Below are 57,671 nucleotides of genomic sequence, written 5' to 3'. Positions count from 1 at the left end.
CGTGTCGACCTGCTCGGGTCGGCGGACGACCGCCCGCACCGACGTCCCCGCTGCCCGCAGCAGCTCCGCCGTCTTCCCACCGACGTCCCCGGTCACGCCGGTGACCGCCACGATCTCACCCATGTCTGCTCCTGTCTCGGTCCGTCCGTCAGTATCAGTTACCTGATACCAGACGGTACGCCGGTACGATCGCCCCGTGCCCCAGGAACTCCCAGCCCCGCACCACGACGTCGACGGGGTGCTCGCGTGGACCGTCATCCGCGCGGCCCGGGCGCTCTCCCGGCGCCTGGCGGTCGAGCTGGCACCGCTCGGGCTGACACCCGTCGAGTTCGGCGTGCTCGTCCAGCTCGGGGCAGCCGGTGAGCTCAGTCAGGCCGACCTGGCGCGGGCCGTCGGCGTGCGGCCGCAGAGCATGACGACGCTCGCACGCGGGCTGACGACGCGGGGACTCGTCGAGCGGGGCGCGGCGCCGGGGCGGGGACGGGCCTCCCGGATGCGGCTCACCGACCAGGGCGAGGCGCTGCTGGCACGCGCCCACCCGGTCGTCCGCGCGAGCAACGCGTGGTTCGGCGACGGCGCCGAGCCCGTCGCGGCGACCCTGCTCCCGCTGCTCGGGTCGGACGACCCGTCGGACGACACCGCCGCGGTCCCCTGACCGGCAACGTGGGCGGGAGCACCGGCCGCCGCCGCTGACGGCCCCGCCGGCGCCCGCACGGCCGGTACCCTGAACCGGTGACCGACCCGATCCCCACGCACTGGACCCTGACGCTCGTCTGCGACGACCAGCCCGGGATCGTGCACGCCGTCTCCGGAGCGGTCGTCGCGGCCCAGGGCAACATCACCGAGTCGCAGCAGTTCTCGAGCGCCGACACGAACACGTTCTTCATGCGCCTGCAGGTCATGGCGCCGGTCGACCGCGAGACCTTCGAGGCCGCGCTCGCCCCCGTGGTCGCCCGCTACGACGCCCGCGTCCAGCTCGACGTCGTCGGCCGCCCGCTGCGCACCCTGGTGCTCGTGTCGAAGGCCGGGCACTGCCTGAACGACCTGCTCTACCGGCAGCGCGGCGGGCAGCTGCCGATCGAGGTCCCCCTCGTGCTGTCCAACCACCCGGACCTGTCCGAGCTGGCCGCGTTCTACTCCGTGCCGTTCGAGCACCGGCCCGTCACCGACGCCGCCTCGAAAGAGCAGATGGAGCGCCGCGTGCTGCAGGCCGTCGAGGAGCACGACATCGAGCTCGTCGTCCTCGCCCGCTACATGCAGATCCTGTCGCCCGAACTCTGCGCCGCACTCGAGGGTCGCGCGGTCAACATCCACCACTCGTTCCTGCCCGGCTTCAAGGGCGCGAACCCCTACCGGCAGGCGCACGCCCGCGGCGTGAAGCTCATCGGTGCGACCGCGCACTACGTGACGAGCGACCTCGACGAGGGCCCGATCATCGAGCAGAACGTCGTCCGCGTCGACCACACCAAGGAACCGTCCGAGCTGGTATCGATCGGTCAGGACGAGGAGTCCCGCACGCTCACCCAGGCGGTGCGCTGGATCGCGGAGGACCGCGTCCTGCTCGACGGCGCCCGCACCATCATCTTCAAGTAGGCAGCACCATGACCAACGCCCCGCAGTCCCCCGTCGACTGGGAACCGGTCCCCGATCCGGCAGCCGCCCGGCAGCCGCGACGGCAGGTCGACGCCTGGACGGTGCTGCGGATCGCCGTGATGGTGTTCGGGCTCCTGTCCCTGGCCTTCTGGGGCTACTGGTCGTGGCAGCTCCCGCTGCCCGGCTACCTGTTCATGGTCGGCGCCCCGCTGTTCGCCGCGGTGGTCTGGTACCTCTTCCGCTCGCCGCGCTCCCCCATCGAGACGGACATCGTCGGCAAGACCATCGTCGAGGTCGCACTGGTGGTCGCCGCAGGCGCCACCTGGATCTCCATCGGCCACCCGGTCGTGGGCCTCGTCTTCATCGTGGTCGCCGCCCTGAGCGGCGTGGTCGCGTTCCGCAGGGAGACCGCATGAGCACCACGGGCCTCCAGACCGGCCAGGAGGCGCGGCGCACCCTGGTGCGCGCAGCCCGCGTCGTCGACGCGGCCGGCTCCACGGCGGACGGCTGGGTCCTGGTCGACGGCGACACCATCGCCGCGGTCGGCACCGGCCCCGAGGCTCCGGCGGCCGACCGGGTCGTCGACCTGGGCGACGCGACCCTGACGCCCGGGTTCGTCGACCTGCACGGACACGGCGGTGCGACCGAGGCCTACGAGGACGACTCGTTCGCGGCCGCGCTGGCCGTCCACCGGGCGCACGGCACGACCCGTTCCGTCCTGTCGCTCGTCGCCGACCCGATCCCGTCGCTCGCGGCGTCGATGGCACGCATCCGCACGGTGATGCACGCGGACCCGCTCGTGCTCGGCGTGCACCTGGAGGGGCCGTTCCTGTCCCCGCACAACAAGGGCGCCCACAACGAGTCGTTCCTGGTCGACCCGACGCCCACCGCGGTGGACGCCCTGCTCGAAGCGGGCGAGGGCGTCCTGCGCCAGGTCACCATCGCGCCCGAGCTGCCGGGTGCCGTCGACGCCGTCCGGCGCTTCGTCGACGCCGGCGTCACGGTCGCCGTCGGCCACACCGTCGGCACGTACGACCAGGCCCGGGCCGCGTTCGACGCCGGTGCCACGATCCTGACCCACGCCTTCAATGCGATGCCGGGGCTGCACCACCGGGCACCGGGGCCGATCGGTGCCGCCATCGCCGACGAGCGCGTGACGCTCGAACTCATCCTCGACGGCGTGCACGTGCACCCCGTCGTCGCGGACACCCTGTTCCGCGCCGCTCCTGGTCGCGTCGCACTCATCACCGACGCGATGGGGGCAGCCGGCGCTGCCGACGGCGCCTACCGACTGGGGTCGCTCGACGTCACGGTCACCGACGGGGTCGCGCACGTGGCGGGGACCGACACCATCGCGGGCTCGACGCTCACGCAGGACGCGGCGCTGCGCAACGCGGTCTCCCTCGCCGGGCGCACCCTGCCCGAGGCCGTCGCCGCGCTGACGAGCGTGCCGGCCGGAGCGCTCCGACTCGGCGACCGACTGGGGCGGATCGCGCCGGGCTCCGCCGCTGACCTGGTGGCGCTGTCACCGGCGCTCGAGGTGCGGCGGGTGTGGGGCGGCGGGCGCGAGCTGCGCTGAGCCGCCGCGACGGGTTCTCCGCACTGCGACACGGCTCCGGAATGCGGTGGGAACGGCGGCGATCAGCCGTCGAGCAGGACGACCCACGCCACGAGCAGGACACCGACCACGGCGGACAGCCCGATCGAGCTCCAGAACCAGGGGGCAGCGGACCCGCGGTGCACTCGGCCACGTCCGAAGCCGTCCCTCCGGACTGCGATGACGGCGGAGCGCAGGAACAGCCCGACAGCTGCCAGCAGCAGGACCATCAACCCCGACCACGTCCACCACGAGAACTCCATGGGACGAGCATGCCGGAGACACGGCCGCTCCGCGCCTCGACTCATCGATCGGAGCGTCGAGGCTGCCGTGCCGTGCGCAGTCGAGTCAGACGGACGCGGCGAGCACGAGCGTCGGGACGGTCGCATCCGGCTGTGCGCCGGAAGAGCTGACGGAGAGCGCCCACGTCCGCAGGGTCAGCGCGCGCGACGGGCACGCGCCCGCAGGGTCAGGGCGACGCCCACGAACCCGCCGGCGCTCGCGACCAGGATCCCGGCGCCGGTCCACCCGATCGCCGCGGGGGCGTCGCGGATCAGCACGCTGAGGACCAGGCCGAGTCCCACGGAGACCCCGGTCCAGACGAGGGTGAGCGCCGGCTCGCTCCACCGCGGAGCCGTCAGCGCTGCTCGGTCGATCGGGAGCCCGCGATCGGAACGGCTCCGGGCCGACTCGGCGCGGTCGCGGATCGTCAGGCCGATCAGCGGCCCCCAGACGGCGACCGCTCCGGTGCTGCCCTCGGGGACGACGACGAGGATGACGGCGAACGACGCGACCGTCCCGGCGAGGTACCACCACGGGAACAGGTCGCGGAGCGGTGCCGGCCAGTGGTCGGAGCGTCCAGGCTGCCGCACGCGCCCCTCGTCGGTGTCGTTCACCACGGCCCCTCTCCCCACACGAGCTTCCCACATCGTGCTGGACGGCCCGGCGGTGGCCGTCCCACGGCGGGGGCTCACCGGTCGATCGGTCGCCCACGCTCCCCGCTCGCCCAGCCCGTGTCTGCCGTGTCCCCGACGTGGAGCGCCAGCGTCCCGCCACGCGTGACGAACGACGCCGGCACCCACGACCGCTCGTGCGTCCACCCGTTCAACCGGGCTCCCTGCACGTACTGCTCGGTGCCGGAGGACCGGATGACGATCCGCTCCCCGCTCGACCGCCGGATCTCGACCGTGCTGAAGGTCGGGCTGCCGATGAGCATCTCCGCCCGCCCCGGCGTCTGCGGGAACAACCCGATCGAGGCGAAGACGTACCAGGCGCTCATCGTGCCGAGGTCGTCGTTGCCCGGCAGCCCGTCCGGCCCCGTCGAGTACGCGTCGTCGACGACCCGTCGCACGGTCTCCTGCGTCTTCCACGGCTTGCCGAGCGCGTTGTACATCCACGGCGTGTGGATGTCGGGCTCGTTCGTCGGGTCGAACCTGGTGGCGTCGCCACCGGTGACGGCCCAGTTGCCCGAGGCGTCGTGGAAGAAGGCGTCGAGGCGGGTGACGGCGGCGGCGTCACCACCGAGCGCGGACGACAGCCCCCGCACGTCCTGCGGCACGAGCCACGTGTACTGCGCACTGGTGCCCTGCGCGAAGCCGGTCCCGGTGGACGGCGACCAGCCCGGCGTCCACGACCCGTCGGCCTGGCGTGCGGCCTGGTGTCCGACGGCGGCGTTGAAGGTGTTCTCCCAGTACGTGCCACGCTCGGCGAACATCCGGGCGTCGGAGCGCAGGCCCATCGACCCAGCCCAGTACCCGAGGGCACTGTCGGAGATCGAGTTCTCGAGGGTCTCGGCGGCCCCGCCCCAGCACGAGCAGTCGTCGTTCGCGGCGTACTGCCGTTCCAGGTACTCGTCGAGCGCCGGCCGCTGCGCCAGGCACTGGCCCGGGCACCCGATGTCGCTCTCGGCGTCGGCGTTCTCGACGGTGGCCTGCCGCTTCAGCGAGGCGTACGCGGCTCGCACGTCGAAGTTCCGGACACCCATCGCGTACCAGGTGGCCAGCGTCGCGGCAGAGGGATCGCCGGTCATCACGTGCGTCGGCGCGCCGAGGTGCAGCCACCGGTCCCACACGCCGCCGTTCTGCTCGGCGAACCGCAGCATCGACTGCGCCATGTCCCCGGCGACGTCCGGCCGCAGCAGCGCGAGCAGCTGGATCTGCGCCCGGTACTGGTCCCACCCCGAGTACGTGCCGTAGACGGCCCGGTGTCCGCGGTCCTTCCGGTGCACCTGCAGGTCCGGTCCCAGGTACCGCCCGTCGCGGTCGTTCAGCGTGTTCGGCTGCATGAGTGCGTGGTAGACGGACGTGTACAGCTGGGTGGTCCGGTCCGCCGTGCCGCCGCCGACCCGCAGGCGCGACAGCTCTCGGTTCCAGGAGGCCCGGGTGCCGGCCGCCACGCTGGCGACGGTCGACCGCTTGGTCACCTCAGCGTCGCGGTTCGCGACCGCACCGGCTGCACTCACGTACGAGATCCCGATGCGCGCGGTGACGGTCGCGCCGCGACGCGCGTCGAACCCGACCCACGCGCCGGAGCCGCGTCCGGCGCGGTCGGCGCCGGTCAGGTACCCCTCCCCACCGGAGGAGGCCGTGCCTCCCGGCCGGACCTCGCCGTCCTTCCAGGTGCCGGTACTCGCGAAGGCCGTGTCGAAGGTCGCCGTGAAGTAGATGCGGTAGTAGCTGCGCCGGTCGGGGTTCGTGGCGCCGCCGCCGTTGGCGCGGCGGCTGCAGAAGCCGCCGGTCAGGACGCTGCCGCTGACCGTGCGGGTGCGCGGGTCGACCCGGGTGGTCGCGGCCTCGCTGCCGTTGATGGAGTTCGACGTGCGGAAGAGCAGGTTCGCGTCCTTGCCAGCGGGGAACGTGAACGCGCCCACGCCGGCACGGGTCGTCACGGCGAGGTCGGTGCGGACACCGTTGTCGAGCGCGACGCCGTACCGGCCGGGGCTCGCGTGCTCGTCGTCGTGCGAGTAGCCGGCCGCGTAGACGGCGTCCTTCGAGTCGGCGGACGGCGAGGTCGTGACCGGGGTGGTGACCGGCATGATCGGGACGTCCCCGGCCGCGCCCGGCGCGCACCCGGCACCGTTCAGGTGGGTCAGGCTGAAGCCACGCAGCCGGTTCACGTCGTACGAGTAGCCGTTCGCGACCGGGGTCGAGGTCTGGTCGCCCGCGGTGCCGGTCGGGCTCCACTGCATCATGCCGAACGGCGCGGTGGCGCCGGGCCACGTGTTGCCGTCGCCGCTCGTGCCGATGAAGGGGTCGACGTACCGGGCGGGGTCCGTGACCGGTCGGCCGACGTGCGCGGCGGGCGAGGCCTCTGCGGGGGCCGCGACGAACCCGGTGCCGAGGAGGGCGGCGATCGCGGCCACCGCGACGAGCGGCAGGGGGCGGACGAGCGGGCGGCGGTGCACGCGAGATCGGTTCACGTCCGTGACGCTAGACCCCTCGGACGGGGGACGCGCGACCGGACACCGAGCGCTCTCCCGCTGTTCACGTCGGGTTCGGCGACGGGCCCGGCCCCGCCCGGTCAGACGACGGTAAGCGCGGCGACCTCGTCGACGAAGGTGCGGACCCGCTGCCGGAACACCGGGTCGGCGGCGGCCCCACGGACGGGCACGACGTGCAGCCGCCGGTCCCCCCGGCGCAGCGCCGGCCCGACGAACACACCCTCGGCGACGTCCGACGCGGTGGCCGACCAGAGCGTCGAGCGAGCGCCGTCCTCCGCGGTCCGGGCCATGCTGCGGGCGATCACGCCGCCGAGGCGCTGCGTGAGGGTCTCGGCCTGGTCGTTCATCCCCGTCGCCGCGATGCCGGGGTGTGCGATGACCGAGCGGACGTCCGAGCCGGCCGCGCGGAGCCGCTCACCGAGGTCGACCGCGAGCGCCGTCGCCGCCGTCTTCGAGTCGGTGTACACGGCGAGCTGGGAGTAGTCGCTCGGATCGTCCACCCCGCGCGGCGCGGGCACGCGGCGGATGCGCTGCGACAGGTTCGACCCGACGAGGACGACCCGGGGCGACGGTCCGCCGAGCACCGGGAGCATCGCGTCGGCGAGCACCGCCGGGCCGACGACGTTGGTGGCCCAGGTGCGCTCGATGCCCTCGTCGGTCAACCCGAACGCGCCCAACGTCGCGCCGGCGTTGTTGACGAGGGCGTCCACGCCGATGCCGTCCGCCACGAGCTGCCGGGCGAACGCCGTGACCGAGGCGACCGACGCGGTGTCGACGAGCCGCGCCTCCAGGCCGACGGGCAGGACGCGAGCCGCCTTGTCGGGATTGCGGACCGCCGCGATGACGCGCGCTCCGGCGGCTGCGAGCCGGGTCGCGACCACCAGCCCGAGTCCACCGGTCGCGCCGGTGACCACCACGGTCCGGCCGCGCTGGTCGGGCATCGCGGACGGTTCCCACTCGAAGGTGTCCATCGTCGTCTCCTGCTCACTCGTCGTCTGTAATCGGATGATCCATCCGGAATGCTGGCACAAGCGGATAGAGTGTCCGTATGACGATCGCGATGGCTCGACCCGAAGCGCTGCGCTCCGATGCGCAGCGCAACCGGACTGCGCTGCTCGACGTCGCCCGGTCGTACCTCGATCGGGGCGAGCAGCCGCTCCTCAACGCCGTCGCGCACGAGGCCGGCGTGGGTGTCGGGACCGCCTACCGGCACTTCCCGTCGCAGCAGCACCTGCTCGAGGCACTCGCGATCGACGCGCTCGAGGACATGCTCGACCTCGTCCGTGTCGCCGTCGCACTGCCCCACGCGGCGGACGCGCTCCGGGGGGTCGTGACGGCTGCGTTCCGGAGCATGGTCGACGATGCCGCCCTCGGCGACCTGCTGACGAACGGCGGATTCTCGTGCGCCGACACCGCGGCGCTCGCGGGCGACCTGGTCGAGTCCGTCGACGCGCTGCTCGCACGGGCGCGGGCCGAGGGGCTCGTGCGTGCCGACGTCGACGCGGACGACCTGCGACGCCTGCTGTGCGGGATGCGGGCGGCCGCCGTGGCGGGCGGCTCCCGGGTGCACGACCCCGAGCGCTACGTCGAGGTGCTGCTGGCGGGCCTCCGCCCGGCCTGACCACCGCCCTCGCGCCCCGCGTGCCTCGCTGTCAGGATGGGCGCATGAGCGTCATGGTCTCCGTCTTCGATGCACAGCGCGCCCGCACGAGCGAGAAGTACACGGCCTACCCGCCCGACGTCCTGCCGATGTTCGTCGCCGAGATGGACTCGGTGCCGGCCGAGCCGGTGCGCGAGGCCCTCGTCGCGGCCGTCACGAACGGCGACACCGGGTACGTCGGGCACGGCCGTGCGCTGCCGGAGGCCTTCGCCGACTTCGCGGGGAGCCGGTGGTCGTGGCGGGTCGACCCCGACCTGGTCCGCACCACCACGGACGTCTCGGTCGCGGCGGTCGAGGTGCTGCGACGGGTCATCGAGCCCGGCGACCAGGTCGTGATCATGCCGCCCGTCTACCCGCCGTTCTGGGAGTACGTGTCCGAGGCCGGCGGCACGGTGACCGAGGTCCCGCTGCTGGCACCGGACGGCCCCGCGGACCCGTTCGACACGACGGCCGGCTGGCGGATGGACCTGGACGGGATCGCGCAGGCCTTCGCCGACGGCGCCCGCACGGTGCTCCTCTGCAACCCGCACAACCCGCTCGGCCTCGTGCACGACCGGGCGTCACTCACCGCGCTCGCGCAGCTGGCCGCCGAGTGGGACGCGGTCGTGGTGTCGGACGAGATCCACGCACCGCTCGTGCACGCCGACGCCGCGTTCATCCCGTTCCTCAACTCCTGCCCGGAGGCCGCGGCGCTCGGCGTCGCACTGACGAGTGCCAGCAAGGCGTGGAACCTGGCCGGCACCAAGTGCGCCCTGATGGTCGGCGCCTCGGAGCGGGCACGCGGGTGGTTCGACGGACTGCCCGGTGAGGTCGTCGAGCGCACCGGCATCCTCGGCTACACCGCGAGCATCGCCGCGTTCCGCGAGGGCGAGCCGTGGTTGGCGTCGCTGCTGACCGAGCTCGCGGCGAACCGGCGCACCCTGGCCGAGCGCATCGGCGACGCACTGCCCGGCGCCGGGTACCGGCAGCCGCAGGCGTCCTACCTGGCGTGGCTCGACCTCCGTGCGCTGCCGTGGGGCGACGACCCCGCGGGGGCGCTCGTCGAGCAGGCGAAGGTGGCGCTCGCCTCCGGCCCGGCGTTCGGGCGGCAGGGCCGTGGCTTCGCGCGGCTGAACTTCGGGTGCTCGGCGGAGACCCTCGACGAGGGGCTCAGCCTGCTCGCCGCAGCAGCCCGGGCCTGAACTCGGACCCGGGGCCTACTCGAAGCGCTGCCAGGCCGGCTTGTTCGCGTACGTGTACCGGTAGTAGTCGGCGAGCTGCAGGCCGGCTGCCGCTTCCTCGTCGACCACGACGGTCGCGTGCTCGTGCAGCTGCAGCGCGGAACCGGGCACGAACGACGACAGCGGCCCCTCGACCGCGGCGGCGACCGCGTCGGCCTTCGAGGACCCCTGGGCGACGAGCACGAGCTCGCGGGCTTCGAGGATCGTGCCGAGCCCCTGCGTCATGCAGTGCGTCGGGACCTGCTCCGGGGCGTCGAAGAACCGCGCGTTGGCGTCGCGCGTCGACGGTGCGAGGGTCTTGATGCGGGTGCGCGAGGCGAACGACGACGTCGGCTCGTTGAAGCCGATGTGCCCGTTGGCGCCGATACCGAGGATCTGCACGTCGATCCCGCCGGCGGCCCGGATCGCGGCGTCGTACTCCTTCGCGGCGAACTCCAGGTCGGCGGCGCGGCCGTCCGGCACCCGCACGCGCGAGGCGTCGAAGCCGAGGGGCGCCACGACGTCACGCGCGATGACGCTCGCGTAGGACTCCGGGTGCTCGAGCGGGATCCCGACGTACTCGTCGAGCGCGAACCCGCGTGCCTCGGCGAACGAGATCTCGCCGGCGGCGACGCGACGCTGCAGGTCGGCGTAGATGCCCTGCGGGCTGGACCCGGTGGCGAGACCGATGACGGCGGACGGCTTCTTGGCGACGACGGACGCGATCTTGGCCGCAGCGACGCGACCGACCTCGTCCGGCGTGGGCAGGATGATGATCTCCACGCTGTCATGCTACTGGTCATGACCAGTCCGCGACAGGGGTGGATCGGTAGCGTGGGGGCATGCCGACCCCCGACTTCGTCCTGGCCCTCCGCGAGCAGATCGGCACCGCCCCGCTCTGGCTGACCGGCGTGACGGCCGTGGTGACGCGCGGCTCGAGCCCCGACCGGGAACTGCTCGTGGTCCGACGCGCCGACTCCGGCGCCTGCACCCCCGTGACGGGCATCGTCGACCCCGGGGAGGAACCCGCCGTCGCCGCCGAACGCGAGGTCCTGGAGGAAGCCGACGTCGTCGCCGTCGCGGAACGGCTGGCGTGGGTGCAGGTCCTGCCGGAGATGACGTACCCGAACGGCGACCGCGCGCAGTACCTCGACCTGGTGTTCGCCTGCCGCTGGGTCTCGGGGACGCCGTTCCCCGCCGACGGCGAGAACACCGAGGCGTTCTGGGCCCGGCTCGACGACCTGCCCGAGATGCCGGCGACCATGACGGCACGCATCGAGGCCGTCCTGGCCGACGAACCCGCCGCACGCTTCCAGCGCTGAGCAGCCCCGCGCCTCCCGTCGGTCCCTCCGACCTTTCGGGCACAGCGACAGTTCACGCGCCTCGTCACGCGTGGAGTGTCGCTCAGCGCGAAAACACGCCGCTGCGGCGGGGCTGACCCGGGCTGCGTCAGGCGCCGAGCTCCACGAGCACCCGCGGGATCTCGGTCACGAGCTCGCTCGCCAGGTAGCCGAGCGGGCCGACCTGCACCGCGAGCCGGTCGCCCGCGGCAGCGTGCACGTACGACGCCCACGCCACCGCCTGCGCCGGGTCCGCGCCACGGGCCAGGAGGCCGGTCACCGCACCGGAGAGCACGTCACCGCTCCCGCTCGTGCCGAGCCCGCCGGAGCCGGTGCCCTTCAGCCAGCCCCGGCCCTGCGGCGTCGCGATCGCGTCACCGAGGGCGACGACCGCGCCGAACCGCTGGGCGATCGCCGAGGCGTCGGCCATGTCGTCGTCACCGCACTCCCGACCGAGCAGCCGTTCGGCCTCGCCGGAGTTCGGCGTCATCACCAGGCGGCCCCGCAGCGGCTCCAGCCGGTCGCGCACGTCGGCGGCGACACCGAGGGCGAAGGCGTCGAGCACCACCAGGGTCTGCGGGCCGACGACGTCCGCCAGTCCGGCGACCAGGTCGCGGCTGCCGTCCGGTTCGTCGAGCCCGGGTCCGACCAGCACGGCGTCGGCACTCGCCGCGGCGGCCGCGATGCCCTCGATCGCCCCCTGCGCGATGTGCCCGTCCTGGTCCTCGTCGAGCGGCTCGACGCCGGACTCGGGCACCGTGACGGCGACCTCGTTCGCCACGCTCCGACCCACCGCCAGGGTGAGCCGTCCGGCGCCGACCCGCAGCGCGGCGAGCGCCGAGAGCACCGCCGCCCCTGGGGTGCGGGCGGCACCGCCGACGACGAGGACCTGGCCGCGGCCGTACTTGCCGGCACCGGCGTCCGGCAGGGGCCAGTCGCGCAGGAAGTTCGGGGAGATCGTCTCAACGGACATGGGCGTCGTCCTTCCGGCCGGTGTGCTGCGTGATCTCGTCGTCGTCGAGGTGTCCGACGGACGAGAACTCCTCGAGCGTCCAGGGCGAACCGGCCCCGTCGCGTCGGAGTCGGGTGAGCGAGGCGTTCGCGACGGCGTGCGTCCGCGCGAACTCCATGAGGGTCCGCTCGTCGAGGTCGAGGCAGACCGCGACGGTCAGCGTGACGACGGCGTCGTGTGCGGCGATCACCAGTCGTTCCGGACCCTCGAGCCGGTCGACGTCGACCATGGCGGACCGCAGGCGGAGCATCACGTCGGCCCAGGACTCCCCGCCGGCCGGACGGTGGTAGTACTTGCCGAGCCACTGCCGACGACGCTCCTCGTCGGGGTGACGGTTCCGGACCCCCTGCAGGGTGAGCAGGTCGAGGACGCCGAGCTCGCGGTCCCGGAGCCGCTCGTCCACCCGCCGGTCCGGTTCTGTCAGGCCGGCGGCGTCGAGCGCGATCGCGATGGTCTGCTGCGCCCGCAGGTACGGCGACACCCACAGCGCGACGGGCACGTCGTCGAAGCCCCGCTCGGCGAGTTCCGCGCCGAGGGCCCGTGACTGCTCCTGGCCGAGGTCGCTGAGCGGCACGTCCGCGTCGCGGTGGTCGATCGCGATCACGTCGTCCCCCGCGGCCTCCGCCCGGGCTGCTGCGACGTTCGCGACCGATTCACCGTGGCGGACGAGCCAGATCTCCTGCACTGCCATGCCGCCACGCTAGTCAGACGCCGCTGGGCCGGTTCACCGTCGGCGACGGGCTGCACCCGCGACACAGCGCCGGACGGAGCGCCCACGCGACAGAGCGCCGCACGTGCCGCACCCGCGACACGGCGCCGGACGAGACGCACCCGTGTCCCGTCCGGCGCCGCGGTCGTTCCCCCACCGGGGGGCGGCGGGCCCGCTGCCTCAGGCCCGACGCACGCGCACCGTCACGAGCTCGAACGGACGGAGCGTCAACGAGACCGGCTCACCCGCGTCCCAGCTGGCCCCCACGGGCCGCTCGAGCAGGTCGACCACGGTGACCGACGCCACGTCGAACCCGAAGTCCACCGCCACGTCACTCGCCCGGCCGCCGAGTCCCTCGTACAGCCGCACGACGACGTCGCCGGAGCGGTCCTCGGCGAGCTTCACGGCCTCGACGAACACCTGCGGCGACGACACCGTCACGAGCGGTGCGACCGGCGCCGACCCCTCGACGCTCCGCACCGGCAGGTTCAGCCGGTAGCCGGAGTCGGCGGCGTCGAGCACCGAGGCGCCCACCCGCAGCACCGTGCGGAACACGTGGTGCCCCTGGTCGGCGTCCGGGTCCGGGAACGTCGGACCGCGCAGCAGCGACTCGCGCACGAGCGTCGTGGTGCCGCCGTCGGCGCGGGTCTCACGGGTGATGTCGTGCCCGTACGTCGAGTCGTTCGCGACCGCGACCCCGAAGCCCGGCTCGGCCACGTGCACCCACCGGTGCGCCGAGGTCTCGAAGCGGGCGTGGTCCCACGAGGTGTTCTGGTGCGTGGGCCGGTCGATGTGCCCGAACTGGATCTCGCTCGCCGCCGTGGGGGCGAGCACGTCGATGGGGAAGGCGAGCTTGAGCAGCTTCTGGTGCTCGTGCCAGTCGACTTCGGTCTCGACGGTGAGTTCGGGTTCGCCCTCGACGGCGGAGTAGCGCGTGGTGAGCGTCGACGATCCGAAGGACCGCTCGACCACGAGCGTGTCCCCGTCCACCGCGACCGACGAGGCCGTCAGCACCGTACCGTTGCGCTGGTAGGCGCGGTCGATGTCCCACGCCTCCCACTGGTTCGGGGTGTCCCGGAACACGGTGTACTCGGCCGCGGCCGCGCCGGGCGCGACGGCGTCGCGACCGCTCGCACGGTCGACGAGCGACACGACGTGGCCGGCTGCGTCGATGGTCGCCGTGACCACGCCGGTGTCGAACACGAAGCCGTCACCGGAACGGACGGGAGGCACGGGTCGCGGTGCTGCGCCGAGCGAACCTCCCAAAGCGGTCACGTCCCCCGCTGCGACGGGCGCGGCGTTGAAGCGCACGACCGTCCCGGGGGCACCGACGGCGGCGCCGGTTGCGTCGGCCCCCGCGGTCCCGCCCGCGGCGAGCGCCGTCGTCGCGGTGCCGATGAGTCCCTCGAGCACCTCGGCGACCCGGGCGTACTCGGCCTCGGCGTTCTCGTACACCCAGGCGATGGACGACCCCGGCAGGATGTCGTGGAACTGCTGCAGCAGGACGGTGTGCCAGGCCTGCTCGAGCTCGGCGTACGGGTACTCCGCGCCGAGCCGGACGGCGGCGGTCGCTGCCCAGAGCTCGGCCTCGCGCAGCAGGTGCTCGGACCGGCGGTTGCCCTGCTTCGTGCGGATCTGCGACGTGTACGTGCCGCGGTGGAACTCGAGGTACATCTCGCCCGACCAGACCCCCGGGGTCGGCAGGTCCTGCTCGATCTGCTCGAACACCTGCGCCGGAGTGCCGAGCGTCACGCGGGGCGACCCGTCCAGGTCGTGCTGGCGGTGCGCGGCGCCGACCATCTCGCGGGTGGGTCCGCCGCCGCCGTCGCCGAAGCCGTAGAGCAGCATCGAGGTGTTCGCGGTGCCGCGCTCCTTGTTGTTCCGTTCGCCGCGGTGCAGGTCGGCGGGCGAGACGTCGGAGTTGTAGGTGTCGGCCGGGGGCAGGTGCGTCAGGACGCGGGAGCCGTCGATGCCCTCCCAGTGGAACGAGGTGTGCGGGATGACGTTCGTCTCGTTCCACGACGGCTTCTGCGTGACGAACCACTTCGAGCCGGCGGCGCGGACGATCTGCGGCAGGGCGCCCGAGTAGCCGAACGAGTCGGGCAGCCAGGCCTCGGGGGTGTCGACGCCGAACTCCTCCAGGAAGAACCGCTTGCCGGCGACGAACTGCCGTGCCAGGGCCTCGCCACCGGGCAGGTTCGTGTCCGACTCCACCCACATGCCGCCGACCGGGATCCACCGGCCCTCGGCCACCCGCTGCTTGATCCGGCCGAAGATCTCCGGGTACTCGTCGCGGATCCACGCGTACTGCTGCGCGGACGAGCAGGCGAAGGTGAAGTCGGGGTCGCGGTCCATCAGGTCGAGCACGTTCGAGAACGTCCTGGCGCACTTGCGCTTCGTCTCGCGCACCGGCCACAGCCAGGCGGAGTCGATGTGGGCGTGGCCGACCGCGACGGCACGGTGGGCGGCTGCGCTCGCCGGCACGGCCAGCGCCGGGGCGAGGGCGGCGCGGGCGTCCGCCGCGGTGCCCGGGACGTCGTCGGGGTCCAGCGCGTCCGCCGCCCGCTCGAGCGCACGCAGGATGTCGGCGCCGCGGGTGCCGTCGGTCGGCAGCTCGGCCATCAGACCGCGGAGCACCCACAGGTCCTGCTGCAGTTCCCACACGGTGTCGTCACGCTCGACGACCTCGAGCGCCCGCAGCCGGTAGATCGGGCGGTCACCGGCGGTGGAGCGCGACCCGAGCGGCGTCGCGCCCTGGAACGAGTCGCCGCCGATGTCCGGGTTCGCCCCGGCCTCGACGTAGAGCTCGAAGGACTCACCGGGCCCGACGGCGAGCGGCACGGCATTGTTCCGCGGTTCGACGGCCTTGATGGTGGACCCGTCCGGGCGGAACGCGAGCCCCTCGGCCTGGAACCCCGGGTGCCGCTTGGTGAAGCCGAGGTCGACGAACAGCTCGGCCGTGGTCCCCGGCGCGGTGCCGAAGTCGGACGGCACCGTCCCGGTCACCCGGAACCAGGTCGTGCCCCACGGCCGCCCACCCCAGGAGGAGCCGACCGTGAACGGTTCGTACGTCTCGCGCACGGCGGTGTCGAACGGCACCGGTTCGCCCGGCACCTCCCACGCCTCGATCGTCACCGGCGCCGAGCGGCGGTGGACGGCGGGGTCGACGCGGTCGCGGACGAGGCGGGCGATGCGGGCCTCGACGAGCGGTTCGTCCTGGTGCATGTGGTTCCTTTCGAGTGGGCCGGCCGGGGCAGGCGGATCAGCCCTTGATGCCGCCGGCGAGGGCGTTGCCGCCGCCGAGGCCTCGGGACACGATCACGTAGAGGGCGATGACGGGGACGGAGTAGACGATCGAGAACGCGGCGAGCTGGCCGTACGCCACCGCCCCGTTCTGCCCGAAGAAGTTGAAGATGCTCACCGCGGCGGGCACCTGGTCGGGCGAGAGCAGCAGGACGAAGGGGACGAAGAAGTTCCCCCACGCCTGGATGAACACGAAGATGAACACGACGGCGATGCCCGGGCGCATGAGCGGCACGACGATCCGCGTCAGCGTCGTGAGCATCGAGGCACCGTCGGTCCAGGCGGCCTCTTCCAGCGAGATCGGCACCGAGTCCATGAAGTTCTTCGCCATCCAGATGGCCATGGGCAGCGAGGTCGCGGCGAGGAAGAAGATGCAGCCCCACACGTTGTCGATCAGGTTGAGCGACACGAACAGCGCGTAGACCGGCACCATCATCGCGGTGATCGGGAGGCCGGTGCCGAACAGGATGCTGTACAGGAACGGCTTGTTGACGCGCATCTTGTAGCGGGACAGCGGGTACGCGGCCAGCAGGGCGAAGACCACCGTGACGACGGCGGTGCCGCCGGACAGCAGCAGGCTGTTCGCGAGCGGGATGAACGACAGCTCCGGCGTGAGCACCTGGGTGAAGTTGTCGAGCGTGAACTGCGACGGCAGCTTCACCGACAGCGACGCCTGCGCGTCGACCGAGGCGAGCAGCAGCCAGAGCAGGGGCACCGCGAAGCAGACCGCGATGACGAGCAGCACGACGTTCGCGACCCACCGCATGGTGCGACCCCGCGGCGAGGTCATGTGCATCGAACCCGGCGCGGTGACGGCCCGGGTCGAGGTCGTGTCGTGGCGAGCGGCGGTCATGGCCATGTCAGTCCACCTCCGGCTTGAGCGCCCGGATGTAGATGACCGAGAACACCGCACCGACGATCAGCAGGATCGTCGCGATGGCGGTCCCGAAGCCGAGCTGCGAGAACTTGAACGCCTCCTGGTACGCCAGGATCGGCAGGGTCGACGAGTTCGTGCCCGGTCCGCCGCCCGTCATCACGAAGATGAGGGTGAAGACCGACAGCGTCTGCAGCGTCGTGAGCATGAGGTTCGTCGAGATCGACCGGCGGATGACCGGCAGCGTGATGTAGACGAGCCGCTGCCAGCCGGTCGCGCCGTCCACCTCGGCCGACTCGGTGATCTCCTCGGGGACCTCCTGCACGGCCGCGGAGTACACGAGCATCGAGAACGCGGTGCCGCGCCAGATGTTCGCCAGGATGACGGCGAGCATCGGGTACGTGTACAGCCAGTTCGCGCCCGTGATGCCGATGGACGCGAGGAACGCGTTGAGCGTGCCCTCGTCGTTGAAGAACGCGTACGCGGCGAACGACGCCACGATCTCGGGCAGGACCCACGCGGCCACGACGAAGGTGCCGACGACGGCCCGGACGACCTTGTTCGCCGAGCGCATGAGCAGTGCCAGGCCGAGCCCGAGCACGTTCTGCCCGACCACGGCCGAGGCCAGCAGGAACACGACGGTCAGGACGACCGACTTGGGGAAGTCCGGGTCCTGGAACAGCTCGACGTAGTTCTGGAACCCGACGAACTGCTGGTCGGCGGCGTTGGCACCGGTCAGTGCCGAGTTGGTGAACGACCCGTAGAACGACGAGATGACAGGGCCGAGCAGGAAGACGACGAGCAGGACGAGCGCGGGCAGGAGCGGGACGGCCCGGCCGACGTTGCGCAGCGGTCGCCGCCTGCGGGGGACGGGTGGATCGGTGCGCTTCGGCGCACCGGGCGCCGACAGCGTCGGCGCGAGGGGGGTGCTGGACACGGGGGTTGCCTTCCGGGTGCGGAGAGGGGTTCCGAAGGTGGGGAAGGACGGACCGGGAGGCGCGGTGCGGGACCGCGCCGCGCCTCCAGGCCGTCAGGGGGTGACGTCCGTCACCCCGCGGAGACCGTGTTCTCCTCGCCGACCACCTGCGTGACGGCCTCGTCGTAGGCGTCTGCCGCCTCCTTCGGCGACTGCTGGCCGGTCATCACCGACTCCATCGCGACCTGGATCGCGTTGGACACCTGCGAGTAGTCACTCGTCGCCGGACGGAAGTTGGTGTTCTCGACCAGACCGGAGAAGAACTCGAAGGTCGGGTTCGCGCCGGTGTACTCCGGGTCTGCGGCGACGTCCTTCCGGACGGCGATCTGGCTGTTCTCGGAGTCGTACTTGAGCGATCCGTCCTTGTCGAGGAAGGTCGTGATGAAGTCGAACGCCCCCTGCGGGTCCTTCGACTTCGCGCCGACCGCGAGCGTCCACCCGCCGGACATCGAGTTGTAGCCGGGCTCCTGGCCGTTCTGCGTCGGCATCGGCGCCTGCCCCATCACGTCGTTCCACTCGGGCCACGGCGCGGTACCGGTCTCCAGCCAGGTGCCGGACTGCCACGACCCGTCGAGGTCGATGGCGAGCTTGCCCTCCGGCAGCCACGACTGCGTGATGGTCGTGCCGATGTTCGTGTCGAGCGCCTGCTGCGGGGTGGGACCGAGGTCGCCCTGGTACACGTCCTCGATGAACTGCAGCGAGTCCTCGAACTGCTCCGACCCGGTGACCCACTTCTTGTCCTGGTAGAGCGTGTTGCCGGGGCCGTCCGCGCCGTACAGCAGCATCTCGAAGCCCTGCATGGTGGACGCCTCGCCCTGGGCCTTGCCGGAGTAGATGTTGAACGGGATGACGTCCGGCTGCTGCTCCTTGATGGTCTTCGCCGCCGCGAGGACGTCGTCCCAGGTCTTCGGCTTCCACGGGACGTCGAGTCCGGCCTCCTCGAAGATGTCCTTGTTGTACCAGAGGGCACGGGTGTCGGTGCCCATCGGGATGCCGTAGGTCTTGCCGTCCTCGCCCTCGCCCGCCTGCTTGGCGTTGTCGAAGAACTGGTCCCACTCGTCCCACTTCGCGGTGTACTCGTCGAGGGGCAGCAGGTAGCCCGCCTCGGCGTCGGCCTTGATGAGGAAGGTGTCCTCGTAGATGACGTCGGGGGCGGTGGCCGGCGCCTTGTTCATGAGCGCGAGCTTGGTGGCGTAGTCGTTCTCCTGCGCCTGGATGGGCACGAGTTCGACCTTCTTGCCCGGGTGGTCCTTCTCGTACTGCTTCTTGACGACCTTCAACTGGGCGTCGAGCTGCTGGAAGGCACCGAACTTCTGGTACGCGATCTTGATCGTGTCGCTCGAGGCGGACCCCGAGCTCGAGCAGCCAGCCAGACCGACCGCGGCCACGGCCACGGCTGCGAATCCGGCGATGATGCGGGTGCGTTTCATCGGTGCTCCTTTGCACGGGTGATGTCCGCGGGCTCCATCACCCGCGCGCTGGATTAGTCCAGCGTATGGACATAACCGTGTCAAGGAGTTTCTGGCAGACGGCGCGATGCGGCCCGTCCGCTGCGCACGATCGAGGTCCGCGCCGGCTGCGACCGAGCTCCGCAGGTGGGGGTAACCCCCGGCCCGGTCCGGGTGCGCACGTGCTGTTCCGGCGTCGGAGCCGTCGCGACACTGGATCCATGACCACCGCCACGCGCCCCACCACCGCCCGCCGCTCCCTGCGGATCGCCCTCGCCTCCACCGCCGCGCTGTCCGCGCTGCTGCTGACCGCCGGCTGCAGCGTGGTCGAGGACATCGTGCCGAACAAGACCCCCACGAAGCACTTCGACACGTACGCCGACGCGCCGCGCTCCGGGGAGTCGGAGGACCTGGCGTTCTTCATGCCGGAGTGGGTGCCGGAGGACGCGGAGGACATCGACGTCCGCCTCCACGTCTCGCAGCCCGGGTACGTCATCGGGTTCTCGTCGGCGAAGGGTGTCGACGTCGGCGACTGCACGAAGCTCGACGAGCCCTACGGCGGCCCGGCGATGACCGCGGACTTCCTGCCGTCGGACCTGCCCACCACGGGACTGGTCGGCTGCGGCGACGGTCGTGCGGTCGCCGAGATCGACGGCCGCTGGTACGGCTGGACCACCGAGGAGCCGATCCCCGGTCAGGACGACACGCAGACCATGCACGGCGCCGAGCACTGAGCGCTCGCACACCCGCCGAGTGAGCAGAAGACGCCGGGTCCGCAACGGGAACCCGGCGTCTTCTGCTCACTCAGCGCCCGACCGGGGCGCGGGGGGGGGCTACGCCGCGGTCGCGGCCTTCCGACGGCGGCGGACGATCAGCACGCCCGCACCCGCCGCGAGCAGCAGGAACGCCACCAGCGCACCGGCACCCATGCCCTCGGCACCCGTGAACGCCAACTGCCCGTCCGTCGTGATCGTGATCGGGGTCCACCCGATCAACGACCCGTCCGCAGCCGTCACCGCCAACCGGTGCGCACCCGGCACCGTGTCCGCCGGGATCGTCACCCGGACCGTGCCGTCCGCCGCGACCACGGCCGTGCCGATCAGTGTCGGCGACGAGTACAACCACACGCGCACCGTCTCACCAGCCGACGCCGTGCCGACCGTCACCGTGATCGTCTCCCCCGCACGAGCCGTCGCCGGCGCCGAGACACCACCACGGTTCGCCTCCGTCAACGACGACTCCGACGGCGCCACCGGAACCGACGGAGTCCCACCGGTGACCGGAGGCGTCGTCGGGGTGATCCCGTCGCCCGGCGGGACCGGCGTCGGCGACGGCGCAGGCGTCGGGTCCGTCCCCGGACCCGGCGTCGGACCAGGCGTCGGGCCGGGCGTCGGACCCGGCGTGGGGTCGGTGCCCGGGTCCGTGTCGCCGCCCTCGCACGGGTACGTCCCGGTGCGCAGCGAGAACCCGTCCGTGTCGTTGTCGTCGGCGTAGAACGTCGCGCGCTCCCCGTCGATGCAGACACCCGAGATCGCGAAGCCCTCGTTGGCGAGCGTGCGGTCGGCGCTCGACGGCGCCTCGTACAGCGTCGTGGCGGTGAAGGCGCCGTCGGCGACCTCGTACAGCGCGGTCCGACCGGAGCACACCTCGTCGCAGACCACCCAGAGCGCGTCGAGCGTCGGGTCGAACTGCACGTCGGCGACGACGGCGAGCGAGGTCGCGATCGTGGCGACCCGCTGCGACGAGCCGTCGTCCATCAGGGCGTAGGCGTACACGCTCGCGGTGCCCTCGACCCCGACGAAGAACAGGCCCTCGCCGTGCCCGGCGTACGTCGACGGGGCGTACGCCGCGCCGGTGCGCTCGTCGACGAAGCCGTGTTCGGTGAGCCAGGTGTCCGGGATCCAGGTGACGCCCTCGAGCCCGGCGTTCGCGCCCAGGCCCGGGAAGTCCGCGGCCAGGTTCCACTCGTCGGTCGCCCGGAGCGTGGCCTCGGAGCCGTCGGTCGTGGCGTAGCGCAACACCGACGGGCGGCTCGTCTTCGACACGTCGTTGTCACGCTCGGTCGACACGTAGACGGCACCGGGGTCGTCGCTCGTGACGGTCACGCCCTCGGCGTCCGGGGTACCGGTGCCGTCGGCGTACCGCAGGTCGGTGCCCGCGGCGTTCGACGGCGCCCAGCCGCCCTCGCCGTCCGAGGTCAGGTGGTAGAGCAGCCCGTCGCCGTTCTGCACGGCCCAGAGCTGCCCGTCCCGCGACGCCGTCGAGGTCGTCCAGTCCAGGCCGCTCAGGTCACCGGTGAAGGTGCCCTCGTCGTCGAGCACGGTCTCGTCCGCGCCGCCGGGCCAGGCCTCGGCGGTCACGACGCCCGCGAACCGGTTGGCCGCACCCTTGGTCGGCTCCGCGGTCTCGGCGAAGTCGCCGGTACCGTCGGGGTTCCGGCCGGTCGTCGTGGCGGCGTGCGCCGTCCACGAGGTCGAGTCGACGACCACGCCCCGGGTGTCGGACAGCCGCACGGCGTCCGCCCCGCCGAGCCCGAAACCGAAGTCCGCCTCGTCGAGCACGGTGAAGCCCCCGGCCGCGACGGTCGTGCCGGCGGGGATCGTCCACGTGTGGTCGTCCTCGCTGTCGCGCAGCACGTACCCGCCCAGGTCGACGGTCGCGCTGCCGACGTTGGTCAGCTCCACCCAGTCGCCTGGGGTGCCGCCCTGCGACTCGACCTCGTTGATCCGGACGGGCGAGGAGCAGTCGTTCGCCGCCCCCTTGGTCGAGGCCGTGGTGTCCACGAGCGGTCCGACGCCGTCGGCGCAGCGGCCGTACGTGACGCCCGCGTGGGTCGTCCACGCGTACCGGAGCACCAGGGCACCGGCGGGGTCGAACAGGCGCACCGTGTCGGTACCGCCGAGCCCGAAGTCGAACCCGGGCGCGGTGGCCGAGACCTGGTCGACGACGACGTGCCCGCCGGGCGCGACGGTCGAGCCGCTCGGCAGGACGTACGCCTCGTGCGAGTTGTCGGAGTCGAGGAACGCGTACCCGGACAGGTCGATCGCGGTGCCCGAGGTGTTCGCGAGCTCCACCCAGTCGGTGTCGTCGCCGTTCGACTCGACCTCGTTCACGACGAGGCCGTTCGGTGCGGCGGCGCCGATGGTCGGGTCGTCGTCACCGACGGCGGCGAGGGCCGGGGTCGCCGTGACGACGCCGCCGGCGACGACCATCGCGGTCGCGATGGCCGCACCGATCCGCAGCGTGGGCGGGCGCAGGGCAGGAACGCGCATGCAGGGTCCTTCTCGGGGAGGGCGGGGAGGGAGACCTGCACGACTGTTCAGCACCTGGGCGTCCGGGCGGTGGCGTCGAGGTGAACGGACGGTGTCCCGGGTCGCGCCCGCGCTCTGGACGCGCGGTGCGCGGACGGGAGGCGCGGGGCGGCCCCGCACCGCGCCTCCCGGCCGTCCCGCGGACGCGCGCACGGCACCCGGTGAGCAGGAGACGTCGGGTCGCCATCGCGGACCCGACGCCTTCTGCTCACTCGACGCGAGCCCGCGCGCCCCCGTCAGCGGCGGATGAGCAGGGCGCTCGCGCGGGGCGACAGCGACGCGTCGAGCACCAGGCACGCGGCCCCGACCGCTGCGACGTCGGCGCCGCGGTCGCTCTCGACCACCTGCACCTCGTGCTTGGGCACGAGCAGGGGTGACCCCGCGATGGCCGTCCGCGCCGCCGGCAGCGCGGCCGGTGCGATGCGCGACCAGAACGGTCCGCCGAACACCACGCGGTCGACGTCGAGCAGGTTCACGATGAGCACGACCGCGCGTCCCATCACGGTGCCGGCCTCGGCAGCGAGCCCGGTTGCCGTCTCGTCCCCGCGGGCGATGGCGTCCGCCAGCTCGTCCCACGCCGTATCGACTGCGCTGGCCGGATCGGCGGCGCCGCCGTCGGCCAGCATCAGCCCCCGCGACCGCGCGATCTGCACGAGCCGGTCGGGGGCGACGGCCGCGCCGACCTCGCCGCGGGTCCCGGCACCGTCCGGGGTGCCCGCGAGCGACCCCTGGTCGACCATGATGTGGCCGGCGTCGCCCGCGTTCGAACCGACGCCGCGCACGGGCTCGTGGTCGATGACGAGTCCGACGCCGAAGCCCGTGCCGAAGTACACGAAGGCGAAGTTCCGCGCCGAGGACTCCCCCGCCAGGAACATCTCGCCGACCACCGCCGCCGTGACGTCCTTCTCGAGCAGCACCGGGTAGCCGGTGGCCTCGGCGAGCGCGTCGCGCAGCGGGACGTCCCGCCAGCGCGGCAGGAACGGCGGGTCGACGACGATGCCGGCTTCGACGTCGATCGGCCCGGGGCTGGCGATGCCGACCCCGAGCACGCTGTCGACCGACACCCCGGCGTCGGCGACGAGCCGTTCGACGGCGGTCGCCATGGTCCGCACGACCTGGGACGGATCGTCGGCGGTGGGGGTGGACGTGGTGGTGGCGGCGACCACGGTGCCCGCGAGGTCGAGCAGGACGTAGGTGACGACGGCCGGGTCGACGTGCACCCCGACGGCGTACCGGCTGCCGGGCTCGAGCCGCAGGATCGTGCGGGGCTTGCCGCGACCGGCGACGACGGTGCCGGACTCGACGATCATGCCGGCCTCGATGAGGAACCGGGTGACGTTCGACACGGTCTGCGCGCTGAGGCCCGTGCGGGCGGCGAGCTCGACGCGGCTCAACCCGTCGGGCGACCGACGGACGGCGTCCAGGATCACCGTGCGGTTGAACCCACCGATCGACGGCAGGTTCGCCCCACGCCGGTGTTCTGCCATGTCGCGACCATACCGCGGCAACGGTGCGGTCTCGGTCGGTCACGAGCGCTGGCCCCGAGCCGGGTCGCACCGTTAGCCTGGCCGCATGTCCGACCTGCGCCTGGAAGAACTCTCCGCGAAGACCGCTGCGGCGGCGAACTCCCTGACGCTCAAGCCGGGCCAGGAACAGTTCGTGCAACCGACCACCTACGGCGTCGCCGAGTCCGACGTCAAGCCGAGCTCGGCCTGGACCCGCGTGGTGCTGGACGACGACGAGGTCCTCGGGCTGATCATCGGGTCCTTCGACGCCGACAACGCGCAGGAAGAGCTGCGCAGCTGCATCTGGCGCGTCAACGTCGCGGCGAGCGCGCAGGGTCGCGGCGTCGGTCGCTTCGCCGTGCACGGTCTGGCAGAGGAAGCACGCAGCCGTGGGTTCGAGCGCCTGACGGTCGTGTACGAGCCGGGTGGCGACGACAGCCCCGAGGCGTTCTTCCGCGCCGTCGGCTTCGAGGTCGTGCGCGAGACCCGGTACGGCGACCACTTCGCGGTCCTGACGCTCTAGTGCCGTCCGACGCGGTGCCGGCCGATGCGGTGCCGTCCGACGCGGTGCTCTCCGACGGCGTGCCGACGGACGGCGTCGACTTCGGGGCTGCCGTCGCCGAGGTGGTGCGGCTCATCCCGCCCGGTCACGTCATGACCTACGGGGACGTCGCCGCCGCGCTCGGCTCACGCGCCTCGCGCGCAGTCGGCAAGGTGATGGCGCACGAGGGTGCCGGCCTGCCCTGGTGGCGGGTGGTGCGCGCGGGCGGACACCCACCCCTGCACCACGAGGCCCGGGCGCTCGAGCACTACCGCGCCGAGGGGACGCCGCTCGTGCAGGGGGCCTCGACCTGGAGGCTCGACATGCGTCGTGCGCGCTGGTCGCCCACGACGGACGGCGACGACCCGTTCTGATCCCCGGACCGGGCAGGTCGGCGACCGGTCCGCCGCGCTGGGCAGCGGTCAGCGGTCAGCGGTCGAACCGCGCACCCTTCGGGTTCGCGGGCAGCAGGCACAGCACGTACAGGACGAGCGAGCCGATGCCCGGCAGCACGTGCAGGAACTGCCAGAAGCCGGACAGGTTCGCGTCGTGCAGCCGTCGGGCGCCGACGGCGAGCGAGCCGACGAGCGTCACGAGCCCCCAGAGCACGAACAGGTAGGAGCCGACCGGGTTCTCGAACAGCGGTGTGTCCGGCGTGAAGGCCTGCGGGACGAGCTGCAGCACGAGGCCGATCGCGAACGACGTCAGCCACCACCACCAGAACTCGGCGCGGGAAGCCCGCCCGGTGAACACGGTGTACTTCCGCCAGAACCGGCGCACGGCCTCGACGAAGGGGGCGCCGTAGAAGGGTTCGTGGAGGGCGACGCCGCCGGGCTGCACGCTGTCGTTGGTCATGGAGCAAGCCAATCACGTCGAGGAGCGCGACATCCGGGCGCCTGATTCGAAAGGGACGAAACCTGTTACGTTTGCTGCGGAGGAGATGACGATGCCAGCACACGCGCATGCACTGCAGCAGGAGACGTACGAGGCTTCCGATGCCGGAGCGGTCGCGCAGGTCCACGACTTCCTCGCCGCCCGTGCTGCAGCAGGCGGGGATGCGATCGAAGCCCGCTACTTCCTCGCCGGAGCCGAGGCGGGAGACCACGTCGAACTCCCGGCCGAGGTCCATCGAGTGCTCCTGCAGGTGGTCGAAGCGATGCAGCTCGGCCTGGCCGTCACGGTCTCCCCGCAGTCCCGCACGCTGACGACCCAGCAGGTTGCGGAGTTGCTCAACGTGAGTCGACCAACGGTCGTCAAGATGCTCGACCGGGGAGACATCCCGTTCGAGAAGATCAGCACGCATCGACGGATCAAGCTCGCGGACGCGCTTGCGTACCGGAAGCGACGCCGAGCTGAGCAGTACGAAGCACTGGCGGCCCTGTACTCCACGGAGTACGACGAAGCCGACGATGTCGACGCGACGCTGGCGGACCTCCGGCTCGCACGGAGACAGCTCCGAGCAGGCCGACGAGACTGAACCGCGGCACATGACATACTACGCTCGTGTTCACGGCGCTCCTCGACACGTGTGTGCTCTGGCCCAGCCTCCAGCGGGATCTCCTGCTGTCGCTCGCCATCGAGGGCGTGTACCGCCCGATGTGGAGCACGGCGATCCTCGATGAGCTCGAGTACCACGAGGCCGCGAAACTGGTCGCTCGCGGTACGGACGAGGCCGGCGCCGCGGAGCGAGCACACCGGCTGGTCGAGACGATGCGCCTGACGTTCGACGACGCCATCGTCACAGGATGGGAGCGCCTGGACGGTTCCTACGGGCTCCCGGACCCTGACGACGAACACGTGGTCGCCGCTGCGGAGCTGGGCGGAGCCGGCGCCATCGTCACCCTCAACGGCAAGGACTTCCCGGGCGACAGGATCCCGAGCGACATCGACGTCCTCGCACCGGCCTCGTTCGTGCACGACCAGGTCTCGCTCCGTCCGGAGGCTGCGACCCGGGCCGTCCTCGAACTCGCGTCGAGGACCGGACGGCACGGCCCCGAGCTGTCGCCGGTCCAGGTCGTCGACGTCCTGGAGAGCCGCTACGCGATGCAGGAAGCCGCGGCGCTCCTCCGACACCAGCTGGCAGACCCTGCGTGATGTCGGCGATGACGCTCCGCGGAGCGTCATCGCCGACATCACGACTCGTCACACGAGCGAGTCGCGCCAGGCCGCGTGCAGCTGGGCGAACCGCCCGGTGCCGCCGATGAGGTCGGCGGGGGTGCCGTCCTCGACGATCCGGCCGTGCTCCATGACGAGCACCCGGTGGGCGATCGCGACGGTGGACAGGCGGTGCGCGATGATCACCGCGGTGCGGTCGGCGAGCAGGGTCTCCAGGCCCTCCTGCACGAGTCGCTCCGAGGGGATGTCGAGCGACGCCGTCGCCTCGTCGAGGATGAGCACCTTCGGGTCGGCGATGAATGCCCGGGCGAACGAGAGCAGCTGTCGCTGACCCGCAGAGACACGACCACCGCGCTTGTTCACGTCGGTGTCGTACCCGTCGGGCAGCGCCATGATGAACTCGTGCGCGCCGACGGCCTTGGCCGACGCCTCGATTTCCTCGCGCGACGCACCGGGCTTGCCGAGCGCGATGTTGTCCGCGACGGTGCCGGAGAACAGGTACGCCTCCTGCGTGACCATGACGATCGCGCGGCGCATGTCCTTCGTGTCGAGCTCGCGCAGGTCCACGCCGTCGAGCTTCACCGAGCCCTGGGTCGGGTCGTAGAAGCGCGCCATGAGCTTGGCGAGCGTCGACTTGCCGGCACCGGTGGACCCGACCAGGGCGATGGTCTGCCCCGACGGGATGTGCAGGTCGAACTCGGGCAGCACGACCTTGCCCTGGTTGTAGGCGAAGACGACGTCGTCGAAGTCCATCTTGCCGGTGGCGTCCGCCAGCCGGGTGGGCTTCACGGGGTCCGGCACGCTCGGCCGTTCCTCGAGGACGCCGGAGATCTTCTCCATCGCCGCCGAGGCCGACTGGTACCCGTTGTAGAACATCGCGAGTTCCTGCGCCGGGTCGAAGAAGCGCTTGGCGTACAGCGCGACCGCGAGCAGCGCACCGACCTCGAGCGTCCCGCCGACGATCCGGAACCCACCGACGATGACGACCGCGGCGAGCGTGGCGTTGCCGATGAGCACGAGCACCGGGTCGAAGGTGCCGAACAGGTTGAACACCTTCGTGTTCGCCACCCGGTAGTCCTCGACGAAGCCGCCGTACTCGTCACGGTTGCGGGACTCCTTGCGGAACGCCTGCACCGCGCGGATGCCCGTCATCGTCTCGACGAAGTGCACGATCACGCGCGCCGAGGTGACGCGGGTGGCGCGGAACAGCGTCTGCGAGTTCGTCTGGAACCAGCGGATCAGGAACCAGAGCGGCACGAGCGACACCGCGAGGACCAGGCCGGACGTCGGGTCGAGGAGCACCAGGGCCACGGCGGTGAACACCATGTAGAGCACGCCCTGGATCAGCTGGTTCAGCCCGGAGTCGAGCAGCTCGCGGATCGAGTCGAGGTCACTCGTCTGGCGCGAGATGATCCGGCCGGACGTGTAGGTCTCGTGGAACTCGAGTGACAGCCGCTGCGTGTGCAGGAACACCCGCTTGCGCAGGTCGAACAGGATCGCCTGGCTGATCCGCGCCGCGAGCACCGTGTACCAGGCGGTGAGCACCGCACCGAGGACGGCCACGACGATGTACGTCGAGACGACCCCGAACGCCGGCACCCAGTCGTCCTGGTCGAGCACGGCGGGCAGGGCGTTGTCGATGCCCCACGCGATCAGCGCCGGACCCGCGACGGTGCCCGCGGTCGAGACCACGACCACGATGCCGAGCAGCACCAGCCGGAGCTTCAGCGGTGCGGCGAGCGAGCCGAGCAGGGCGAGGGACCGGCGCCGCAGGCGCTTGCTCTCGGCCTTGGTGAAGTCCTCACGCTCCTCGCCGCGCACGCCCAGCGTGGTGATCGAGGCGGTGACGGGTGCGGCAGACTGCTCGTCCGCAGCCTCCTGCGGGACGGAAGCCGTTCCTCCCGGCAGGTTCTGGTCGGTCTGCTGGCTCATGCCATCGCCTCCTGTCGTGCCGTCGCATCGTCGTCGTCGAGCGACGAGATGACGTAGCGGTAGTGCTCGTTGGTGGCCATCAGGTCGTGGTGGGTCCCGACGGCCGTGACGACGCCGTTCTCCATCAGGGCGACCCGGTCGGCCAGCGTCACCGTCGACGGACGGTGCGCCACGATGAGCGAGGTGGTCTCGGCGAGCACGCGACGCAGACCGGCCTCCACCCGCGCCTCGGTGTCGACGTCGAGCGCCGACAGCGGGTCGTCGAGCACCAGCACCGACGGCCGCGCGGCGATCGCACGCGCGAGTGCCAGGCGCTGACGCTGCCCACCGGACAGCGACAGGCCCTCCTCGCCCACGCGGGTGTCGACACCGTCGGGCAGGTCGTCGACGAAGGACGCCTGCGCGATGTCGAGGGCCTCGCGCATGAGCGCCTCGGCTTCGTCACCGTGCACGTCGGGCCGACCGAGCAGCACGTTCTCGCGCACGGTCGACGAGAACAGGGTGGCGTCCTCGAAGGCGACGCCGACGTGTCGACGCAGCTCTTCGCGGGTGAGGTCGCGGATGTCGACCCCGTCGATCGTCACGGAACCGCCGGTCACGTCGTACAGGCGCGGCACGAGCGAGAGCAGCGTCGTCTTGCCGCAGCCGGTCAGCCCGACGAGCGCCATGGTCTCGCCCGGCTGCAGCTGCAGCTCGACGCCGTTGATGAGGTCCGGGTACTGCGGTGCGGAGTCCTGGTACCGGAAGTGCACGCCGTTGAACGACAGGGCACCGTGCGGCTCCGCGATCGTCTTCGGGTGCTCCGGGTCCGTGATGGTGTTCTCGGAGTCCATGACCTCGAAGAACCGGTCGACCGCGGTGCGGGTGTCGAACGTCATCGAGAGCAGGAAGCCGATCGACTCGATCGGGAACCGCAGCACCGTCGCCGTCGCGAAGAACGCGAACAGCTGGCCGACGCTGAGCTCGCCCTGCGACGCCAGCCAGATGCCGGCGAGCAGGCACAGCGCGAACGCGACGTCCGGCACGAGCAGCAGCCACAGCCAGATGCCCGCGATGGCCTTCGCCTTCTTGATCTCGGTGCCGCGCAGGGCCTCGGCCTGCTCGCTGAACTCCTGGAGCTTCGCGCCGCCGCGGCCGAAGGCCTTGAGGACGCGGATGCCGTGCACCGACTGCTCGACGCTCGTGGCGAGGTCGCCGACCTGGTCCTGACTGCGACGCGCGACGACGGAGTACCGGCGTTCGAAGAGCAGTCCGCTGATCCAGAGCGGGATCGACGCGATCAGGAAGATCAGGCCGAGCAGCCACCCGAAGGTGAACAGCACGACGAAGCCCACGACGATCGTGACGATGTTCACGACGAGCAGGACGACGCCGAACGCCAGCCAGCGGCGGATCAGGGACAGGTCCGACACGGAACGGGACAGCAGCTGCCCGGACTCCCACCGGTCGTGGAACGCGACCGGCAGGTCCTGCAGCTTCGCGTACAGGGCGTTCCGCATGCTCGTCTCGATGCGGGTGGACGGGCGCATCACCAGACGACGGCGCGAGGCGATGAAGAACGCCTCGAGCGCGCCGAGGGCGAGCACCCCGAGTCCGGCGGGCCAGATCTGCGCGGAGTCGCGCGACGACAGCGGACCGTCGACGAGCCACTGCAGCACGTAGGGGATTGCGAGCGCCACCAGGGAGGCTCCCATCGCTGCGGCCATGCCGCCGATGATGCGCCCCTGGTAGGGCTTCACGTAGGGGTGGATCCGCGCGATCGCGCGGAAGGTGGACGGGCGCGCCGTGGTGGGCGACTTGGACATGCGTTGCGTCCTCATGCGTCTGCCGGGTCCCCGGGTCGCGCCGCCGCTCGCGTGCGTGCGCGGCTTCGGCCTGGAGGCTCGGTGTGGCGTTGCGTGGTGATCATCGGCCGGGCGCGTGGTCGCGTCTCCGCCGTCACTCGCGTGACGTCGGTCGGGCCGGAGGCACCGGGGGACGGAAGTCCCCCGGGTTCAGGCGGGTGGTTCGCGGACGCCGGTGGTGCTGCGCCGCGGGGCCGTGGGAACGGCCCGACTAGACGGCGGCCGCGGCGCGGGGTCGCGGTGCGATCGGGGATCGCCGTGCGGGAGTGGTCCCCACGACGGACACGAGACCTGCGCGGGCGGCCGTCGCCACGGTTCCGGTCATGTTGTCCATCGTCACTCCAGTCGTCGTCTTCGTCACCGTTGTGTCCGCGGTGCCGCCGGTCCCGAGGGATCGTCGGCTGCCTGCCGCGGAGCCTTACAGACTATTCACAGTGAGTCGCGGCGCGCAATGGTTCGCCACCGATTGTTCACATCAGTGGAAGAAGTGCCGCTCGCCCGTGAAGTACATCGTCACGCCGGCCGCCGTGGCCGCCGCGATGACCTCGTCGTCGCGCACGCTGCCACCGGGCTGTGCGACGGCACGGACCCCGGCGTCGAGCAGCACCTGCAGGCCGTCGGCGAACGGGAAGAAGGCGTCCGACGCCGCGACACTGCCGGCTGCCCGGTCACCGGCGCGGTCCACGGCGAGGTGGCACGAGTCGACCCGGTTGACCTGGCCCATGCCGACGCCGACGCTCGCACCCTGGTTCGCGAGCAGGATCGCGTTCGACTTGACGGAGCGGCTCGCCCGCCAGGCGAACGCCAGGTCGGCCAGGGTCTGCTCGTCGGCGGGCTCCCCCGCGACGAGGGTCCAGGTGGTCTGGTCGAAGCCGGTGAAGCGGTCGGCGTCCTGCACCAGGAAGCCGCCGGAGACCTGCTTGACCTCGCGGTCGGCGAGCGCGAAGTCGGCCGGCAGCGTGAGCAGGCGGATGTTCTTCTTGCGCGACAGGATCTCGAGCGCCTCGGGGTCGAAGCCCGGTGCCACGACGACCTCGGTGAAGATGTCCTTGACGGTCTCGGCCATGGCGACGGTGACCGGACGGTTCGCCGCGATGACCCCGCCGAACGCCGACAGCGGGTCGCAGGCGTGCGCCGCCGCGTGGGCCGACGCGATCGGGTCGGCGGCGTCGGACGGGGCGATCGCGATGCCGCACGGGTTGGCGTGCTTGATGATCGCAACGGCGGGCTCGTCGAAGTCGAAGGCCGCGCGGACCGCTGCGTCGGCGTCGACGTAGTTGTTGTACGACATCGCCTTGCCGTGCAGGAGCGTCGCCTGGGCGATGCCGGCTGCGTCGGGGGCCGTGTACAGGGCGGCCCGCTGGTGCGCGTTCTCGCCGTAGCGGAGGGTGTCGGCCAGCTCCGCGTCGATCGTGAGGGACGTCGGGAAGGCGCTCCGGGCCTCCACGTCGGCGTCGTCGGCCGCGGCGGACCCACCGGCGGCGACCACGTCGGATGCGAAGTAGGACGCCACCGCGCTGTCGTAGGCGGCGGTGTGGGCGAAGGCCTGGGCGGCGAGGCGCTTGCGGAGCTCGAGCGTGGTGCCGCCGGCGCGGACGGCCTCGACGACCTCGGCGTAGGACGACGGCGAGACGACGATCGCCACGTTCGGGTGGTTCTTCGCCGAGGCGCGGACCATCGCCGGGCCGCCGATGTCGACGTTCTCGACCACGGTCGCGGCGTCGGCGCCCGACGCCACCGTCTCGACGAACGGGTACAGGTTCACGATGACCAGCTCGAACGGCGCGATGCCGAGGTCGGCGAGCTGCTGCTCGTGCGACTCGAGGCGCAGGTCGGCGAGCAGGCCGGCGTGCACCGCCGGGTGCAGGGTCTTCACGCGGCCGTCGAGGGATTCCGGGAACCCGGTGACGCTCTCGACACCCGTCACCGCGTAGCCGGCGTCGCGGATGGTCTGCGCGGTGGACCCGGTCGACACGATCTCGACGCCGGACTCGGCGAGCGCTCCGGCGAGCTCGAGCAGGCCGGACTTGTCGCTCACCGAGACGAGTGCTCGGCGGACCGGCACCACGTCGCGGTCACGGTAGAGGCTGGGGTCGGCTGCGTGCACGCTCATGCGCTCGGGGTGCCCTTCAGGTCGGTGGTGCCGTTGGCGATGTCGAGGATGGTCTGGATGAGCAGGCGGCGCTCGACCGGCTTGATGCGGTCGTGCAGCGTCGACTCGGTGTCACCAGGCAGCACCGGGATGCGCTCCTGGGCGAGGATCGGGCCGGTGTCGACGCCGTCGTCCACCGCGATGACGCTCGCGCCGGTCTCGGTGACACCGGCCGCCAGGGCGTCCCGCACGCCGTGGGCGCCGGGGAACTCGGGCAGGTACGCCGGGTGGGTGTTGATGATGCCGGGGGCGAACTCGGACACCACGGCCGGGGGCAGCAGCCGCATCAGCCCGGAGAGCACGAGCAGGTCGGGCGACCACGGACGGATCTGCTCGGCCAGGGCCTGTCCCCACTCGGCACGCGACCCGTACCGGGTGAACGGCACGGTGAAGGTCGGGATCGAGAACTCCTCGCCCAGGCCCAGGCCCTCGGCGTCACGGTCGGCACCGATGGCGACGACGCGGGCGGGGTACTCGGCGTCGAAGGTCGCTTCGAGCAGGGCTCGGAGGTTCGACCCGGTACCGGAGATCAGGACGACCAGTTCGAGCACGGCACCAACCCTATCGGGAGGCACGGCGTCGACGGGTGCCGTCAGCGGTCGTCCTTGGGCTGACGCCACCAGGGCAGTTCGTCCTCGGGGATCTGGTCGGTGGTGTCCCAGTTCGTCGGGCGACCCTGCGGCGTCGGCGTCGGCCGCTGCGACGGCGCGGACGGCCGGGGCGCGGACGCGGCGGGCTCGGCGGGCTCGTCGGCCTCGTCGTGGTCAGCGTCGACGTCGTCCCGGCCGGCGACGAACTCCTCGGTGCTCCACGGGAACGCGGGCTGGGCGTCGGTCGGCACGGGTGCCGGCGCCGCAGGCCGCTCGGGGGCGGGAGCAGGCCGCTGCGGCTCCGGGTCGGACCGCGTCACACGGTCGCGCAGCTCGCCGGCCCGGCCGCGGACGCCCTCGGCCGCACCCACGACCCGGTCGCGGAGCCCACCGAGCACCGCGCGCCCGGCGCCCCGGCGCTGCGGTTCCGGCTCGGCGGCCAGACGATCGGCGGCCACCGCGTCGGTCTTCGCCCAGTCGGGGAGCTCGACGTCGTGGTCGGTGTCGGCGATGCGCGGTGCGACGGACGGCGGCGTCGACACGGACGGCGTCGTCGACACAGACGGCTCATCGGCGACCGGTCCGCTGCCGACCGGTCCGCTTCCGGCCGGTCCGCTGCCGATCGGCTCGGTCGCCTGCTCCGTCGTGGCGCGGGACCGTGCGGCGGTGGACCCGTCGTGGGACTCCTCGACCACGAAGCGGTGCACGTCGGTGGTGCGACCGGCGCCGGCCTGGTCGAGGGCGGCGAGGAGCGACCCCTCACCGGCGTCGGCCACCGCTGCGTCGTCGACGTCGGCCTCGGTCCACCGCTCGCGCGTCCGCCCGCGGTCCGGCAGGCGGACGAGGTCGCTACCCGCGGCGAGCGCGATGATCGCCGGCAGTCCGACCTCGAGCGCGGCGAAGCCACCGACGGCGAAGGCGTCCGGCCCGACGTCGGTCAGGCGCCCCGGGCCGAGCGAGCCGGACGACAGCCAGGCGATGAGCCCGGTGGAGACCCCGGCGACGAGCCCGACGGCCACCCCGCCGAGCGCACGGTACAGCGCGGAGTCGTCCTGGCCGAGGGCACGGACCAGGCGCGGTCGCATCGCACCGCCGACCGCGAACCCGGCGACGACCGGCACGAGGATCCAGACCAGGCCGAAGGTGTGCCCGGCGGTCGGCAGCGCGCCGAAGACGGGCAGGCCGGGGATCGGGCCGAGGGTGGTGGCGATCGGGGACACGCTCGACCCGGCGCCGATGGCGAAGCCGGGGCCGACGAGCCACGCCGTGGCCCAGCCGACCAGGTCCGGCAGGAAGGCGAGCTGCCCGACGGTGAGCGCGACACCGCCGATGACGCCGGCGTGCGACTGCTCGTACAGGGTGATGACCTCGGCGAACGAGGTGAAGAGGAGCAGGCCGACCAGGACGGCGGCGACGCCGACCACCGCGGCGGTCGCGGCGGTCCCGGCGCGCAGTCCGAACGCAGCGACGGCGCGCCACACGGCGGGGACGCGGTCGATCGTCGCGACGACCCGCTGCGTCACCGCGTCGGCGGGCAGGCCGCGACGACGACGGCAGACCTCGGACGTCACGAGTGCCGGGATCCCGAACCACAGCGCGGGCAGGACCACCGCCTGCCAGATCGTCGGCCGGGTGGCGGCGGAGGCCGAGGACAGCGCGACGCCCAGGCCCAGGAGCGCGACGACGGCCGTCCCGACGAGCAGCCCGGTGGTGCGGTGCTCGGTCTCGGCGAACCGACGTCCGGCGCGACCGCCGAGCCACGCGGTGACGACCGCGAAGCCGAGCGCCGCGAGCGTCACGTGGATGGGGTCGGCGGCACCGCTGACCCCGGTGCTCTTCGCGAGCGCGGACCCGAGCAGGAAGGAGACGTCGACGCCGTGGCCGACGAGCCAGACGCTGCCGGTGGCCTTCCAGAAGACGTCCCAGTCGACCTGCAGGCCGTACTCGAACCCCCACAGCAGCGTCAGCGGGACCAGGGCGACGCCGATCCCGACGCCGACCGTCACGACCGCCTCGATCGCGGCGAGCAGAGCGGTTCCCAGGCGGTTCATCGCAGTGAGGATACGGGCGTCGTGCGTCCGCCCGGCCCCGGCGCGCGGCCTCCCCGGCAAAACACCGGTGTGCCGCGGCTGCGGAGCCGGCCCCGCGGACGACGGGAGGCTCCCCACCAACTGGTGGGGAGCCTCCCGTCCGTGCTCGGTGACGACCGTCAGCGCGCCTCGCGGCGGCGACGGGCGACGAGCGCCGTGCCGAGACCGGCGAGGACCAGCACGGCCGCGGCCAGGAGCGGGCCCCGCACGTCGGCGCCCGTCCAGGCGAGCTCGCCGTCGTCGCCCCGAGCGGGCACCGCACCGGGGGTCGCCGACGGCGCCGTGGCACCGGGCTCCGCCGGGACGGTCGGGTCGGTCGGGTCGGTCGGCTCGACGGCGGGCTCCTCGGTGTCGACCGGCGCGACCGGGCCCGAGGCGGAGATCCCGGTCACCGTGCCGTCCGCGTCGACCGCGAACCAGAGACGGGCCGTCTGCGCACCGGCGGTGACGACGAGCTCGTGGCTGCCGGCCTCGAGCGCCGGCAGCGCGGCGGTCGCGTCGAGCGTGCCGTCCTCGGCGGTCGTGCCGGTGTACACCGTGGTCGGCGTGGAGTACACGACGGCCTCGACGTCCTGGCCGGCGGCGAAGCCCGAGGCGTGGATCGCGAAGCTCGCACCGTCGACGGCGTCACCCGTCCGGAACCCGGCGTCGATGGTCAGGTCCGGCGTGGTCACGTAGGTGAACGCACCGGCGGACCGGGCGGTCCCCCAGGCGGTCGTCACGATGACGTCGACGGCGTCGTCCGCGGCACGCGGCTCCGACTCCGGCGCGAGCACGGTGAGCGAGGTCGACGTGTTCGTCGCCGTCGTGTCGACCTGCGCCTCGACGCCGCCGATGGTGGCGGTGGCACCGTCGAGGTCGGTGCCCGTGATCGTCACGGCGTCACCGGCGTCACCCGTCGCCGGCGAGACCGCCGTGATGACCGGCACCGAGGACGCGATGACCAGCGTGTGGTCCACGCGGCCCGTGAAGCCGTCGCCGCCCGTCGCCGTGACGGTGAACGCGGAGGAGCCGGACCCGGTCGGGATCCCGGTGAGCGTGCCGTCGGCCTCCAGCTCGATGCCCGCCGGCAGGGCGCCGTCGGTCACCGCGAAGGTGTAGGTGTCGCTCCGGTCGCCCGATGCCGTCAGGGTCTGCGCGTACGGGACCCCCTGCTTGCCGTCGGGCAGCTCGGTCGGACTGACCGTGACGACGGGCGCGGTGAAGCGGAATCGGCCCGCCTCGCTCGTCGCGCTGGTGCCGCCGGCCGTGGTGACGGTCACGTCGACGACGCCCTTAGAGGACGCCGGGGTGACGGCGGTGATCTCGGTGGCGGAGTCGACCGTGTACGACGCGGCCGCCGCGTCACCGAACGAGACGGCGGTGGCGCCGGTGAACCCGGTGCCGCGGATCGTCACCGTCGTGCCGCCGTAGACCACGCCCGACGCGGGCGAGACCTCGGAGACCGTCGGGACGGCCACGCGCACCTCGGGGCTGTAGGCGCGGGAGCCCGTGTCGCCGTTGGCGTCGGTGGCCGTGACGGTGAACACCGTCGTCGTGGCCTCGGTCGGGGTGCCGCTCAGCGCACCACCCTCGCTCAGCGTCAAGCCTGCGGGGAGCACCCCGGCCGTGACCGCGAACCGGTACGGCGCGTTGCCACCCGAGGCGCTGAGCTGCTGCGAGTAGGCGACGCCGACCTGGGCCGCCGGGAGCGTGGCGGGTGCGACCACGACGGTCGCTGCGGTGACGACGAGCCGGTCCGCATCGCCGGTCGCGCTCGTGCCGCTCGGGTTCGTGACGGTCGTGTCGACCGTGCCCACGGGGATGTCGGCCGGGACGACCGCGGTGACCCTCGTGTCGGAGACGACCACGAACGACACGGCGGGCGTGGCGCCGAAGCGGACGGCGGACGCACCCGTGAAGCCGGAGCCGGTGATCGTGACCGTGCGCTGCGCGCCGCGCTGGACCGTGCCCGGCGTGACGGCGGAGACGTTGGGTGCCGGGGTGTACGTGAAGGCCCCGACGACGGGGTAGGTCACACCGCTGGCCGTGGTGACCTCGACGCGCTGCGGCCCGCCGGGCAGGCGCTGCTGCTCCGGGACGGTGGCCACGACCTCGGTGTCGGTCGAGGAGCGCACGGGTGCCGCGACGCCCGCGACGCGGACGGTCGAACCGGCGAGACCGGAGCCGGTGATGACGACGCGGTCGCCCGGGAACCCGTTGGCGGGCGACACGAGCGTGAGCTTCGACGGCCACGCGATGGTCACGGAGCCGTTGCCACCGTGGTTCGCGATCGCGCCGGAGAGCTCTCCGGCGAAGTAGGAGCTGCCGCCACCGCCGCCGCCGGCACCGCCGTTGACGAACGCACCGGCGCCACCGCCGCTGTAGCCACCGCCGCCGCCGGCCGCCGACCCGTTGGAACCGCCACCGCCGCCGAATCCGCCGCTGCGCCCGGCGCTGCCGCCGGCACCGCCGGCCGCGACCGAGCGCCCGGCTCCGCTGCCGGCGCCGTTGCCGAGGAGACCGCCGCCACCGCCGGCGTTCGAGCCGCCGCCGCCGCCGCCACCGGCCGTGCCACCGGCGCCGCCGCCGTTGTCGCCCGGGTTCGCGGTCGTCGTCGTGGTCGCCGGGTAGCCGTACCGGTTCGAGCCGGTGCCGCCGCCACCGCCGGCCGCGGCGAGGATGCCGGCCTGGTCGGGCGTGGTGTAGATGAACGAGCCACCGCCACCACCGCCGCCGGTCGAGTACTGGCGACCGTTCGCGCCCATCGTGCCGACGAGGACGTTGAGCTGCTGACCGGGTGTCACCGGCAGCGTGCCGGTGAGCTCGGCGCCGGCGGCACCGCCGTCGTAGCCGGCACCGCCCTGGGCGCCGGCGATGTCGACGTAGATGCGGTCGACGCCCGCCGGGACGGTCCAGGTCTGGACGGCACCGGTGGCCGAGAACGTGACGGATGAATCGGTGGTCGCGGCGGAAGCCGGGACGGCCGTGGCGACGGCAGCGGCAGCAGCGAGTGTGCTGACCACGATGCCGACCGCGAGCGCGCGTGCGCGCAGTGCGTTGTGCATGGGGACGAGAGTGCCTTCGTTCGGGTCGGAGGGGCTGGCTCATCAAAGCAGTCCCCCCACCCCACGCAGGGGCCGCACGCACCCCCAGAACGGGGCGACACGCCGGCGCGCGACCGTCCGGACGACGAGAGGCCCGGTGCGGAACCCGCACCGGGCCTCCCGGCGATCGACCGACCGTGCGTCGGACAGCCGGCCGCTAGCGGGCGGCGACCACCTCGCGCAGCAGCGCGGCCGTCTCGGAGGGCGTCTTGCCGACCTTGACGCCAGCCGCCTCGAGCGCTTCCTTCTTCGCCTCGGCGGTGCCGGCCGAGCCGGACACGATCGCGCCGGCGTGACCCATCGTCTTGCCCTCGGGCGCGGTGAAGCCCGCGACGTAGCCGACGACCGGCTTGGTGACGTGCGCCTTGATGTACTCGGCCGCGCGCTCCTCGGCGTCGCCGCCGATCTCACCGATCATCACGATGGCCTCGGTCTCGGGGTCCGCCTCGAACGCGGCGAGCGCGTCGATGTGCGTCGTGCCGATGACCGGGTCGCCGCCGATGCCGATGGCGGTCGAGAAGCCCAGGTCGCGCAGCTCGTACATCATCTGGTAGGTCAGCGTGCCCGACTTCGACACGAGGCCGATCGGCCCCTTGCCGGTGATCGTCGCCGGGGTGATGCCGACGAGCGACTCCCCCGGCGTGATGATGCCGGGGCAGTTCGGACCGATGATGCGGGTCGTGCCGCCCTTCGCCTTGGCGTGTGCCCAGAACTCCGCGGCGTCCTGCACCGGGATGCCCTCGGTGATGACGACCACGAGCGGGATGGCGGCGTCGATGGCCTCGAGCACGGCGTCCTTCGCGAAGGCCGGCGGGACGAAGACGATGGAGACGTCGGCACCGGTGGTGTCCATCGCCTCGCGGACGGTGCCGAAGACGGGCAGGGACACGTCGCCGTGGGTGACGGTCGTGCCGGCCTTGCGGGCGTTGACACCACCGACCACCTGCGTGCCGGCCTTGAGCATGAGCGCGGTGTGCTTGGTGCCCTCGCCGCCGGTGATGCCCTGGACGATGACCTTGGAGTCCTTGTTGAGGAAGATCGACATGGTCAGTCCCTTCAGGCCGCTGCGGCGGCGAGTTCGGCGGCCTGCTCGGCCGCGTCGTCCATGGTCGCGGCGACGGTGACGAGCGGGTGCGCCGCCTCCGCCAGGATCCGACGACCCTCTTCCACGTTGTTGCCGTCGAGTCGCACGACGAGCGGCTTGGTGGCCGCGTCGCCCAGGATGCCGAGCGCGGCGACGATGCCGTTCGCGACGGCGTCGCAGGCGGTGATGCCACCGAAGACGTTGACGAACACGCTCTTGACCTGCGGGTCGCCGAGGATGACGTCGAGACCGTTGGCCATCACCTCGGCCGAGGCGCCACCACCGATGTCGAGGAAGTTCGCGGGCTTCACGCCGCCGTGGCGCTCACCGGCGTAGGCGACGACGTCGAGCGTCGACATGACGAGCCCGGCGCCGTTGCCGATGACGCCGACCTGGCCGTCGAGCTTGACGTAGTTCAGGCCGTGGGCCTTCGCCTTGGCCTCGAGCGGGTCCTCGCTCGCGGTGTCCTCGAGCTGCTTGTGGCCCTCGTGCCGGAAGTCGGCGTTCTCGTCGAGCGAGACCTTGCCGTCGAGTGCCAGGATCTGGCCGTCGCCGGTGCGGACGAGGGGGTTGACCTCGACCAGGGTCGCGTCCTCGCCCTTGTAGACGTCGTAGAGCTTGACGAAGACGTCGGCGACGGCGTCCTGCAGCTCCGGTGGGAAGTTCGCCTGCCGAGCGATCTCGAGCGCGGCGGCCTCGTCGATGCCGGTGAGCGGGTCGACCTCGACCCGGGCGAGCGCCTCGGGCTTCTCGACCGCGAGCTGCTCGATCTCCATGCCGCCCTCGACGCTGGTCAGGGAGAGGTAGGAGCGGTTGGCCCGGTCGAGCAGCACGGAGAAGTAGAACTCCTCGGCGATGTCGGCGCCCTGGGCGACCATGACGCGCTGGACGGTGTGGCCCTTGATGTCGAGGCCGAGGATCGCCTGCGCGTGCTCGAACGCCTCGTCCGGGGTCTTCGCGACCTTCACGCCGCCGGCCTTGCCGCGACCGCCGACCTTCACCTGCGCCTTGACGACGACCACGCCGCCGATGCGCTCGGCCGCTGCTCTCGCCTCCTCGGGGGTGTCGGCGGTGATCCCCTGCAACACGGGAACGCCGTAGGACTCGAAGAGGTCCCTGGCCTGGTACTCGAAAAGATCCACGCTGTTCTTCTTCCCGCACGTTCCGTGCGATCGGCATCGGTTACCCGGTCGCCACACTCACCATCGAGGGTCGCTCGATGTCGAGACAACGGCCGCCACGCAGCCTAGCGCTGCTGGGTGGACGGCCGGTGCGCGGCCGGGAGGCACGGGTCGCCTCCGCCACGCGTGAGCCGTTGGGCGCACCCCTGGGACCACCCCCCAGCGTGCGCCCGGCAGTGTGGATCGGTGAACGAAGCACTCCGCACCCGCGCCACCGACGTGTTCGGCTGGCGCCTCCGCCCCGACCAGGAATCCGTCATCGACGCGGTGCTCGACGGGCGCGACGCACTCGCCGTGATGCCGACCGGATCCGGCAAGTCCGCGATCTACCAGGTCGCCGGCCTCGAGCTGGACGGCATCGTCGTCGTGGTCTCCCCCCTCGTGGCGCTGCAGGAGGACCAGGTCGTCGGACTCGAGCACCACGAGGGCGCTCCCCGGGCCGTCGCGATGAACGCCACGCGGAAGGCGCGTGACGTCGCCGAGGCCTGGGACGCCGTCGCCGCGGGCGAGGTCGGCTACGTGTTCCTGGCCCCCGAACAGCTCGCGAAGGACGACGTGCTCGAGCGGCTGCACGACGCCGGCGTCGCCCTGGTCACCGTCGACGAGGCGCACTGCATCTCGTCCTGGGGCCACGACTTCCGCCCGGACTACCTGGCACTCGGCGAGGTCGTGGAGCGCCTCGGCCGTCCCCCCGTCCTGGCGCTGACCGCCACCGGCTCCGCCCCCGTGCGGGACGACGTGGTCGCACGGCTCCACATGCGCGACCCGTTCGTGCTCGCGTCGGGCTTCGACCGCCCCGGCATCCGGCTCGAGGTCGTCCGGCACGCCGAGGACGCCGAGAAGCGTCAGGCCGTGGTCGACCAGGTCGCCGAGCTCGACGGCGCCACCGTCGTCTACGTCGCCACCCGTGCGGCGACCACGGAGTACGCCGACGCCCTGGCGGCCCGCGGTCGTCGCGCGCAGCCGTACCACGCGGGCATGCGGATCGCGGAGCGCGAGGCCGTCCACACCGGGTTCCTCGACGGCGACGTCGACGTGGTGGTCGCGACGAGCGCCTTCGGCATGGGCATCGACAAGCCCGACGTCCGGTACGTCGTGCACGCCGACGTCCCCGAGTCGATCGACTCGTACTACCAGGAGATCGGCCGCGCCGGGCGCGACGCCGAGCCCGCCGGCGCCACCCTGCACTACCGCTCCGAGGACTTCGGCCTGCGCACCTTCTTCGCGTCCGGCTCGCCCCGACCCGCTTCGGTGCGGGCCGTCTTCGACGCGGTCCCGACGACCGGCTCGATCGCCCGCTCGGCGCTCGTCGAGGCCTCGGACCTGTCCGCCCGCACCGCCGGGCGCGCGCTGAACGCCCTGCTCGACGCCGGAGCCCTGCGCGACGACGTCGACGGCGTCTCCCGGGTGCCCGACGGCCCGGACACGGCCGACCGCGCGGCCCGTGCCACCGCGGAGCGTGCGGCGGAGCGCGAGCGCGTCGAGGAGTCCCGGATCGCGATGATGCGCCAGCTCGCCGAGACCACCGGCTGCCGACGCCAGTTCCTGCTCGGGTACTTCGGTGACGAGCTGTCGGAACCGTGCGGCAACTGCGACACCTGCTCGTCGGGCACGGCGCTCGAGGCGGCGGCCCACGTGGCCGACGGATCGAACGACAGCGCCTGGCCGCCGGACGCCCGCGTCGAGCACGCCGAGTGGGGCACCGGCGTCGTCATGAGCACCGAGGAGGACCGCATCACGGTGTTCTTCGAGTCGGCGGGGTACCGCACGCTCGGGCTGGCCGACGTCGAGGAACGCGAGCTGCTCGTCAAGCTCTGACGTGCGGCACGTGCCCGATCGGGCACGGCGGGGGAAGGCGCGGTCGCTCGACCACCCGTCGGCGACCGCGCTCCACTCCCCCGAGCATCCGCGATGCTGCCCTGGCGGCGTGACCGACAGGTGACGCCCGGGTGAACACGACACGAACCCGGACGCCCGCCAGGCGCCGCCGGGTATGCAGGAAGCCCGCAACGGAAAGGAACCACCATGAGCGACCCCGGCATCAGCCCCGTCGACGACTTCGACGCCCAGCAGCGACGCGACGACGACATCGACCGCGAGCACGTCGGCCCCTACGAGGTGGACGAGGCCGAGGAGTCCCTGGAGACCGTCACGAACGACGCGGTCGCCGGCGAGACGGTGGAGCCGCAGCCCGGTGACGGCACCGACGACGGCCCCACCGGCGGCGCCCCGCGCGAGGGTTCGCCCGACCTGACGGAACAGGGCGAGGACCGCCCCGACCTCGGCGGCGACCTCGGCACGAAGCCGCTCTGACCCGGCCCACCACCAGGCGATCCCGGAACACGGCTCGGTAGCATCGGGCCGTGTTCCGTCGTGTCCGCACCGGTGTCCGCCGCTCGCCCGTGGCCACGCGCCTGGTGGCGATCGCCGCGATGCTCCTGGTCGCCGCCGCGGCGCACCTCGCCACGACCGCGGAGCCCGTCGGCCGGTGGGTCCCGCTCCTGGTCGTCGGGGTGGTCGGCGCCGTGGTCACCGGCGCGCCGGCCCGTCTCTGGCCGCTCCCCGCGATCTGGCTCGTCGCGACGCTCCTCGCCCTGACCCGCGACGCCCCGGTCGACTCCTCGGCCGCCGTGGTCGCGCTGGTCGTCGGTGCGGCTGCACTCCTCGCGGCGATCGCCGTCGACCTGCGCCCCGTCCTGCGGGCGCGACGCCGACGGGGTGCAGCGTGACCACCCCACGGCCCGGAGGCGCGACCCACGAGCCGCACCGTGCCTCCCGTCCGTCTGCTGGCCGCGTGCACGACCGTCACCTGCGTCGGTTCCTCGCCGACAGCACACCCGTGGCCGCGGGCGGCCGCGCCATCCTGCTGCAGATCGCCGACCCCGTCGTCGCGGCCGGTGTCCGACAGCACTCGGACTTCGCCCGGCGACCCCAGCAGCGGCTCGCCCACACCCTGATGTTCGTGTACGCCGTCATCGTGGGCACCGAGGCCGACTCGGCGACTGCGGCGGGCTTCGTCAACCGTGCGCACCGGCCCGTCGCCGGCGCCGACGACGTCGACCGGCAGCTCTGGGTCGCCGCGACACTGTTCGACTCCGCCCGGCAGGCGCACGATCTGTTCGGCACGCACGTCTGGGCGGCCCGCGCCGAGCAGGTCCTGGCCGCCTACGCCCCGATCGCCACCGCGCTGCGGGTGCCGGCGGACCGCTGGCCGGCCTCGGTGGCCGCGTTCGACCGGTACTGGCAGCAGACGTTGGCCGGACTCGAGGTCACCGACGACGCCCGCGGGGTCGTGCGCGACCTGCTGCGCCCCCGGTTCGCGCCGCTGTGGGTGCGGGCCGTGATGCCCCTCGTGCGCATCGTGACCGTCGGGATGCTGCCCGATGGTCTCCGGTCGCAGTACGGGTTCGCGTGGGGGCCGCGCGAGGAACGGCGGTTCCGCCGGACCGTCCGGGCGGTGGCCGGGGTGCGGGCGCTCGTGCCGGGGGCGCTGCTGCGGCTGCCGGGGCCGTTGCTGCTGCGGGCGATGCGGCGGACGGCGCGGCGGTATGCGGCGGCGGCTGCTGCTGGTGGCGCTCGTGCTGACGCCCCTGCTGCTGGCGCTCCTGCTGTTGGCGCTCGTGCTGACGCCCCTGCTGCTGGCGCTCCTGCTGCTGGCGCTCCTGCTGGCGCCCCTGCTGTTGGCGCTCCTGCTGCTGGCCCTCAGCCCGCGAGGACCCGCACGGCGTAGTCGCCCACCATCACGACGTCACCGGGCCGGGCGACGACCTGCGCGCCACCGACGCTGGGTTCCTGGGCACCGGACGCGCGGACGACCACCGTGCCGTTCGACGAGCCGAGGTCCTCGACCACCAGGCCGCCGTCCCCCGTCGGCCGCATCGCCGCGTGTTCACGCGACACCGACTTGCCCGGGTCGTCGAGCAGGACCGCTCGCCGACCCGGCGCGGTCGCGACCCGGCGTCCGACCACGACCGGCTGGTCGAGCGGGACGACGGTGCCGGGAGCGACCTCGAGCACGAGCCGCGGCACCACACCGATCGTCGGCAAGGGGTGCTCGGCACGCACCTCGGCGTCCGGCTCGTCGTCGGACACCGGTGCCGCGGGCAGCACCCACGCACGGGACAGGACCCCGGCCTGCCGGTCACGCTCGACGTCGGCGTGCGTGACCACCGGGCGCTCCGGGGCGTCCTCGTCCTTGCGGCGTCGTGCCACGGTGTACCCCTCGTTCTGGTGGTTGTCCACAAGTGGTGCGAGATGCGATGCGATCAAGTATGGTCGAGTCGCGCCGGGGGGCTCCCGGTTTCCACATCCGCATCGGGAGGGCATGCGCCATGGCCAACGTCAACGTCACCTACGACGATCTTCGCAACCAGGCTTCACAGCTTCGCAACGGCCAGAAGGCCATCGAAGACCAGCTGAGCCAGCTCAAGAGCCAGATCGACAACCTCGTCTCGTCGGGCTACGTCACCGACAAGTCCTCGAAGGCCTTCGACTCGACGTACTCGGAGTTCAACTCCGGTGCGACGCAGACCATCCAGGCCATCGACGGCATGGCGGGCTTCCTCGAGAGCGCGGCGAACACGCTCGAGTCGACGGACGAGCAGCTCGCTTCGAGCATCGGCTAGTCAGGACCAGCACGACGGTGGCCGGCGCCTTGAGGGTGCCGGCCACCGTTCTCGCCGCAGGGGCGGCGTCGACGAAGAGCAACAGTAGGAATCCACCGGGGGAACCGTGGCCGGCACCATCAAGCTCGATCTCGACCTGATCGGGAATCTCGCATCCGACCTCTCGAGGCTGCACGGCGACTTCGAACACGTCGCTTCTGCCGCATCTGACTACAAGATCGGCATCGGCTCGATGACGGTCAGCAGTGCGATCGACGACTTCGCGGGCAACTGGGACATCCGACGCGGGCGCCTCCGAGAGTCGATCAAGGCCGTCGCCGAGATGGCCGAGAGTGCGCACGACGGCTTCACGCAGACCGAGGTCGAGCTCGCGAACCGGATCCTCGGGAAGGACAGCTGATGGCACGGCCCAGCGACTGGAGCGCCGTCGACATGCAGCTCGATCCGGTGCCCGGCGACCCGGTCGAGGTTCGACAGTCCGCGTCGGGTGCCCGCTCGATCGAGCAGGCCATCACCGAGCAGGTCAACCGTCTCAACAGGCTCAAGGACGGCGATGGCTGGGAGAGCGAGTCGGGGACGAAGTTCCGCGACTCCGCCGGGGACCTCGCCGGCGCCATCGAGAAGGCCAAGGGCCGCTACACAGCGCTCGCCGCCGCGCTCGACCAGTGGGCAGACGGGCTCGAGGGGCTCCAGCGCGAGGCCGACGCCGCTCTGCTGCAGGCGCAGGACGCGCGGGACGCGCACCGCGCTGCGGCGAACCAGACGATCAGCGCCGAGGCGGACAGCCCGGAGCACCAGGACCAGGTCGACGCGCAGGACCGGGCGCTGAGTGCGGCACAGGGCGACATCGACGCGGCGAAGGCGATCATCCACCGGCTCGCCGGTCCCTTCGGCGAACAGGGCGAGTACGGGGACCTGGCCAGCCGGGTCGCCGATCGCATCCGTCAGGGCGCCGACGACGGCCTGAAGGACGGCTGGTTCGACCACGTGAAGCAGGCGATCCACGATGCACGTGGGGTTCTCAACGTGATCAAGGACGTACTGGATGCCGTGGGTGCGGTCCTCCTGGTCGTCACCGTGATCGCAGCCGTGTTCTTCCCCGCGGCACTCCCCGTGATCGCCCTCATCGGGCTCGCGGTTGCCGGCGCGAAGCTGCTGATCACGGCGACGCAGTCGGTAGCGGGTGACGCGAGCGCGAAGGACGTCGGCAAGGATGCGCTCGGGTTCGCACTGGCCGCGGTCGGGTTCGGCGCCGCCAAGTACGCCAGCTCAGCGATGGGGCTGCTGCGGGGGGCGGTCGGAGAGACACGCGCAGCCTCGGCTGCCGCCGCAGCGCGTACGGCGAACGCCGGGGCGGCCGGCGAGTTGAGTGCGTTCCTCCGGGGAGGCAGTGCCGGCGTCCGGGAGGCAGAAGCGATCGGCCGGAAGCCCCTCACGGCGTTGCTCGACACGTACGTCACCGGCGGTCTGATGGAGACCGCTCAAGTCCTCAAGCTCGCGCCGGACTCCGCGCTCGCACGCGAGGCCGCGACGCGCGCAGCGCTCGCGAACGGAGTCGTCGCGGGCTCCGGGCTCCCCGGTCTCACGGAGATGCCGGAACCCGTGGAGAACGTCGTCTCCGCCGCCACGGACTGGGACGGCTACTGGAAGTCGAAGAGCGAGATCCACGTCGGTTCGCTGTGACGCAGTACCGAGTCCTCTTGCCGGACGGGTGGTACCGGTACCCGGTCGACGGCGACCCGAAACGTGCCTCGCGAGCGTTCGCTGACCGACACCTCGTCCTCCTCGGCGGAGATGATCCGACTGCAGTCGAGGCACGGCGCCGCGCACGCGACGACATCAGCTCCGCCTTCACGACGATGGCGGATGCCGGTACGACCGACCTGTACTTCTTCGATGGCCGGTTCGGCGGAGCGCCGATGAACATGTTGTTCACGATCGGAGTCGTCTACCTCGGGCCGACGATCGCGGAACTCGAACTCGCTGAGGTCGCTCCGGCGCTCGGCGCTTCGACGACGCTCACGGATCTGCCCGTGGGGGCAGCGCTCCGGGCCCGTTCCGAAGGTGAGCTCGACGGAGGAGGACCGCTGCCGGCTTCGCTTCCCAGAGACCTCGCCGCGGCGTTCCTGGCTGGTTCGGGACCGGACGTGCCAGCGAGGACGACGCGCGTGGACTACCTCCTGCCGGTCCCGCAGGAGCACGGCTCCTTCGCGCTGATCTCGTTCCAGTGCGCCGGTGAACTGTTCACGGACGAGCGTGTTGCGCACTTCGACATCCTGATGACCGGCTTCGCCTGGGAGAGCGGACGATGAGGATCACGTGGCCACGGACCGACGTGCTCCGTCCGCTCGACCTCGAGGCACATCGTCTCGATCCCTCGAGCGCGCCGACGATCATCAGACGACTCAACGAGACGGATGCAGCGGCCGCCTGGATGGTCCACGAGGCCTCACGCGAGGTCGGCTGGGTCGCCGTCCGCACTGCTCCGCTTGCGGGTCGGTCTGCCGGAGTCGTTCGGGCTGGCCTTCGTGCTCCTGACCCGATCGGACCGATCGAGGAGTCGATGCTCGCCACGAGCAGCGGCGACGCACTGCGGCTGGTCCAACGGCTCGCGTTGGAGCGGCCAGGTGGCGCGCGTTTCGTCGTCGTCCAGGCATCGTGGTCCTGGGTCGTCGGAGACGAGCTCGTCGTCCTCTCTTCGAGCAGCGCAGAGCCCGCACTCGCCGAACTGTTGATCACGCGCATCGACGCGCTCGCTGCGAAGATCGTCATCGATGCCTGAAACCCTTGCCCGCCCTGCCACTTCGAGTGACCGGGCGGACGCTGCGACAAGTGCCACGAGGCTCGTCATCGACGAGCAAGATCGGATCGTCATCCTCGACTGCGGCGGTGACCGAACGACGACCGATCCGGTCGCGCGCGCCTGGTTCCTGGACGAGGACGTCCTCCCGAGACGTCTCGCTCCCACAGCCAGCAACGGTGCCGTGCTGCTCGAGGACGTGAACGGCAACCTGTACCTCGTTCCGATCGATGATTGGTGGATGGCTCCCGTCTCCGTCGTACCGAGGGAGCTCGCACTCCGCTCGAGCGGTCTCTCCACGTTGCTCGACCGTTTCGCCACGGATGCTCCGCTTCCCGGCCATCTCGCCTCCGCCCGCGTCCTCGCCCCCACGGACGAGCGACGACGCGCCGTGAGACAGAAGATGCTGATCGTGGTCATCCTGCTCGGACTGGGCGCCTTCCTGACGGACGCGTTCGGTCCGATCGTGCTCACGATGAACCGCGTCACCGACGCCCCGGTTCTGGGATGGATTGCGGCCGGTGCCGCTGCGGCCAACGCGATCGTGGTGCTGGCCATCGCCGCAGGGCGGAGGCGGCTGCCCAGGAATCTCCGGGGGCAGGCGCTCCGGCCCGTGGTCGGCCCTTCCTGGTTCCTCGACTCGGCGTCGATCAGCGCGGATGACCACGGTCTCGTCCTCGTCGACGGGCAGGGCATCGCGCAGCGGTTGGCAACACCGGATCGGCATCTCGGGCCGGACGTCGTCGTGCGCGCGGCGTTCGTGCACGACGAGGACCCACGGGTGCTGCTCATCGACGGAACGGACACGGTCCGCGCGCAGTTGCCGCTGCGCTCGTGGGCACCATCGCCGGACGAGACACTCGTCCTCCGAGAGTTCCTGCAGCGGCTCGGTGTCCTCACCCTCGTGTCGGACGATGTGCGCAACCAGCCCGCGCTCGCGCTCGACGAGATGCGCAGCAGCCGTGTCGGCCCGTCGTCGCTGATGCTGCCGAACGTCATGGGGTCCGTGCCCGCGTACCCGTTCCTCGCATCGTCGGCCTTCACGACGGTCGTGCTCGCCGGCGCTCGTTCAGCAAGCCCTGGGGACACCTCGACGATCGTCACTGCCGTGTCCGCAGCCATCGCGGTCGCAGCGGTCGCAGCGGTCTTCGTCGTCGAATCGAGTTCACGTCTGCCCGTCGCTCGCATCCGTCCGGAACAGCACGGACGCCCCGATCGACCGACGCTCACCCGACGTCACCTCGTGGCCGTGGGCATCCCGCTCATCGGAGCAGCAGTCGCCGTCTGGTACTCGATGCAGGGCAACGTCTTCGCTGCGGCCAGCATCCTGCTCCTGGTACTCGCCGTCCCGCTCGTCTCGTGGCTGAGCTTCCGTCGTCGTCGCGCAGAGCGGGGGAAGGCACCGGTCGGGCTCGGACGTTGGATCGTGATCGGAGCCCCGAGAGGAGACGAATGACTCGCCTGCTGTGGAACTACAACCGCGCCTGGACGCTGCTCGATGACGAGGGTCACATCGACGACGTCACCGACGCTGCGGTGGAGCATGCGCTCGCGCAGGCGAAGCAGCGGCCGAAGCGTCGAGAACGCACGGTCCTCCGAACGGTCATGCACGACATCGCTGCGTTCCAGTCCGCGGCGAAAGCGGAGAGCTGCTTCGTCCTCTCGACCACCGCGCCGACGGTTCGTGCGATCGCCTACGCGGTCGTGCACAGTGTCGCCGGCGTCGACCGCGCGGACAGCTTCATCGACGATGCTCGTGCACCGCGGGCGTCCGGTATCGGCGACGCCAGCGTCAAGGCACTCGACCTGCCCGTCGGCCGCGCAACGCTGGTGGAGATGCGGGAACGCAGCACCGACCGCCGGGCACGGTCAGTGATGCAGGTCGTCCGCGCGATCATCCCGATCGTCGACGGCCTGAACGAGCTCACCGTGGTCGTGTCGTTCTTCGTCCCCGACGAGGACGACAGTGCACTCGCGCGGCCGATGCTCGACGAGCTCCTCCGCGACGTGCGTGTCGATTGGGGTTGAGCGTCATCACTGAGGCGGAGATGGTCGCGCAAGCAGCCGTTCCGAGCGACGATGCGAAGCACGGCGACAACTGGGGCCGCTCGCCGTCGTGGACGGCCGCCCGTACGGCGCGCAGTCGGCGGGCACCATCGTGCTCACCGATCGGATCGCGCCCGCTCGGACGCTGGACTGGTCGGACGTCCTGCGCTCGATCGTCGTGAGGCCTGGCGACCGAGCCGTCGTGGTCCGTGACGAACACGGACGCGAGTTCGCACTCTGCGTGTCGTCGTGACCGGCGCCCCCGATCCGACGCCCGTCGACTTCCGCGGCCTCGAGGACATCGCCGGAGCGGACTGGTTGGTCGTCCCGCTACCCGAGGAGGTCCGGGGCAAGCCGAAGCGCTGGGCGAACTCGACCACCTCCCGACTCTTCCCCTGGTACGTCCGACCGTTCAGGACGGCGGAAGTGATCTCGACCGCGGCGTCGCTCGAGGTCCTCTGCAGGATGAGCGCACCCGACCTCCGGTTCGCGGTGTTCCGCCCGCAGCTCACGTCGATCACGAACACGACCACCGTCGCCGTCAGCGCGACCGATGAGCGGCTCGTCGGCCCCGGGAGCGCTCCGGCCGACGGCCTCCGAGCCGGCACCGGCACCCGTTGGGAAGCGGGAACCGAGACTTGGCCGTTCCTGGATGCAGCGGGAGCCGTGGCCGCTCGTCGCTGGCAGTTCCGCTCGGGTTCCTCGACCATCACCGTCACGGGGATCGGCGATCACGCTGCTGCCTTCGCTGGCGCTGAGGCGTCCCTGGAGGCCTTCGTCCGACGCATCACCACGCGAGGTGGGTGTTGAGACTGGGCGCGTCATGGGTGAGCCAACCCAGCTCCCCACACCGCGCCTCCAGTTCGACAACCCGTCCACAAGCCGGGTGCAACCCGGCCTGCGCATCGCAGGAACCTGCGAGAATCGACCCATGAGCGGCAGCACGACGCTGCGGGGGGCCTCGTCCGACCACCGCGCTGCGACCACGACGACCACGATCTCCGGTGCGGGGCGCCTCACGTGCGCCTGACGTTCACCGCGAGCCACCTTCCGTCGAGCGCCTCTGCCGACTTCGTCGTGGAGTGCGACGAGGACACCCTCCTCGGCGAGATCGTCGAGGTCGTCGCCAAGCGGCTCGGGCAGGGTGCCGCGTCGATCGTCGACGTCGCGGTCGACGCCGTACCGACCACCCCGCACGCACGCATCGGCGACGGCGTGCTGCTCGAGGGTGCACGCCTCACCTTCGGCGGACCGGCGCCGGTCCTGCCACTGCCGGGCGACCTGCCGAGCGTCCGGATCGTCGGCGGGCCGGGTGCCGGCACCGTGGTGGTGCTCGATGCCGGGATCGCCCACGTCGGGTCCGCGCCCGACGCGACGGTGTCGCTCCCCGACCGGTCGGCACCGGAGTACGCCGCCGTCCTGCGGCTCGACCTCAACCGTCGGTTCACCATCACCCCGACGAAGGGTTCTCGGGTCCTCGTCGACCGCACCGAGGTCGATGAAGAGACCCCGGTCGAACCGGGCAGCATCGTCACGATCGGCGACACGCTGCTGTCGGTCGCGGTACCGGACGCCGACCGAGCGGCGATCAGCCTGACCCCCGGTGGCGGCTCGCTCGACTACACGCGGCCACCGCGGCTCCTGCCCGAGGACCACCCGTCCGTGTTCAAGCTGCCGGCCGTACCGGCACAGCAGTCACGTCGATCCATCCCGATCATCGCGGCGCTCGCGCCGCTCGGCATGGCCGCTGTGATGGTCTCGATCTTCCACAACGTCGCGTACCTCGCGTTCGGTCTGATGTCGCCGATCATCATGTTCGGCAACGCCTGGTGGGACCGCCGGAACGGCAAGAAGTCCCACAAGCAGCGCGTCGCCGAGTACGAGGAGACCAAGAAGGCGGTCGAGGCCGACGCCCTGGAGGCAGTGGTGCGGTACCAGCGCGAGCTGCGGACCAGCGCCCCCGACCCCGCCACCGTGCTCGACGTCGCACTGCGACGTCGAGCTCGCCTGTGGGAACGCCGGCGGACCGATCCGGACTACCTGACGCTGCGCGTCGGCACCGCGGACGTGCCGTCCGGCGTCGTGCTCGAGGACCCGTCGGCGCTCGAGCACCGGCGAGCGGTCGACAAGCTGGCGGAGGACGTGCCGGTCATCGTCGACCTCGGCGTGCAGGGGGTCGTCGGGGTCGCGGGTCGTGACGAGCACACGCGGCACCTGACGTCGTGGTTCGTCGCGCAGCTCGCGGTGCTGCAGAGCCCGCGTGACACGCAGTTCGTCGTGCTGACGGACGCCCGCTCGGCCGACGAGTGGGCGTGGTTGCGGTGGATCCCGCAGGCGCGGCCCGGCTTCGGGCAGGACGCCGTCATCGCGATCGGCAACGACGCCGAGACGCTCGGTGCCCGGGTGGCGGAGGTCGGTCAGCTCATCGACGCGCGACAGCGGGCGATGCGCGAGTCCAACGTCCGGGGCATCCCCGGCCCGGACGTCGTCGTCGTGCTCGACGGAGCGCGGCGGCTCCGTGCCCTCCCCGGACTCATCCGGATCCTGAAGGAGGGCCCGGCGGTCGGGGTCCGCGCCGTCTGCATCGAGGAAGAAGCCCGGCTGCTGCCGGAGGAGTGCTCGGTCGTCGTCACGGTGGGCCCCGAACGCATCCGCGTCGCTGCGCAGCGCCAGGCGACGGTGACCGACGTCCGGCCGGACCGCATCCCGGACGGCTGGTTCGAGACGGTCGCCCGCGCGGTCGCGCCCATGGTCGACGCGGACGACGAGAGCGACGCCGGTGGTCTGCCCACCTCGTCGCGACTGCTCGACGTCATGCTGCTCGAACCGCCCACACCCCGCGCGATCACCAGCGGGTGGGCGGTGCGGCCGCGCACCACCGAGGTGGTCGTCGGCGAGAGCCTGGACGGGCCGTTCGCGTTCGACCTGCGCAAGGACGGGCCGCACGGTCTCGTCGCGGGGACGACCGGTTCGGGCAAGTCCGAACTGCTGCAGACGATCGTGGCGTCCCTCGCGGCGACGAACACCCCGGAGGGCATGAACTTCGTCCTCATCGACTACAAGGGCGGGGCGGCGTTCCGCGACTTCGCACCGCTGCCACACACGGTCGGCATGGTCACGGACCTCGACACGCACCTGGTCGAGCGCGCGCTCGAGTCCCTCGGCGCCGAGCTCCGTCGTCGCGAGCACCTGCTGGCCGACGCCGCGGCGAAGGACATCGAGGACTACCTCGACCGCCTCGGCCGCGGCGAACCGCTGCCGCCGATGCCGCGCCTGCTCATCGTCATCGACGAGTTCGCGAGCCTGGTGCGCGAGCTGCCCGACTTCGTCACCGGGCTCGTGAACATCGCGCAGCGCGGCCGTTCACTCGGCATCCACCTCATCCTCGCCACCCAGCGCCCGACCGGTGTCGTGTCGAACGACATCCGCGCGAACACGAACCTGCGGATCGCGCTGCGCGTCACCGACTCCAGCGAGAGCACCGACGTGATCGACGCGGGCGACGCGGCGCAGATCCAGAAGAGCACGCCCGGTCGCGGGTACATCCGGCTCGGTGCCGGTGCCCTGCTGCCGTTCCAGTCCGGTCGCGTCGGTGGCCGCCGGCCCGGGCAGTCGTCCCAGCGCAAGCAGGTCTGGGCCGGTGCCGTGTCGTGGTCGGCTCTCGGCACCGCACCGCCCGCGCCGCCGAAGTCCCAGGTGCAGCACACCGACGAGCGGACCGACCTGCAGGAACTCGTCGGTGCCGTGGCCGCCGCCGCCGCGGAGCTCGGTGGCCCCGCCCCCTACCGACCGTGGCTCGACGCCCTGCCCGAGACGCTGCTCTTCACCGACCTGAACGACCGCGCGTGGGAACTCGACGACAGCACGACGACGGACGCGCGCGTGGGCCCGCTGCCCTTCGCGTTGCAGGACTTCCCGGGTGAGCAGGCACAACGGGTCAGGAGCCTCGACCTCGACTCCGACGGGCACCTGTACGTGGTGGGTGCACCTCGCAGCGGCCGGTCGCAGGTCCTGCGCACCATCGCGGCGGCGATCGCCCGGAACACCTCGGCAGCCGATGTGCACGTGTACGCACTCGACTGCGGCAACGGTGCGCTGCTGCCCATCCAGGCGCTCCCGCACACCGGTGCCGTCGTGCAGCGCGTGCAGACCGAACGAGCGCAGCGGCTGCTCGCCAAGCTCACCCAGGAGCTCGCGCGTCGCCAGCAGGTCCTCGCCGACGGCGGGTTCGCCAGCATCGTCGAACAGCGCGCAGCGGCGGTCGTGCCGTCGGGACGCCTGGCCCACATCGTCTTCATGCTCGACCGGTGGGAGGGGTTCGTGGGTTCCCTCGGCGAACTCGACCACGGCGCCCCGACCGACCAGGTGATGACGCTCCTGCGCGAGGGCGCCAGCGTCGGCATCCATCTCGTCGTCACGGGTGACCGCCAGCTGCTGTCCAGCCGCATGGCCACCCTGGTCGAGGACAAGCTCGTCCTCCGCCTGTCGGACCGCGGCGACTACGGGCTGGCGTCGCTCAACCCGCGCAAGCTGCCGGAACAGGTGCCCGACGGTCGTGCGTTCGCCTCCGACTCGGCGACGGAGACCCAGATCGCGCTGCTCGCCGCCGCGGGGACCGGGCAGTCGCAGGCCGCCGCGATCACCGCCCTCGCCACGTTCGCCACGGAGCGCGACCGTTCGGTCGAGCGCACCCGCAGGCCGTTCCGCGTCGACCAGTTGTCCGGTCCGGTGCCGTTCGACCGTGCGTGGGAGATGCGGGACGACGACGCCGGTCTGTTCGGCCTGGTCGGGATCGGCGGCGACGACCTCACCGCGATCGGCCCCGACCTGGCCGCGGCCGGCTCGTTCGTGGTGGGCGGCCCCGCCAAGTCCGGGCGGAGCACCGTCCTGCTGTCGGTGACGCGCTCGGTCCTCCGCGGTGGCGGCGAGGTCGTGCTCGTCACGCCACGGCAGTCCCCGCTGCGTGGACTCGCGACGGAGCCGGGCGTCCTGGCGGCGCACGAGGGCGTCGACCTGACCGAGGACGACCTCGCACCCCTGTTCGACGGGCAGCCCGGCCGCCGCGTCCTGGTGATCGACGACGCGGAGCTCGTGAAGGACGCCCCGGCGAAGAGCTGGTTGCAGGGCTTCGTCAAGCGGGCGGCCGACAACGGGCAGGCGATCGTCGCCGCCGGCCTGACCGCCGAGTTCGGCGTCGGGTTCACCGGGTGGCAGGTCGACATGAAGCGCAACCGCTCCGGCGCGCTGCTGAGCCCCCAGGCGATCACCGAGGGCGATCTGCTCGGCATGCGTCTGCCGCGCAGCAGCATCGTCGAGCGGGTGCAGCCCGGTGCGGCGATCGTGCACCTGGGCGACGGCGAGCTCGTGTCGGTGCAGGTGCCGACTCCCTGAACGCCGAGGCCCCGCGCACGGTTGGCTGGGTCCATGTCCTCTGCCCCGCTCTCCGGTGACGACTCCCTGCACCTGCCCGAGTTCGACAACCCGCCAGCGTCTCCGCTCGACCTCGCCCGCGAGTGGTTGTCCGCGGCGAAGGACCGGGAGGTCTCCGAGCCGTTGTCGATGACCCTCGCCACGGCCGGGGCGGACGGTCGTGTGTCGGCGCGCACCGTCGACGTGAAGCGCATCGAGGCGGACGGACTGGTCTTCGGCACGTCGGAGGACAGCCCGAAGGGCCGCCAACTCGCCGAGAACCCGCACGCAGCGTTGCAGACGTACTGGCGCGAGACGATGCAGCAGCTCCGGTTCGAGGGGCGCGTCGTGCGGCTGTCGGACGACGAGTCCGACGCCCTGTTCGCGGACCGCTCCCCGAAGTCACGCGCCGCGACGGCCATCGCCGATCAGTCGGCCGTGCTCGAACCGCGCACCCTGCAGGACCTGATCGACGACGCGAACGACCTGCTCGACGACTCGGGCGACGACGTCCCCCGGCCGGCGGGCTGGGTCGCCTGGCGTCTCGAGCCGGACATCGTGGAGTTCTGGCACGGCAGCCGCGACCGGATGCACCGACGACTGCAGTACGCACTTGCCGAAGGCGCCTGGACGGCCACCCGCCTCCAGCCCTGAGACGCCCAGCCGCACCCCGCACAACCGAAGTGCGTCCGCGCCACGGCAAGGCGCGGCGTGAACGCACTTCGGTTGTGCGAACGGCAACGGAACCGGCGACCGCCAGCCGCCAGCCGCCAGCCGCCAGCACCACCGACCGACAGACCCCCCCTACCGCCCGATCGGGTTCCCCATCGCCCCCGCCCGGATGAGCGACGCCGACTGGTCCGCCAGGTCCACCATCGACAGGGTGTTCCGCAGCTGCAGCCGGTTCAGGCACGAGTGCTCGAACGTCGGCACCCGCAGGTCCAGCGGCCGACGGCGGTCCGGGTGTGCATCGGCGTAGGCGTCGATGCACTCCCCCACGACCTGCCAGAACCGGGCCTCCGGCAGCACCCCGTCGTCGTCCAGGATCGCGGCGACGAACCGCAGCACCCCGTCGAACACGTCGGTGAACACGGCGAGCGCCGCTTCGTCGTCGGAGACCGGGTGCACGATCCGCTCGATGTCCGCAGGGACCGGGTGGTCGGCGTCGCGCCCGAGCACCACGACCTCCTCCCCGATGTCCTTCATCACGGCACGGACCACGACGCCGTCCCGCACGACGAGCACCAGGTTCTCGCCGTGGGGCATGAAGGCCAGCTCGTGCACGGTCAGGCAGTGCACGACGGGCAGCAGGTACGCGTCGAGCCAGCGCCGCACCCACTCGTCGGCGGGCAGCCCGGAGGCCGCGATCAGCGCCGAGACCACGGCTGCCCCCGAGGCGTCGCGGTGCAGCAGTGCCGCCATCGTCAGCAGTCGCTCGCCGTCCGTCATCCGCGGCAGCGGGCTCTCCCGCCAGAGTGCCGCGAGCATCTTCCGCTGCGGCGAGGACACGTCCACGCGGTGGTACGCGTCGCCGGTGTACCCGATCGATGCGTGCTCCCGCAGGACCGAGAAGCCGGCGGCGGTGAGCGTGGGATCGGCGGCGACGATCCCGGCGACCCAGTCGTTCACCGCCGGGGTGTTCCGCATGTACGCGGGTGACATCCCCCGCAGGAACCCCATGTTCTGCACGGCGAGCGCCGTCTTCACGTACGAGCGTGCCGGGTCGGTGCGGTTGAACGCGGTGCGGATCGACTGCTGCGGCTGGTACTCGTCCGGACCCTCGCCCAGGTCGACCAGGTCCTGCCGGCCCAGGTCGGGCGCGAAGGTCACGGCGATCCGGTGCTGCCACTGCCAGGGGTGCACGGGCAGCCACACGTAGTCGTCGGGGTCGAGCCCGCGACGCTCCAGCGTGGCCCGGAAGTCGGCCACGACGTCCGCCGACAGCTCCGACTCCCAGTGCGCCTGCTCGGTGCGGTCCGCGGCGAGCGCCAGGTGCGTGTGCTCGCGTCGGGCGGCGAGCCACCGGTACCGGAACCGGCCGCCGGACTCGGGCGCGAACGCCCGGTACTCGTCGAGCCCGAACCCGATCCGTCCGTTGGCGGCGACGAAGGCCGGGTGCCCCTCGGTCATCGCCGCCTCGACGTCCTGGAACGACGCGACGACGTCCTCGACGGATCCGGCCGCCCCGGACGCCTCGGCCGACCCGGCCC

Annotated in this window: 51 protein-coding genes (1 of these 51 running past the window's edge); 26 read left to right on the top strand and 25 right to left on the bottom strand. The window is 72.2% G+C overall.

Translation table 11 applies throughout. The features are described 5' to 3' along the window. Positions 1-123: the beginning of an NAD(P)H-binding protein gene (locus LEL83_RS04070; protein WP_225557874.1), read on the bottom strand. It extends 750 nt beyond the left edge of the window; only the first 123 of its 873 coding nucleotides appear in the window; it begins with the start codon at positions 121-123; its stop codon lies off the left edge, out of view. A gap of 73 nt (positions 124-196) precedes the next feature. Here LEL83_RS04070 and LEL83_RS04065 point away from each other — a divergent pair, with 73 nt between their 5' ends. From LEL83_RS04065 to nagA, 4 genes are all read left to right on the top strand, one after another. Next, positions 197-655: a MarR family winged helix-turn-helix transcriptional regulator gene (locus LEL83_RS04065; RefSeq protein ID WP_198656900.1), complete on the top strand. Its 459-nt coding sequence runs from the start codon at positions 197-199 to the stop codon at positions 653-655. Positions 656-732: 77 nt separating this feature from the next. Next, positions 733-1,593: a formyltetrahydrofolate deformylase gene (purU, locus tag LEL83_RS04060; protein WP_225557873.1), complete on the top strand. Its 861-nt coding sequence runs from the start codon at positions 733-735 to the stop codon at positions 1,591-1,593. An 8-nt stretch (positions 1,594-1,601) separates the two neighbouring features. Further along, positions 1,602-2,009, top strand: coding sequence for a YrdB family protein (locus tag LEL83_RS04055; protein ID WP_225557872.1), 408 nt, complete (start codon positions 1,602-1,604; stop codon positions 2,007-2,009). Next, positions 2,006-3,172: an N-acetylglucosamine-6-phosphate deacetylase gene (nagA, locus tag LEL83_RS04050; RefSeq protein WP_225557871.1), complete on the top strand. Its 1,167-nt coding sequence runs from the start codon at positions 2,006-2,008 to the stop codon at positions 3,170-3,172. The genes LEL83_RS04055 and nagA overlap by 4 nt, the downstream gene beginning before the upstream one ends. A 62-nt stretch (positions 3,173-3,234) precedes the next feature. On the opposite strand, the gene LEL83_RS04045 is transcribed toward nagA, so the two are convergent. The 4 genes from LEL83_RS04045 to LEL83_RS04030 form a co-directional block, all read right to left on the bottom strand. Further along, entirely contained in the window at positions 3,235-3,453 is a 219-nt protein-coding gene (locus tag LEL83_RS04045; protein ID WP_225557870.1) for a hypothetical protein, read from the bottom strand. A 174-nt stretch (positions 3,454-3,627) separates the two neighbouring features. Next, positions 3,628-4,086: a hypothetical protein gene (locus LEL83_RS04040; protein WP_225557869.1), complete on the bottom strand. Its 459-nt coding sequence runs from the start codon at positions 4,084-4,086 to the stop codon at positions 3,628-3,630. A 74-nt stretch (positions 4,087-4,160) separates the two neighbouring features. Continuing rightward, positions 4,161-6,608 carry a GH92 family glycosyl hydrolase gene (locus tag LEL83_RS04035; protein ID WP_225557868.1) on the bottom strand — a complete coding sequence of 816 codons (2,448 nt, stop codon included), beginning with the start codon at positions 6,606-6,608 and terminating at the stop codon, positions 4,161-4,163. A gap of 101 nt (positions 6,609-6,709) precedes the next feature. After that, the gene (locus LEL83_RS04030) at positions 6,710-7,600 is read right to left on the bottom strand and encodes an SDR family NAD(P)-dependent oxidoreductase (protein WP_225557867.1); all 891 of its coding nucleotides are present in this window, start codon (positions 7,598-7,600) and stop codon (positions 6,710-6,712) included. Between the two features lie 77 nt (positions 7,601-7,677). Between LEL83_RS04030 and LEL83_RS04025 the strand changes: the two genes are divergently transcribed. Together LEL83_RS04025 and LEL83_RS04020 are read left to right on the top strand one after the other, a co-directional pair. Further along, complete coding sequence (locus tag LEL83_RS04025; protein WP_225557866.1) at positions 7,678-8,250, top strand: TetR/AcrR family transcriptional regulator; 573 nt, start codon at positions 7,678-7,680, stop codon at positions 8,248-8,250. A gap of 44 nt (positions 8,251-8,294) precedes the next feature. Further along, positions 8,295-9,470 carry a MalY/PatB family protein gene (locus LEL83_RS04020; RefSeq protein ID WP_225557865.1) on the top strand — a complete coding sequence of 392 codons (1,176 nt, stop codon included), beginning with the start codon at positions 8,295-8,297 and terminating at the stop codon, positions 9,468-9,470. 15 nt (positions 9,471-9,485) lie between these two features. Here the strand turns inward: LEL83_RS04020 and nagB are convergent, their stop codons facing one another. After that, the gene (gene nagB, locus LEL83_RS04015; protein WP_225557864.1) at positions 9,486-10,271 is read right to left on the bottom strand and encodes a glucosamine-6-phosphate deaminase; all 786 of its coding nucleotides are present in this window, start codon (positions 10,269-10,271) and stop codon (positions 9,486-9,488) included. Positions 10,272-10,330: 59 nt separating this feature from the next. Here nagB and LEL83_RS04010 point away from each other — a divergent pair, with 59 nt between their 5' ends. After that, positions 10,331-10,810, top strand: coding sequence for an NUDIX hydrolase (locus tag LEL83_RS04010; RefSeq protein ID WP_225557863.1), 480 nt, complete (start codon positions 10,331-10,333; stop codon positions 10,808-10,810). Between the two features lie 127 nt (positions 10,811-10,937). On the opposite strand, the gene LEL83_RS04005 is transcribed toward LEL83_RS04010, so the two are convergent. The 6 genes from LEL83_RS04005 to LEL83_RS03980 form a co-directional block, all read right to left on the bottom strand. Continuing rightward, a complete protein-coding gene (locus LEL83_RS04005; protein ID WP_225557862.1) occupies positions 10,938-11,801 on the bottom strand; it encodes an NAD(P)H-hydrate dehydratase in 864 nt (287 codons plus the stop codon). Continuing rightward, entirely contained in the window at positions 11,791-12,531 is a 741-nt protein-coding gene (locus LEL83_RS04000) for a histidine phosphatase family protein (protein ID WP_225557861.1), read from the bottom strand. Before LEL83_RS04000 ends, LEL83_RS04005 begins: the two co-directional genes overlap by 11 nt. 198 nt (positions 12,532-12,729) lie before the next feature. Then, positions 12,730-15,774 (bottom strand): alpha-mannosidase, encoded by a 3,045-nt coding sequence (locus LEL83_RS03995; RefSeq protein ID WP_225557860.1) that lies wholly within the window; start codon positions 15,772-15,774, stop codon positions 12,730-12,732. 37 nt (positions 15,775-15,811) lie between these two features. Continuing rightward, positions 15,812-16,705: a carbohydrate ABC transporter permease gene (locus LEL83_RS03990; RefSeq protein WP_372454434.1), complete on the bottom strand. Its 894-nt coding sequence runs from the start codon at positions 16,703-16,705 to the stop codon at positions 15,812-15,814. Between the two features lie 7 nt (positions 16,706-16,712). Then, positions 16,713-17,663, bottom strand: a complete 951-nt coding sequence (locus LEL83_RS03985) for a carbohydrate ABC transporter permease (RefSeq protein ID WP_198656912.1) — start codon at positions 17,661-17,663, stop codon at positions 16,713-16,715. A 110-nt stretch (positions 17,664-17,773) separates the two neighbouring features. Further along, positions 17,774-19,132, bottom strand: coding sequence for an extracellular solute-binding protein (locus tag LEL83_RS03980; RefSeq protein ID WP_225557859.1), 1,359 nt, complete (start codon positions 19,130-19,132; stop codon positions 17,774-17,776). Between the two features lie 239 nt (positions 19,133-19,371). On the opposite strand from LEL83_RS03980, the gene LEL83_RS03975 reads away from it, so the two are divergent. Next, a complete protein-coding gene (locus LEL83_RS03975) occupies positions 19,372-19,884 on the top strand; it encodes a hypothetical protein (protein ID WP_225557858.1) in 513 nt (170 codons plus the stop codon). Positions 19,885-19,983: 99 nt separating this feature from the next. On the opposite strand, the gene LEL83_RS03970 is transcribed toward LEL83_RS03975, so the two are convergent. Beyond that, positions 19,984-22,422: a lamin tail domain-containing protein gene (locus tag LEL83_RS03970; protein ID WP_225557857.1), complete on the bottom strand. Its 2,439-nt coding sequence runs from the start codon at positions 22,420-22,422 to the stop codon at positions 19,984-19,986. 275 nt (positions 22,423-22,697) lie between these two features. Then, complete coding sequence (locus LEL83_RS03965) at positions 22,698-23,948, bottom strand: ROK family transcriptional regulator (RefSeq protein ID WP_225557856.1); 1,251 nt, start codon at positions 23,946-23,948, stop codon at positions 22,698-22,700. A gap of 85 nt (positions 23,949-24,033) precedes the next feature. Here LEL83_RS03965 and LEL83_RS03960 point away from each other — a divergent pair, with 85 nt between their 5' ends. Both LEL83_RS03960 and LEL83_RS03955 read left to right on the top strand, forming a co-directional pair. Next, positions 24,034-24,489 carry a GNAT family N-acetyltransferase gene (locus LEL83_RS03960; protein WP_198656917.1) on the top strand — a complete coding sequence of 152 codons (456 nt, stop codon included), beginning with the start codon at positions 24,034-24,036 and terminating at the stop codon, positions 24,487-24,489. After that, positions 24,489-24,881: an MGMT family protein gene (locus LEL83_RS03955; protein ID WP_225557855.1), complete on the top strand. Its 393-nt coding sequence runs from the start codon at positions 24,489-24,491 to the stop codon at positions 24,879-24,881. The genes LEL83_RS03960 and LEL83_RS03955 overlap by 1 nt, the downstream gene beginning before the upstream one ends. 55 nt (positions 24,882-24,936) lie before the next feature. Here the strand turns inward: LEL83_RS03955 and LEL83_RS03950 are convergent, their stop codons facing one another. Beyond that, entirely contained in the window at positions 24,937-25,362 is a 426-nt protein-coding gene (locus LEL83_RS03950; RefSeq protein ID WP_198656918.1) for a DUF805 domain-containing protein, read from the bottom strand. Between LEL83_RS03950 and LEL83_RS03945 the strand changes: the two genes are divergently transcribed. Further along, positions 25,361-25,984 (top strand): helix-turn-helix domain-containing protein, encoded by a 624-nt coding sequence (locus tag LEL83_RS03945; protein ID WP_225557854.1) that lies wholly within the window; start codon positions 25,361-25,363, stop codon positions 25,982-25,984. The two genes, LEL83_RS03950 and LEL83_RS03945, sit on opposite strands and share 2 nt — an antisense overlap. 26 nt (positions 25,985-26,010) lie before the next feature. Next, positions 26,011-26,601, top strand: coding sequence for a PIN domain-containing protein (locus tag LEL83_RS03940; RefSeq protein WP_225557853.1), 591 nt, complete (start codon positions 26,011-26,013; stop codon positions 26,599-26,601). A 48-nt stretch (positions 26,602-26,649) separates the two neighbouring features. Here the strand turns inward: LEL83_RS03940 and LEL83_RS03935 are convergent, their stop codons facing one another. The 8 genes from LEL83_RS03935 to sucC form a co-directional block, all read right to left on the bottom strand. Then, on the bottom strand, positions 26,650-28,554 hold the full coding sequence (locus tag LEL83_RS03935) for an ABC transporter ATP-binding protein (RefSeq protein WP_225557852.1): 1,905 nt from the start codon (positions 28,552-28,554) through the stop codon (positions 26,650-26,652). Continuing rightward, a complete protein-coding gene (locus tag LEL83_RS03930; protein ID WP_198656920.1) occupies positions 28,551-30,359 on the bottom strand; it encodes an ABC transporter ATP-binding protein in 1,809 nt (602 codons plus the stop codon). The genes LEL83_RS03935 and LEL83_RS03930 overlap by 4 nt, the downstream gene beginning before the upstream one ends. Positions 30,360-30,873: 514 nt before the next feature. Then, positions 30,874-32,511: a bifunctional phosphoribosylaminoimidazolecarboxamide formyltransferase/IMP cyclohydrolase gene (gene purH, locus LEL83_RS03925; protein ID WP_225557851.1), complete on the bottom strand. Its 1,638-nt coding sequence runs from the start codon at positions 32,509-32,511 to the stop codon at positions 30,874-30,876. Beyond that, the gene (purN, locus tag LEL83_RS03920; RefSeq protein WP_225557850.1) at positions 32,508-33,101 is read right to left on the bottom strand and encodes a phosphoribosylglycinamide formyltransferase; all 594 of its coding nucleotides are present in this window, start codon (positions 33,099-33,101) and stop codon (positions 32,508-32,510) included. The genes purH and purN overlap by 4 nt, the downstream gene beginning before the upstream one ends. A gap of 41 nt (positions 33,102-33,142) precedes the next feature. Continuing rightward, positions 33,143-35,191, bottom strand: a complete 2,049-nt coding sequence (locus LEL83_RS03915; protein ID WP_225557849.1) for a cell division protein PerM — start codon at positions 35,189-35,191, stop codon at positions 33,143-33,145. A 158-nt stretch (positions 35,192-35,349) separates the two neighbouring features. Beyond that, on the bottom strand, positions 35,350-38,277 hold the full coding sequence (locus tag LEL83_RS03910) for an IPT/TIG domain-containing protein (protein WP_263867172.1): 2,928 nt from the start codon (positions 38,275-38,277) through the stop codon (positions 35,350-35,352). A 196-nt stretch (positions 38,278-38,473) separates the two neighbouring features. Then, positions 38,474-39,361, bottom strand: coding sequence for a succinate--CoA ligase subunit alpha (sucD, locus tag LEL83_RS03905; protein ID WP_198656925.1), 888 nt, complete (start codon positions 39,359-39,361; stop codon positions 38,474-38,476). Between the two features lie 11 nt (positions 39,362-39,372). Then, positions 39,373-40,542: an ADP-forming succinate--CoA ligase subunit beta gene (sucC, locus tag LEL83_RS03900; RefSeq protein WP_198656926.1), complete on the bottom strand. Its 1,170-nt coding sequence runs from the start codon at positions 40,540-40,542 to the stop codon at positions 39,373-39,375. 225 nt (positions 40,543-40,767) lie between these two features. Here sucC and LEL83_RS03895 point away from each other — a divergent pair, with 225 nt between their 5' ends. From LEL83_RS03895 to LEL83_RS03880, 4 genes are all read left to right on the top strand, one after another. Continuing rightward, on the top strand, positions 40,768-42,399 hold the full coding sequence (locus tag LEL83_RS03895; protein ID WP_225557848.1) for a RecQ family ATP-dependent DNA helicase: 1,632 nt from the start codon (positions 40,768-40,770) through the stop codon (positions 42,397-42,399). Positions 42,400-42,606: 207 nt separating this feature from the next. Beyond that, positions 42,607-42,894 carry a hypothetical protein gene (locus tag LEL83_RS03890; RefSeq protein WP_225557847.1) on the top strand — a complete coding sequence of 96 codons (288 nt, stop codon included), beginning with the start codon at positions 42,607-42,609 and terminating at the stop codon, positions 42,892-42,894. 50 nt (positions 42,895-42,944) lie between these two features. Further along, positions 42,945-43,310, top strand: a complete 366-nt coding sequence (locus LEL83_RS03885; protein ID WP_225557846.1) for a hypothetical protein — start codon at positions 42,945-42,947, stop codon at positions 43,308-43,310. A 65-nt stretch (positions 43,311-43,375) separates the two neighbouring features. Next, positions 43,376-44,311 carry an oxygenase MpaB family protein gene (locus LEL83_RS03880; RefSeq protein ID WP_225557845.1) on the top strand — a complete coding sequence of 312 codons (936 nt, stop codon included), beginning with the start codon at positions 43,376-43,378 and terminating at the stop codon, positions 44,309-44,311. Here LEL83_RS03880 and LEL83_RS03875 read toward each other — a convergent pair. Then, entirely contained in the window at positions 44,284-44,793 is a 510-nt protein-coding gene (locus tag LEL83_RS03875) for an FHA domain-containing protein (protein ID WP_182065746.1), read from the bottom strand. The genes LEL83_RS03880 and LEL83_RS03875 overlap by 28 nt on opposite strands. A gap of 119 nt (positions 44,794-44,912) precedes the next feature. On the opposite strand from LEL83_RS03875, the gene LEL83_RS03870 reads away from it, so the two are divergent. From LEL83_RS03870 to LEL83_RS03825, 10 genes are all read left to right on the top strand, one after another. Beyond that, the gene (locus tag LEL83_RS03870) at positions 44,913-45,206 is read left to right on the top strand and encodes a WXG100 family type VII secretion target (RefSeq protein ID WP_111089241.1); all 294 of its coding nucleotides are present in this window, start codon (positions 44,913-44,915) and stop codon (positions 45,204-45,206) included. Positions 45,207-45,312: 106 nt separating this feature from the next. Then, complete coding sequence (locus LEL83_RS03865; protein ID WP_182065745.1) at positions 45,313-45,606, top strand: hypothetical protein; 294 nt, start codon at positions 45,313-45,315, stop codon at positions 45,604-45,606. Beyond that, a complete protein-coding gene (locus LEL83_RS03860; RefSeq protein ID WP_182065744.1) occupies positions 45,606-46,889 on the top strand; it encodes a WXG100 family type VII secretion target in 1,284 nt (427 codons plus the stop codon). Before LEL83_RS03865 ends, LEL83_RS03860 begins: the two co-directional genes overlap by 1 nt. Beyond that, positions 46,886-47,518, top strand: a complete 633-nt coding sequence (locus LEL83_RS03855) for a hypothetical protein (protein WP_225557844.1) — start codon at positions 46,886-46,888, stop codon at positions 47,516-47,518. Before LEL83_RS03860 ends, LEL83_RS03855 begins: the two co-directional genes overlap by 4 nt. A gap of 23 nt (positions 47,519-47,541) precedes the next feature. After that, the gene (locus tag LEL83_RS03850) at positions 47,542-47,988 is read left to right on the top strand and encodes a hypothetical protein (protein ID WP_225557843.1); all 447 of its coding nucleotides are present in this window, start codon (positions 47,542-47,544) and stop codon (positions 47,986-47,988) included. Between the two features lie 409 nt (positions 47,989-48,397). Next, complete coding sequence (locus tag LEL83_RS03845; protein WP_225557842.1) at positions 48,398-49,462, top strand: hypothetical protein; 1,065 nt, start codon at positions 48,398-48,400, stop codon at positions 49,460-49,462. Continuing rightward, positions 49,459-50,034 carry a hypothetical protein gene (locus LEL83_RS03840; protein ID WP_225557841.1) on the top strand — a complete coding sequence of 192 codons (576 nt, stop codon included), beginning with the start codon at positions 49,459-49,461 and terminating at the stop codon, positions 50,032-50,034. The genes LEL83_RS03845 and LEL83_RS03840 overlap by 4 nt, the downstream gene beginning before the upstream one ends. A 267-nt stretch (positions 50,035-50,301) precedes the next feature. Next, positions 50,302-50,862 carry a hypothetical protein gene (locus LEL83_RS03835; protein ID WP_182065738.1) on the top strand — a complete coding sequence of 187 codons (561 nt, stop codon included), beginning with the start codon at positions 50,302-50,304 and terminating at the stop codon, positions 50,860-50,862. A gap of 210 nt (positions 50,863-51,072) precedes the next feature. Further along, entirely contained in the window at positions 51,073-55,443 is a 4,371-nt protein-coding gene (locus LEL83_RS03830) for a type VII secretion EssC family protein (protein WP_225557840.1), read from the top strand. Between the two features lie 33 nt (positions 55,444-55,476). Further along, positions 55,477-56,115 (top strand): pyridoxine/pyridoxamine 5'-phosphate oxidase, encoded by a 639-nt coding sequence (locus tag LEL83_RS03825; protein ID WP_225557839.1) that lies wholly within the window; start codon positions 55,477-55,479, stop codon positions 56,113-56,115. A gap of 150 nt (positions 56,116-56,265) precedes the next feature. On the opposite strand, the gene LEL83_RS03820 is transcribed toward LEL83_RS03825, so the two are convergent. Continuing rightward, a partial coding sequence (locus tag LEL83_RS03820; RefSeq protein ID WP_308009856.1) for an IucA/IucC family protein occupies positions 56,266-57,671 on the bottom strand: 1,406 nt, incomplete at its 5' end.

Source organism: Curtobacterium oceanosedimentum (assembly GCF_020297365.1).
GTDB lineage: Bacteria > Actinomycetota > Actinomycetes > Actinomycetales > Microbacteriaceae > Curtobacterium.
Note: the sequence above shows the minus strand (reverse complement) of the source record. Positions and strands in the feature narration are given on the sequence as shown.

Bases quoted from the DNA above. Each gene is read 5' to 3' on its own strand.
- LEL83_RS03960 (WP_198656917.1), top strand. From the start codon at position 24,034: ATGTCCGACCTGCGCCTGGAAGAACTCTCCGCGAAGACCGCTGCGGCG.
- LEL83_RS04020 (WP_225557865.1), top strand. From the start codon at position 8,295: ATGAGCGTCATGGTCTCCGTCTTCGATGCACAGCGCGCCCGCACGAGC.
- LEL83_RS04000 (WP_225557861.1), bottom strand. From the start codon at position 12,531: ATGGCAGTGCAGGAGATCTGGCTCGTCCGCCACGGTGAATCGGTCGCG.
- LEL83_RS04025 (WP_225557866.1), top strand. From the start codon at position 7,678: ATGACGATCGCGATGGCTCGACCCGAAGCGCTGCGCTCCGATGCGCAG.
- LEL83_RS04045 (WP_225557870.1), bottom strand. From the start codon at position 3,453: ATGGAGTTCTCGTGGTGGACGTGGTCGGGGTTGATGGTCCTGCTGCTG.
- LEL83_RS04030 (WP_225557867.1), bottom strand. From the start codon at position 7,600: ATGGACACCTTCGAGTGGGAACCGTCCGCGATGCCCGACCAGCGCGGC.
- LEL83_RS03975 (WP_225557858.1), top strand. From the start codon at position 19,372: ATGACCACCGCCACGCGCCCCACCACCGCCCGCCGCTCCCTGCGGATC.
- LEL83_RS03890 (WP_225557847.1), top strand. From the start codon at position 42,607: ATGAGCGACCCCGGCATCAGCCCCGTCGACGACTTCGACGCCCAGCAG.
- LEL83_RS03910 (WP_263867172.1), bottom strand. From the start codon at position 38,277: ATGCACAACGCACTGCGCGCACGCGCGCTCGCGGTCGGCATCGTGGTC.
- LEL83_RS03870 (WP_111089241.1), top strand. From the start codon at position 44,913: ATGGCCAACGTCAACGTCACCTACGACGATCTTCGCAACCAGGCTTCA.
- LEL83_RS04010 (WP_225557863.1), top strand. From the start codon at position 10,331: ATGCCGACCCCCGACTTCGTCCTGGCCCTCCGCGAGCAGATCGGCACC.
- LEL83_RS03980 (WP_225557859.1), bottom strand. From the start codon at position 19,132: ATGAAACGCACCCGCATCATCGCCGGATTCGCAGCCGTGGCCGTGGCC.
- LEL83_RS03965 (WP_225557856.1), bottom strand. From the start codon at position 23,948: ATGGCAGAACACCGGCGTGGGGCGAACCTGCCGTCGATCGGTGGGTTC.
- LEL83_RS03990 (WP_372454434.1), bottom strand. From the start codon at position 16,705: ATGACCGCCGCTCGCCACGACACGACCTCGACCCGGGCCGTCACCGCG.
- LEL83_RS03915 (WP_225557849.1), bottom strand. From the start codon at position 35,191: ATGAACCGCCTGGGAACCGCTCTGCTCGCCGCGATCGAGGCGGTCGTG.
- sucD (WP_198656925.1), bottom strand. From the start codon at position 39,361: ATGTCGATCTTCCTCAACAAGGACTCCAAGGTCATCGTCCAGGGCATC.
- LEL83_RS03935 (WP_225557852.1), bottom strand. From the start codon at position 28,554: ATGAGCCAGCAGACCGACCAGAACCTGCCGGGAGGAACGGCTTCCGTC.
- LEL83_RS04055 (WP_225557872.1), top strand. From the start codon at position 1,602: ATGACCAACGCCCCGCAGTCCCCCGTCGACTGGGAACCGGTCCCCGAT.
- LEL83_RS04005 (WP_225557862.1), bottom strand. From the start codon at position 11,801: ATGTCCGTTGAGACGATCTCCCCGAACTTCCTGCGCGACTGGCCCCTG.
- purH (WP_225557851.1), bottom strand. From the start codon at position 32,511: ATGAGCGTGCACGCAGCCGACCCCAGCCTCTACCGTGACCGCGACGTG.
- LEL83_RS03995 (WP_225557860.1), bottom strand. From the start codon at position 15,774: ATGCACCAGGACGAACCGCTCGTCGAGGCCCGCATCGCCCGCCTCGTC.
- LEL83_RS03840 (WP_225557841.1), top strand. From the start codon at position 49,459: ATGACTCGCCTGCTGTGGAACTACAACCGCGCCTGGACGCTGCTCGAT.
- LEL83_RS03825 (WP_225557839.1), top strand. From the start codon at position 55,477: ATGTCCTCTGCCCCGCTCTCCGGTGACGACTCCCTGCACCTGCCCGAG.
- LEL83_RS03860 (WP_182065744.1), top strand. From the start codon at position 45,606: ATGGCACGGCCCAGCGACTGGAGCGCCGTCGACATGCAGCTCGATCCG.
- LEL83_RS03950 (WP_198656918.1), bottom strand. From the start codon at position 25,362: ATGACCAACGACAGCGTGCAGCCCGGCGGCGTCGCCCTCCACGAACCC.
- LEL83_RS03970 (WP_225557857.1), bottom strand. From the start codon at position 22,422: ATGCGCGTTCCTGCCCTGCGCCCGCCCACGCTGCGGATCGGTGCGGCC.
- LEL83_RS03945 (WP_225557854.1), top strand. From the start codon at position 25,361: ATGGAGCAAGCCAATCACGTCGAGGAGCGCGACATCCGGGCGCCTGAT.
- nagA (WP_225557871.1), top strand. From the start codon at position 2,006: ATGAGCACCACGGGCCTCCAGACCGGCCAGGAGGCGCGGCGCACCCTG.
- LEL83_RS03930 (WP_198656920.1), bottom strand. From the start codon at position 30,359: ATGTCCAAGTCGCCCACCACGGCGCGCCCGTCCACCTTCCGCGCGATC.